Origin of the sequence: Microbacterium sp. UCD-TDU (genome assembly GCF_000340625.1) — a bacterium.
Taxonomy (GTDB): domain Bacteria; phylum Actinomycetota; class Actinomycetes; order Actinomycetales; family Microbacteriaceae; genus Microbacterium; species Microbacterium maritypicum.
Map to the genome: position 1 here is coordinate 1 of NZ_AOSO01000005.1, position 56,539 is coordinate 56,539.

Genomic DNA, 56,539 nt, shown 5'->3' on the forward strand with positions numbered 1-56,539 from the left:
TATCCCGGGGCGAAAAACTGTTCGAAAAACCTTGTCGACCCAGCGGCGTGCGCTCTCGAACTGCGTCGCCAGCACGCCGTCATCACCGAAGCGCTGGTAGAGGGTCCAGGGCAGCAGCGTGGCGACATCACCCCAGGCGGCTCCCGCTCTGATCGGGGACCACACCTTGTGCGAGGGGATCACCGGCACGAACCAGGGCACCGTGCCGTCGGGCAGCTGGTCGGCCTCGACGTCGCGGAGCCACCCCGACAGCATCCCGGAGACGTCGTACAGTGTCGAGGCGGTGGGCCCGAACACCTGCACGTCGCCGGTCCAGCCCACGCGCTCGTCGCGCTGCGGACAGTCGGTGGGGATGTCGACGAAGTTCCCGCGCATGCCCCAGACGACGTTGCGGTGCAACTGCTCGACCAGAGGGTCGGAGCACGAGAACCATCCGGTGCGCTCCAGGTCGGTGTGCAGCACGCGCGCGATGAGGGCGCCGGCCGCGGCATCCGCATCGAGGTCACCCGGCCACCCCGAGACCTCGACGTACCGGAAGCCGTGGAACGTGAAGCGCGGTTCCCATTCCTCGCCCGCGGGGCGTCCGTCGAGTGTGTAGGAGTCGCTGGAGCGCGCGCTGCGCAGAGGGCGCGTGTAGATCTCGCCCTCCTGCAACACCTCCGCGGTGCGCAGCGTGACCGTCGCGCCACGCGGCCCGGCGACGCGGATGCGCACCCGTCCGACGAGGTTCTGTCCGAAGTCGAGGATGCGCGCGCCAGCGGGCGAGGTGAGCACGGCGATCGGCGCGACCTCCTGCGTCACTCGGACGGGCGGGGCGGTCGGGGCGACGAGGGTGCGCGGGTCGCGCGTGCGCACGGCGACCGGCAGCCACCCGTCGTCGTCGAACGACGCCGTCGTCCACCCGGGGATCTCCTGGCGCGCGTCGTAGTCCTCACCGTCGTAGATCCCGGACCGCAGGATGGGGGAGAGTGCCGCCGTCCACGAGTCGTCGGTCGCGACCGTCTCGCGTCGCCCGTCGGCGTAGACGATCTCCAGCTGCCCGAGGAACGAGAGATCGCCGCCGAACACGTTGCGGTGGCCGCCGCGCCAGCCGAGACGTCCGCGATACCAGCCGTCTCCGAGCCAGGCGCCGAGTGCGTTCTCGCCGTCGACGAGCAGGTCGGTCACGTCGTAGGTGTAGTACCGCAGTCGCTCGCGGTAGACCGTCCAGCCCGGTGAGAGCGTGTCGGAGCCGACGCGGATGCCGTTGATCTCGGCTTCGTACAGGCCGTGCGCGGTGGCGTAGAGCCGGGCGCGGGCGATCGTGCCGTCGATGCGGAAACTCCGCCGGACCAGGGTCGCGCGGCGGGCGTCGCTCTCCGGACCCTCGTCGAGGTCGAGCCCGACCGGCTGCGCCGACCAGTCGTCGGCATGCAGCAGCCCCGTCTCCAGCCAGGTCTCGGGGCTCCGATCCGACCAGCTGCCGTCGGCGCCCTGCACCGCGACGTGCACACGGACGCGCTCTCGCGAGTCGAGCGCCCGGCCCGGCCAGGGGACCAGGACCTGGGCGGCGGACGTCACTTCGACGCGCTCCTCGCCGTCCTCGCGCACCACGGTGACCGCATACCGCTCCTGCCGCCAGCCGTCGGGTGCGCCGGAGAGCCTCCAGCTCAGACGTGGGCGGCTCTCGCCGATGCCGAGCGGGTCACGGTGGTGCTCGATGCGTGGCGCGGAGACGATCGTCATGCTCCTCATCCTCGCCGATCCCGAGGACGACGGCGATGGAGTCGGACGATCTCGTGCCCACGACTCCCGCGCCCCTCCGGGGTCACCCGGTCGTCGGTGTGCGTCGCAGGTGGGCGTCGTTCGTGCGGGGTATCCCCTTCGAGAAGAACAGCGACAGGAGGCTGATGAGGATCAGTGCGAAGAACGCGATACGCAGTGAGGACAGCTGCGAGTCGCGGTAGATCGTGGCGAGGGAGTCGGCGTCCGCGTCGCTCAGACCGGCCTTCTCCGCGATGGCGGCCACGTCCGCTGCCGGCACGATCGCGACGCCCTGCTGCGTGGCGCTCGCCACCGTCGTCTTCGTGGCGTCGGGGAGAGCGCTCGACGCGACCCCCGATGCGAACGAGGTCGACAGGGCGCCGATGAGGATCGAGCCGATCAGCGCCGTCCCCAACGACGAGCCGAGGTTCTGGAACACGCCCTGGAGCCCGCCCACCTCGCTCGTCTCCTTCTCCGTCACGCTCGACATGTTGACATTCCCCAGCTGCGAGGCGAGCAGTCCGAGGGCTGCTCCGGCGAGGAACATCCCGGTGGCGAAGAACACGCTGCGCAGGTCGCTCGTCGCGGAGCCGAGCAGGATGACAGCGCTCACGACGAGGGTCACCTGCCCGATGCGCACGATCATCCGTGGCGAGAGCACGCGCGAGAGCCGGGTGCCGACGATGGAGAACAGCACGAGGGCGATCGAGAGCGGGAAGATCCGGACGCCGGTCTCCAGCGCATCGAGGCCGAGGGTCATCTGCAGATAGACCGGCACCATGAAGAACAACCCCGCCGTCACTGTGTACTGCGCTCCGAGCACGAAGAGCCCGCTGCGCAGCGACGTGATCGAGAACATGCCCACGTGGATGAGCGGAGAGCGGCCCAGGCTCTCGAGAAGACGCTGGCGGGAGAAGAAGAGTGCGAGGAGCACGATGCCGAGCACGATGAACCAGGCGGCGGGGGAGATGCCGAGCGGTGCGATGGTGACGTCGCCGATGGTGGGCGGATTCAGCGGAAGCACCCATCCCCAGGTCTTGCTCTGCAGCATCCCGAACACCACGGCCACCAGCCCGATCGAGGACAGGGCGACGCTGAGGAGATCGATGCGCACGCTCTGCCGCGGCGTCGGATCCGTCACGATGCGGGCGCACAGCACCACACCGATCATGATGAGCACCTCGGCGGCGAACACGTAGCGCCAGTCGAAGTACGTCGTGACGAATCCTCCGATCAGGGGTCCCGCCGCGACGGCCGCTCCGGACACGGCGCCGATGATGGCGAAGGCCGTGATGCGCTCGCTTCCCCGGTAGTTATCGGCGACGAGCGCGGCGATCGCCGGGATGACCAGCACAGCACCCAGCCCCTCGACGATCGACCAGCCGAGGAAGAGGAACTGCACGTTCGGGCTCAACGCGGTGATCAGCGAGCCCGCCGCGTACACGCACGACCCGATCACGAACGCCCTGCGGCGACCCCATACATCGCCCAGCCGCGCGCCCAGCAGCATGAACGCGGCCATCGTCAGGGTGTAGAAGGTGATGGCGCCCTGCATCGCGGTGACGGTGGTGTCGAGGTCGGACACCACCGTCGAGATCGACACGTTCATCACGGTGCCGTCGAGCACCATCACGAACTGCGCGGATCCGAGGACAGCGATGACACCCCAGCGCTTCATGGCGACTCCTTCGAGGGTGCGACCCCCATCGTGGGGAGCCTCCCGGCCGCGAGCGCGTCGCGGAAGTTCGTGAAGTCGCGCTCGTTCTGATCGGCGTAGGTATCGGCGAAGACGCAGACGGCCTCTTCGAATGCACGCCCGCGACCGAGGTACCCGGCGACCTCGATGCGGTCCCCACTCCTGGCGTGCCCTCGGGCGAGGGTCTCGCCGCAGATGCGCGCATACAGCGCCGCACCGCGGGGAGTCATCGTCTCCGGATCGATCCCGCCTTTCCAGTCGTGCAGCTGGCGCACGTAGAAGTCGCGTGTCGTGCCGTCGGCGCCGGTCACCCGCTGCCATCCGAGGAAGATGTCGCTGGCCGCCTGCATGAGTCGCTGTCCGCGCACCACCCGCTCTCCCTCGTTGACGTGCGCGCCGGGACCGAGGAAGCGCTCGAGGACGGAAGGCTGCGCGGTCTTCGCCTGCAGGAGCAGAGGATCGTGATCGTCTCGGCCGCTGAGGAGCACGACCCAGGCCCTCGTGCCGACGCTGCCGATCCCGCCCACCGTCCGGGCCATGTGCCGGTAGCGGTACTCGGAGATCGGATGGTGCTCGCCAGGCAACGTGTCCTGGTATTCGGAGAGGAGACCCCGCATCAGGGCGGCCTCGTCGCCGTCGGTGCCGGCCCCCGGCAGAAAGTCCTCGACGGGCGTCACCAGCGGCGGGTTCGAGATGATCCGAAGCTGTCCGTCGACGACGTGCACGAGCTTCGCGAACGATCGCATCCGGTCCCGCTTGCGCGCCTTCTTCACCACCGCATCCAGTCGAGCGACCGTCACGTCGTCCGCACGTCGCCGATCTCGTTCCGCGCGGATCCGTCGGCGCGCGCTCTCCGCGTCGAAACGTTCGTACCAGGCGTCCAGGACAGGGGAGTCGGCCGCGCGCCGCATCGCCTTCCGGTAGCCCACGACCGATGCGCGGACACACGCACGGACCTCGTCCGCGGAGAAACCACGATGGCGGCCGGCCACGGCGAAGCTCGTCGCCAGCCGCTTCACGTCCCATTCGAACGGGCCGGGGAACGTCTCGTCGAAGTCGTTCATGTCGAAGATGAGCCGGCGCTCCGGAGTGCCGAACAGGCCGAAGTTCGACAGGTGCGCGTCACCGCACAGCTGCACGGTGATGCCGGTGTGGGGTGCGGTGGCGAGGTCGGTGGCCATCAGCAGGGCCGCCCCCCGGTAGAACGCGAACGGCGAGGCCGACATCCGCTCGTACCGCAACGGAACGATGTCGAGATCCCGCGTGGTGGCCTGCCCCTCGAGCAGCGCGACCGGGTCGGTGCGGTCCGTTCCCGGACGCCACGGGCCCTGGTGCGAGCGAGGGGCACGAGAACGGGCGTCGCGACCGCGGCTCCACCTGGCGACGAACTCCGGTGCGACCGCATCCGGAGGCGCGAACCCGTCGCGCTCCTCGGCGCTTCCGATCTCCCCCATGCCGCACCTCCCACCCGTCTGTCGACGGCGCGGGAGCCGGAGGACCGGAGGAGGATCCCGGGCCGGATGCGGGCGGCGTCGCACTGCTCATCGTCGCAGTCCGCGGGGGGATCACGGGAGGGGCATCACCCCATTCGGGCGAGGTCGGGGAGATGTCGGCGCTGCTCCTCGATCTCGGCCGCAGGGTCAGGCGTCGGATGACGCGGCGCGCTTCGCGCTGGCACCCCGCATGATCCGCGCGACCGCGGTGATCAGGAACAGCTGCCCCGTGATGGCCTCGGCGATAGCGATCCCCTGTCCGGTGGCGCCGACCGGCACCAGGTTGCCGTATCCGGTCGTGGTCAGCGTCGTGAAGGAGAAGAACAGCTGGTTGCCGAGCGAGTCGAGATTCTCGTCGCCGAACATGGGGGTGGGTGAGAACTGCGAGATCAGGTTGTAGACGAAGGCGAAGAACATCCCGACCAGGATGTACGCGGTGATCGCCGCCAGGAGGGCCTCCAGGTCGAGGCCGCGTCGGTTGACCTGATGCGCGATGATCGCCCAGGGAGCGACCAGCAGGGCGATCATCGACGCCGTCGACAGCGGGATCGCGAGCAGAGGACCCTCGACACCGAAGAGGGCAGCGGCGACGGCTGAGGCGCCGGCCACCGAGAGCACCACCCACGACACGCGCTGGACGAGGTTCCGGGCCCTGGTCACGTAGAACACCATCGCGATCGTCGCCAGCATTGCGAGGAAGGCCCAGGGGCTCGGGTCCGTGCTCGGCTGCGCGGCGCACAGACCGTAGGAGACGACGAGCAGGACGAGGATGATGGCGTATCCGCGGGCCTGGCCGTCTCGGCGGCGACGCGGGGGCCTGTCGGAGTGCTCGGGCTTCACGGTGTCTGTCCGGGGCATGATCGGTCCTCTTCCGCGCGGTGGACGCGGAGCGTCCACGATGTGCGGCCAGTATCCCAGCGCGAGTGCGCCTCCCCGCTCAGGCCGGTTGTGCGTCGGCCAGAAGAAGAGTCCCGGGGGCTGGTTCGTCACCGCTCGTCTGACCCGTTATGATGGCTAGGTGCATCCGTGCTTTCGGGTCGGATGCCTGGAGACGTCGCATAGTCCGGCCGAGTGCACCACCCTGCTAAGGTGGAGTCCCCTCACGGGGACCAGGGGTTCAAATCCCCTCGTCTCCGCACAAGAACCCCCGCTCAGGCGGGGGTTTTCTCGTTGGCTCCTGCACGGGTGCGACCGGTGTGGAATGCGGATCGGGTCTGCCCTCGGGTAGTCTCGCCCGCATGGCAACCGCAACGACGCAGACCCACAAACGCGAGGCGTTCGGCTCGCGGAACGTGTTCATCCTCTCGGCGATCGGCTCCGCGGTCGGCCTCGGCAACATCTGGCGGTTCCCCTACGTCGCCTACGAGGGCGGCGGCGGTGCGTTCCTGATCCCGTACCTGTGCGCCCTGCTCACGGCCGGCATCCCGCTGCTGTTCTTCGACTACGCGATCGGCCACCGTTTCCGCGGATCGGCACCGCTGGCGTTCCGCCGCATGCACCGTGCTGCCGAGCCTCTCGGCTGGTGGCAGGTGCTCATCTGCGTCGTCATCGCCGTCTACTACGCGGTGATCATCGCCTGGGCGGCGATGTACACCTGGTTCTCGGCCCAGCTCACCTGGGGTGCGGGCAACGAGAACGACTTCTTCTTCATCGACTTCCTGCGCTCGGCCGACGTCGCCGAGGTGGGCGTGTCCACCGAGTTCGTGCCGCAGGTCGGCATTCCGCTGGTCGTGGTCTGGCTGATCGTGATCGTGATCATGGCGCTGGGCGTCAAACGCGGCATCGGCCGGGCGAACATGATCCTGATGCCGTTGCTCACCATCATGTTCGCGATCCTCGTGGTGCAGTCCCTGTTCCTCCCGGGCGCGATGGACGGCCTGAACGCGTTCTTCACCCCGAACTGGGAGGCTCTGGCCGATCCCGGGGTCTGGGCATCCGCCTACGGCCACATCTTCTTCTCGCTGTCCGTCGCCTTCGGCATCATGGTCACCTATTCCTCCTACCTGAAGCGCAAGACCGATCTCACCGGCTCCGGACTCGTCGTCGCGTTCGCGAACTCGGGCTTCGAGATCCTCGCCGGGATCGGCGTCTTCGCGGCTCTCGGCTTCATGGCGCAGGCGCAGGGCACGGAGGTCGCCGGCGTCGCATCCTCCGGCATCGGACTCGCCTTCATCGCCTTCCCGACGATCGTGTCGCAGGCGACGGGCGGGTCGATCATCGGCGTGCTGTTCTTCGGGGCCCTGGTCTTCGCCGGTGTCACCTCTCTGATCTCGATCCTCGAGGTGATCGTGGCCGCGCTGCAGGACAAGCTCGGCTGGGCTCGGGTGCGCACCACGCTCACGGTCGCGATCCCGCTGGCGATCATCTCGATGGCGCTTTTCTCCACCACCACGGCCTTGTCGGTGCTCGACACCGCGGACGCCTTCGTCAACTCCTTCGGCATCATGGCGGTCGCGCTGGTGGCCGTGATCATCGTGGCGTGGCTGCTGCACAAGCTGCCGGTGCTGGTGGAGCACCTGAACCGGCGCTCCAGCTTCCGTGTGGGGACGATCTGGAAGGTGCTCGTCGGCGTTCTCGCGCCGGTGGTGCTCGGATACCTCTTCATCAGCGAACTGATCGCCAAGACCTCCGAGCCGTACAGCGGATACCCCGGCTGGTTCCTCGCGATCTTCGGCTGGGGGATGGTCATCGCGCTGGTCGTGCTGGCTCTGATCCTGTCGGCACTGCCGTGGAGCGGGCGCTCGCACGCGAAGGACGATCCCGAGTACGACGAGTTCCTCTCGGAAGAAGAGTACGAACCGGATGCGGAGACCTCGGCGATCCCGTTGATCGACACGACCACGAAGGGAGCCGGCGCATGACCACGGCAGCGATCGTCATGATGATCATCGCGATGGTCACGGTCTGGGGCGGCCTCGTCGCCGGGATCGTGAACCTCGCGCGCCATCCCGAGGAGTCGGAGACCGAGCCCGCGCCGCCCGTCGAACTCTGACGTCGATCGAACTCCGACGCCGATCGAGTGCGTGCGCTGATCGCATCGGACCGCAGAAGTCGGGTCGCTATGGGTGCGCGACGGTGACGATGGTGAGGAAAGGAGGACCTCATGATCGGCACGCTGAACGCACTGATCGACCTGGTCGACGCGGGAGACCCGGGTCAGGAGATCGACGTGGCCTCGTTCTCGCATGAGCACGGGAGCACCGAGTATCACCTGCGCCGGATGTTCTCGGCACTCGCGGGCATGCCGTTCTCGGAATACGTGCGTCGTCGTCGGATGACCCTCGCCGGGGCGGAGCTCGCTGCGGGCGCCGCGAGTCTGCTCGACGTGGCCGTGCGCCACGGGTACGGGTCGGTCGAGGCATTCGGACGCGCGTTCCGGTCGGTGCACGGCATCAGTCCGGCCGATGCGCGCCGTGACGGGGGTCCTCTCCGCACTCAACCCACGCTCCGGTTCCGCCTGAGCGTCGAAGGGAGAATCCCCATGGATGTCACCATCACACCCCTGCCCGAGCTCGTCCTCGCCGGTCATGCGGCCGAGGTCCCGTTGATCCACGAGGGCGTCAATCCGCACATCCAGGCGCACATCGCCGCGATCCCGTCCGAGGAACATGCGCGCCTCAAGGGTCTCGGCGACGCCCAGCCGTCGGGCATCCTGGCCGTCACAGCCGACATCGAACCGGACGCGCCGGAGGGCGCGCTGCTCACCTATCTGCATGGCGTCGCCCTGCAGAGCACCACTCCCGTTCCGGACGACCTCGACTCCGTCCGTCTCGAAGCCGGCTCCTGGGCGGTCTTCGCCGCCCGCGGCCCGTTCCCCGAGACGCTGCAGGATCTGTGGGCCGCCACAGCGACCGAGTGGTTCCCGTCGAACCCCTGGCGGCTGCGTCCCGGCCCCTCGATCGTGCGCTACCTCGAGTTCTCAGGGGACTCCGCGTCGTGTGAGCTCTGGCTTCCGGTCGAGCACGGCTGACGCTCGGCCGGGGGCGGGTGGGCATCCGCGCACCACCCGCCCCCGCGTCGCCGCTCCATGTCCGACGCCCGTGCGACACTGGGCTCACGGACCAGGGAGGCACATCATGGTGGCCATCGACCCCAAGAAGGCGCTCGACGCGTATCGGGCGAAGCGGGGCGAGTTCCGCATCGTCGAGGTGCCGCCCCTGCAGTACCTGATGATCGACGGCGCGGGGGATCCGAACACCTCGCCCGCCTACCGGGATGCCGTCTCTGCCCTGTTCCCCGTGGCCTACGCGTTGAAGTTCGCGAGTCGGAGCGAGCTCGGCATCGACACCGTGGTGATGCCCCTCGAAGGGCTCTGGCATGCACCCGACATGGAGTCGTTCACCTCCAGACGCGACAAGTCGGCATGGATGTGGACGTCGATGATCATGGTCGGCGACCACATCACCTCGTCGATGTTCGCGCACGCGGTGGAATCCGTGGCGCAGAAGGCGGCGAAGAAGAAGGAGCCGATCCCGGCGCTGGATGCGGTGCGGCTCGAGACGCTCGAGGAGGGGACCTGCGTGCAGACTCTGCATGTGGGTCCGTTCGACGACGAGGGGCCGGTGCTCGACGACCTCCACCGCCGCTTCATTCCCGAGAACGGGCTGCAGATGCGCGGACGCCACCACGAGATCTACCTGAGCGACCTGCGTCGCACCGACCCTGCGAAGCTGCGAACGATCCTCCGGCAGCCGGTGACGCGAGGCGCCTGAGCGGTGGGGGCCGGGAAACGCAAGCCCCTCCGCGGCCTCCCGCACGACGGATACGCTTCAACGATGAGCACGGTCAAACACGTGGCGCGCGTCGCCAAAGGGTCCTCCGCATTCCGGCGGATCGCCCGTGCCGGATTCGTCGTCCTCGGCCTGATCCACGTCATCATCGGGTCGATCGCGATCTCCATCGCCGCCGGCGCCTCGGGCGACGCCGACCAGGACGGTGCGATGGAGCAGATCCGCCAGAACCCGGTCGGAGGACTGCTGCTCGTCTTCGTCGCTGCCGGTCTGATCGCGCTGGCTGTATGGCAGATCGCGAGCGCGTTCCTCGCCGCCGATCCGGCCGAGACCAAGAAGTGGGGTCAGCGCGTCAAGCTCTTCGGCATCGCCCTCGCCTATCTCGTGGTCGCCGGCATGGCGCTCATCTACGCCGTGGGCGGCAACGCCGATTCGGAGACCGCCTCGAAGACCCTGAGCGCGATCCTCCTCTCGGCACCGGGAGGGGTCGCACTGCTCGTCGTGGTCGGTCTCTCCGTGGTCGGAGTCGGGGTCGGATTCGTCGTGGGCGGATTCACCCGCGGCTTCGAGAAGCTGCTCGATCTGCCGTCGGGGGTCGCACGCGGCGGCATCGTGACGCTGGGCGTGATCGGCTACTTCGGCAAGGGTGTCGCGGTGGCCGTGACCGGGGTGCTCTTCGTCGTGGCCGCCGTCACCCAGGACCCGGAGAAGGGGGCAGGGCTCGATGCCGCACTGCACAGCCTGCTCGAGCTGCCCCTCGGCGGACTAGTCCTGGGCGCGGTGGGAGCGGGTTTCGCTGTGTACGGCGTCTTCTGCATCGCTCGGGCCCGCTTCGCGCGCATGTGACCGCGATCTCCGCGAGCGCTCACGCGGTCGCGGGCTTCTCGCTCCACACCAGCAGGAAGGCGCCGAGCGCGATCATCAGTCCTCCGCCCGACGCACCCATCGCCTCGATGCGTCCAGGCGAGCGGCCGAACCAGTCGCGAGCGGCGCTCGCGAGCAGCACCCACACCGCATCGCAGGTCACACCGATCGTCACGACGATCGCCCCGAGCAGGAAGAGCTGCGCGGGGACGGACCCGGCATCCAGGTCGACGAACTGCGGCAGGATCGCGAGGAAGAACGCGATGGACTTCGGATTGGTCACCCCGACGACGAAGCCTTCCGCGAACAGCCGCCACCCCGAGCGTCGCGTGGGTGCCGATGCCATGGCTCTCGCCGCATCCTTGCGGTGACGGATGGCCTGGATGCCGAGGAAGATCAGGTACCCGGCGCCGAGCACCTTGACGATCGTGAACAGCACGACCGACTGCGCGATCACCGTCCCGACGCCGAGCGCCACGGCCACGACGAGGAGGATGGAACCGACCGCCGTGCCCAGGATGCTGAGGAAGCCGCCCATCCGCCCGAGCGCCATCGCCCGCCCGATGGTGAACAGCACGGTGGGCCCGGGGATCACGACCATGACGAAGGCTGCGACGACGAAGGCGAGCAGCGTGTCCTGGGCGATCATGGGATGAGCCTAGACGTGGAGGCACCGGACGGTCGAGATCCCGATCGTCCGGTGCCCGCGACGAGCGGCCGATCGATCAGGCCGTGCCCCAGAAGCGGTCTTCGGCCTCCTGGTCCTCGCTCATCAGCCAGACTTCGGCGATCCGGCCGTCGGCGACCCGGAACACGTCGACCCCGTGCTGGTCGAGATCCTCGTGCCCTTCGCGCTGGGCGCAGAAGCGCACCGTGGCCGAGACGAGGCTGCCGCTCTCGGTCGCCGATTCGGTCTCGAGTGCGAACGTGCCGCCGCTCAGTTGCATGAAGCGACCCAGGTGCGTGAGGATCGCGTCCGGTCCGACATGGTCCCCGGACACCTGGTTCGCACCCGGCTGGTGCCAGACGGCATCCGCATGGAAGGTCGCGGCCAGCGCTTCCATGTCCCCGGCGGCCATGGCCGCACCGTACTGTCCTACGACGTCGATAGCCGACATGATGCTCCTTCTCGATGGGTCGGTACTGTGGAGCATCCAGCGTCTCGACAGTGGCGCGGTTACTTCAACGTCACCCGGAAGGATCGGCGAATGTCGAGCACGTGGACGGTGTTCTCCGCCAGCTGCCCCTCTCGCGCCTCGCTCGCGCGCATCGCGAACAAGTGGACGGCGATGATCGTCGTGCTCCTGCACGAGCAGCCGTTGCGCTTCGGCGAACTGCACACCCGGATGGACGGGATCGCGAAGAAGGTGCTCGTCGACACGCTCCGTGCTCTCGAACGCGACGGGATGCTGGACCGCGCGGTCGGCGAAGACGGCCATTCGCGCTACCGGCTCACCCCGCTCGGACGCACCCTGTACGAGCCGCTCCAGGCTCTGCAGGTCTGGGCCGAGTCGCACGTGGAGGATGTGCGCGAAGCGCAGGACCGCTATGACGAGGTCGCCGACGCGAAGATGCTCGACGGGCACTGACCGCCTGCGCCCACCCGTCGCCCACAGGTGGGAAACTGGAACGATGAGCGTTTCTCCCGGTGTCGACGTGATCGCCCCCTTGAACGAGGCCGAGGTGCGGCGCATCCGCGAGGACTTCCCCATCCTGGGTGCGCGGGTGCAGGGGCATCCGCTCGTGTACCTGGATTCGGGAGCGACGTCGCAGCGACCGACCGCGGTCCTCGACGCCGAGCGTGACTTCGCCACCTCCTTGAACTCCGCGGTGCACCGCGGTGCGCACACGCTCGCGGCCGAGGCCACAGAGCTGTTCGAAGACGCGCGCGCCGCCGTCGCCCGGTTCGTGGGAGCCGCCGACGACGAGATCGTCTGGACCTCGAATGCGACCGAGGCGATCAACCTCGTCGCGTACTCGATGTCGAACGCGTCGCTCGGGCGCGGGGGAGCCGCCGCCGAGCGATTCCGGCTCCGCGAGGGCGATGACATCGTGACCACCGAGATGGAGCACCACGCGAATCTCATCCCGTGGCAGGAGCTCGCGGCGCGCACCGGTGCGACGCTCAAGGTCATCCCCCTCGACGACGACGGCGCTCTGCGACTCGACGCCGCGGCCGAGCTGATCACCCCGCGCACGAAGCTCGTCGCATTCACGCATGTCTCGAACGTGCTCGGAGTGATCAACCCCACCGATCAGCTGGTGGCCCTCGCGCGGGAGGTCGGTGCCCTGACCCTGCTCGACGCGTGCCAGTCCGCGCCGCATCTGCCCCTCGACGTCCGCGCCCTCGATGTCGACTTCGCCGTGCTGTCGGGCCACAAGATGCTCGGTCCCACCGGTATCGGCGCCCTCTACGGTCGCCGCGAGGTGCTGGCAGCCCTGCCGCCGTTCCTGACGGGCGGGTCGATGATCACGACGGTCACCACGACCGAGGCCGAGTACCTTCCGCCGCCGCAGCGCTTCGAAGCCGGCACACAGCGCGTCTCGCAGGCGATCGCGCTCGCCGCGGCCGTCGGCTACCTGACCGAGGTGGGGATGCCGCGCATCGCCGCGCACGAGGCGGCCTTCGGTCGCCGACTCGTCGACGGGCTGAGCGCGATCGACGGGGTGCGCGTGCTCGGAGCCGGAATCGATCTTCCCCGTGTGGGCCTGGCGAGCTTCGACGTCGAGGGCATCCACTCGCACGATGTGGGGCAGTTCCTCGACGACCTCGGCATCGCCGTGCGCGTCGGCCACCACTGCGCGCAGCCGTTGCACCGGCGCCTGGGCGTGACCTCGTCCACCAGGGCGAGCACCTACCTGTACACGACCGATGCCGAGGTGGACGCCGTGATCGAGGGCGTTGCCGGAGCGATCGACTTCTTCCGGAGGGGCGCATGAGCGACCTGCAGAACCTGTACCAGGAGCTGATCCTGGACCACTCGCGCACACCGCACGGCTACGGACTCCGCGAGGAGATCCCGGCGCAGTCTCACCAGCTGAACCCGACCTGCGGTGACGAGATCACGCTCCAGGTGCATCGCGACGCCGACGGCAGCGTCGAGGCGATCGCCTGGGAGGGCCACGGGTGCGCGATCTCCCAGGCGTCGGCCTCCCTGCTGGCGGAGCTCGCGGAAGGACTCAGCGTCGAAGACCTCGAGGTGCGCATCGCGGCATTCCGTGAGGCGATGCGATCCCGCGGCAAGATCGAACCCGACGAGGAGCTGCTCGGCGACGCGGCGGCCCTCGGCGGAGTGTCGAAGTACGTCGCCAGGGTCAAGTGCGCCATGCTCGCCTGGGTCGCCGCAGAGGACGCGCTGACCCGCAGCTGAGGTGCAGGATGGAGGCATGTCCCTGCATCTGACGCCTCTGCCCGCCGCGCGCTTCGACGAGTGGAGGGCGGCGTCACGGCAGCGCCTCATCGACGGCAACAGGCGCTCGGGACGACGCCCCGGCGCGGATGCGGTCGGCCATGTCGAGCACACCTTCGACGAGCTGTTCCCCGAAGGCGTCGCGACATCGACGGCGTGGGTCGCGAGCATCGTGGACGACGCGGATGGCGAGCTCGGAACGCTCCTGCTGGCCCTGAACGGTCAGAAGCTGGTCCTCCTTGACCTCGTCTTCGAGACGACGTCGACCGATGCCCAGCGCGACGATCTTCTCCACGGCATCCTGCAGATCGCCCGCGACAGGGGCGCGACGCAGATCGCCATGCCGCTCTTCCCGCAGGACGCGGCCGCACGGGCATTCGTCGAGGGACGCGGGTTCGAGGTCGCCTCGATCCAGATGGTGCTGGAGCCGCTTCCGGTGCGCGAGGTCGCCGGGCACGTCGATGTGCGGCCGATGACCGCGGAGCGCTTCCCCCGTTTCGTCGCGGCGTCTGAGGAGGGGTTCGCGCACGACCTCGCCGAGTCCGGCCGGTACACGCCGGAGGAGGCCGCCGCCGAGTCGCATCGTCAGATGCTGGCGGAGCTTCCGGACGGACTCGACACCGAGGGGCAGGAGCTCTTCACCGCCACCGTCGCCGGTACCGAGGTCGGCATCCTCTGGTTCGGCATACGTCGGCGCGACGGCCGACCGCAGGCGTTCATCCTCGACATCGAGGTGGCTGCGGAGCAGCGCCGCAAGGGGTATGGGCGCGAGCTGATGCACGCCGCCGAGCGGGCGGCCCGCCGGCTCGGCGCGGAGTCGATCGGGCTGCACGTCTTCGGCTTCAACGAGGGAGCGGTCGAGCTCTACGAACAGCTCGGCTACCGGCGCACCGAGGAGAGCCTGCTGCGCGACCTCTGATCCGCGGTCACGAGACGACTCGACGGGAATAGACGCGCGCGCCGGACGTTGGTCCCGACATGACAACTCTCGGAATCATCGGTGCAGGACACATCGGCAGCCAGGTCGCGCGCGTGGCGATCGCGAACGGCTACGACGTGGTGATCGCCAACTCCCGCGGGCCGGAGACGCTCGCCGATCTGGTCGCCGAACTCGGCTCGAAGGCTCGGGCGGCCACCGCGCACGAGGCCGCTGCCGCTGCCGACGTCGCGGTCGTCACGGTGCCGCTCCGCGCCATCGACAATCTCCCCGCCGAACAGCTCGCCGGCAAGATCGTCCTCGACACGATCAACTACTACTTCGAGCGGGACGGCCACATCGAGGCCCTCGACAAGGGCGAGACGACGACGTCGGAGCTGGTGCAGCGTGCGCTCCCTGACTCGAAGATCGCGAAGGCGTTCAACCACATCTTCGCTTCGGAGATCACGTCCGACGGCACCCCTGCCGGCACCCCCGATCGTCGCGCACTGGCCACGGCCGGTGATGACGCGGAGGCTGTCGCGTTCGTGACGCGCTTCTACGACGAGGCCGGATTCGACACGGTCAACGTGGGGCCGCTGAGCGAGTCCTGGCGAGTCGAGCGAGACCGTCCGGCCTACGCGGTCCGGCAGAATGCCGAGGAGCTCACCGCGAACCTCGCGATCGCTAACCGCCTGCCCTGAGCGCCGGTGCGGCGAGGGAGGCGGAGAGCTCCCTCGCCGCAGGGCCCGCACGGATGCGAGCCTTGGGATACCAAAAGTTGAGGAACACCGCCCGGAGTGCGAGAATGCCCAGATGGCGGGGGCTATGGCAGCAGGCGGCGAACTCGAGTCGGTGAGAGTCACGCGCGTCCTTCGCGACGACATCATCCTCGGGCGGCGCAGACCGGGAGCACGGCTCGTCGAGCGCGATATCGCGGCGGAGCTGAACGTCTCCCGGCTCCCGGTTCGCGAAGCCATCCGCACGCTCGTGGCCGAGGGGATCGTCGTCGCACGCCCCCGTACCTGGGCGGTCGTGCGGGAGTTCACCCACCGCGACATCCAGGACTTCGCCGAGGTGCGCGAGGCCATCGAGACGCTGATCTTCGTCTTCGCAGCCGAGCGGCACGATGAGGCCGGGATCGCCCGCATCCGTGGAGCCTACGAACGCGAACTCGAGGCCGCCCGCGCCGAGGACTCCGAGGCGGCCAGGGTCGCCGCGGCGGAGTTCCACGAGATCGCCGTCGAGCTCGCGGCGAACGAGATGCTCGGCGAGCTCATCGCCGTCTTCCTCACGCGTCTGCGCTGGTTGTTCGGACAGCACGACGACCTGCTCGCGATGGCGGACGAGCACCGCATCATCCTCGAGGCGATGACGGCGCGCGACACCGAAGCGCTGCGTCGGATCGTGCCGGCGCACTTGGCCAGCGGACAGTCCGCAGCCGAGCGACGTCTCGCCGAGCGCGGCGATCTGAGCGCCTGAACCGTCGGGCCCACCGTCTCTCGCGGTCGGGGGAGTGCAGAGACGGCTCCGGTTGTATATTGGGGAGATCGGAGTCGGTCCGGAACTGTTGCGCTGTCCTGGGGAGCGAGATGCGGAATCTTGCTGTCGCTGTCGGATGCCTCCTGCTGGTCGGTGGGATCTCGCTCGTCGTGATCGCCGACCAGGAGCGTCTGGAGTCGATCGCCGCGGTCAAAGCGGAGATCGTGAGGATCGAGCGCGCGCTGGATGAATCCCGCGATGAGAACTTGGAGCTCGCAGAGAAGCTCACGGCCCTTCGCTCGCAGCTCGCTGATCAGGACGCGGACATCGCCGACACGACGGGATTCCTGCCGTGATCCGGCGTGTGCTGGCTGTCACGGTCGCGGCCTCCGTGCTGCTCGTCGGGGGGATGGTCGGCAGAGCCGACGCTCTCGAGAACGAGAGATCGGCAGCCATCGCGCAGCTCGATGCCCTGAATGACCGGTACCACGACGCCACCCAGCGCACCGACTACCTCGACGCCGCCGTCGGCCGCGCGGAGCAGGACACCGCAGAACGTGCCGCGGTCCTCGCCCTGCGCCCGGCCTTCCTCGCCGAACTGCAGGCGCTGACCACCGCGCTCCAGGGGGCGGAGGGGCGGGTGGACACGGCCACGCATCGCGCCGCCGCACTCTCGGCGCAGCAGGCCGTCGTCGCAGAGAAGGAGAACCCCGACACGGTCGCCGCGGCCACGGCCACCGTCCACGCGCTCGCCGAGAAGGTGGGCACCGAGGTCGCCTCGTGGCAAGCAGCTCAGAGCTCGGGTCCCGGCGGGCCGGCATGGTCGTCGAGCGGCCCGGACGGGTATGCGCGGGTGCGGGCAGCCCTCGACCTCGTCGGGGGCGGGGGCGTCGGGCTCTATGAGTCCTCGTCGTGCGCTGGCGGCAACGCCCCGGCATGCGCCAACAGCAACGGATACATCAAGTACCGCGCCGACATCGTGAACTGGAGCGACGGTCGGCTGAACTGGGCCATGGCGCACGAGCTCGCGCACATCTACCAGTTCCGCGTGTGGGGCGCGCTCACGTCGTCGGGAGCCTACGGGGCGCTGTTCGGCAGCGACCCGGAGTTCCTCGCCAACTGCATGGCCGTGGTGCGGGGATACCCCGGATCGGTCAGCTGCGACGGCGAGCAGCAGGCCTGGGCCTCGGGCATCTGGGTGGGCGCCGTCCGCTGAGCAGAGTAGCTCACAGGCCCGGATCAGTCCGCCGGTGTCGTCGTGTCGATGGCGGCACGCAGCGGCCGCCGCATCACGCGCCAGTACGACGACGGCGCGACGCGGGTGAGCACGTCGATCAGGCGGGCTTCGCGTCCGACCATCGTGCGCGCGGAGCGTCGTTCGGTCGCCCGGACGATCCGCGCCGCCGCGTCCGCGGGCTCGGTGTGGTACATCCGGGCCTGCGCGGCGGCGGCGCGGGCGGCCACGGCCGGATCGATCGCGGCGGCGTAGCGCCCGTGCAGGATGATGCCGGTGCGCACGCCCGCGGGGTAGACGGCGCCGACGCTCACCGAGGTGCCTTCCAGCTCATGCCGCAGTGCCTCGGAGAAGGCGCGCACGGCGAACTTGCTCACGGCGTAGGGGATGCGTCCGGCGGGGGCGGCGAGTGCGTAGACGCTGGCCAGGTGCGTGATGTGCGCGGCCGGAGCTGCGCGGAGCGCGGGGAGGAGTGCCTTGGTTATCGAGACCGTGCCCCACAGGTTCACATCGGTGAGCCAGCGCATCTCCTCCATCGTGAGCTGGTCGATGTCGCCGAGCATCGATGATCCGGCGCACGTGATCAGGGCGTTGATGCGCGGGTGCCCCTCGGCGATGCTCGCGGCGGCGGCGAACACGGCCTCGTCATCGCGCAGGTCGACGACGTGCGTCGTCACATGGACGTCGGCGAGTTCTGCGGCGAGTTCTGCGGCGATGGTCGCGAGCGCCGCGGCGTCGTGATCGATGAGCGCGAGGTGCGTTCCTCGACCGGCGAGCAGGCGCGCGATGTCGGCGCCCATCCCGTTGGCGGCTCCGGTGATCACGGTGGTGCTGCCGGTGAGGTCGAGGTGCTTCATGTGGCTCCTGCGGCGCGCGATCCGGGTGCGAACCCGCGGATGTCGGATGGGTGGGGCAAGCTGATTCCGAACCATTCTGGCCGACACCGGGCCGCAGTGATACCGGTACGCTCAAGGAGAGGAGGTACCGGTGGGACGGACAGCGGATGCCATCGCCGAAGGCGTTGCGATCGCGACCGCTGCTGCGCGCCTCGCGGTGAAGAACCACATCCTCATCGGCACCATCGCCGAAGACGGTGTCTTCGACATGGACAAGTACATCGACGATGCGCGTGAGGCGCTTCGCGCCATGGCCGAGGAATCGGAAGAGGCTGCCGCCACCGTCACCGCCCTCCGCAAACGCGCGAGAGGTCGGCACTCCGATCCGGTGGGAACGCACGACTATCGCGACCGCGATGTGCGCAACCTCCGCCGTCGGGCCAAGCAGTCCACCGGTGTGGCCGTGCGTCTGCGCGAGATCATGCAGGACCGCGAGCGGCTCGCCGAGATCGTCGAGGAGGCGAGAGATGCCGCTTGGGCCGACGTGCGCCACAACCTCGACCGTCGTCTGCGTGTCGAAGGCATGCGTCCTGATCAGGATCCCGACTACAACCGCATGCGCGAAGCGCGTATGCAGGCGCTGCGGCTCGTCGATCTGCAGGCGCTCTCGTCGGAGCAGAGAGCCAAGGCCAAGCGGCGGAAGAAGCAGCAGAAGGCCGCCTCGGCCGACGAGTGAGGCCTCGTTTCGCTTTCCCGTCGCGACTGTTGTAGGCTGTTCTACGGCCCGCTGAGCGGGCCGGGCGCCCGTAGCTCAATGGATAGAGCATCTGACTACGGATCAGAAGGTTAGGGGTTCGAGTCCCTTCGGGCGCACACTGTGTTGAGACAGTAAAGGAACGGCTTCCACTTCGGTGGGGGCCGTTTCTGCGTTCAGAGCAGGCTCGTGATGGCCGGGTCGCGGTGCGCGACCTCAGCGGCCGTGGCGACGATGACCTCGCGGATCGCGGCGACGGCGACGGCAGGGGTCACATCCGCACGGTGGGCGAGGCTCACGGTGCGGGTCATCATCGGATGCGTCAGGCGAACCGACCGCAGGGCGGGCCGATCGAGCAGCACCATCGCCGGGACCACCGCGACACCGACGCCGCGCTCGACGAAACGCAGCACCGCATCCATCTCGGCGCCCTCGAGCACGTGGGTGGGCCGGAGCCCCTCCGAGCGGAAAGCGGCATCGGTCGTCGCACGGAGCTCGTAGGTCTCGTCGAGAGCGATCAGCGGGAGCGTGGCGAGGTGGGCGAGGCTCATCGCGGGCATGGTCGAGACCGGCGGCTCTGCGGCGGCGGAGATCACGACGAGCTCTTCGGCGAGCAGCGGGGTGCGCGTGAGGCTGAAACCCGAGGGTGGTGGGCCGTCGGATTCGGTGATGAGGGCGATGTCGACGGCGCCGACGGCGAGCTGTTCGACGAGCCGCCGGGAACCGCTCTCGGTCAGATGCAGATCGACGCCCGGATGACTCGCGTGGAAGGAGCGGATCGCCTCGGCGACCAGGCTGATGCAGAGGGTGGGCGGCGCACCCAGGCGTACGCGTCCGCGGCGGAGACCTGCCAGCTCGCCCATCTCATCGCGGATGGCATCGGCCTCGGCGAGCATGCGCTGTGCGCGGGGGAGCAGCGTCTCGCCCGCAGCCGTGAGGGCGATGTGGCCGCGTGCGCGGTGGAACAGTTCGGCGCCGAGCTCGCGTTCGAGCGTCGAGATCTGCCGGCTCAGCGACGGCTGTGCCAGGTGCAGGTGCTCGGAGGCGCGGGTGAAGTGTCCGAGACGCGCGACCTCGACGAACCCGCGGAGCTGCTCGAGGTTCATGGCCATAGCCTACCCGCATCGTTTCCAGTCGAACTATGCATTGGAGTTATTAGGATCGCCTAACTAGCGTGGAGCGCATGGCTACGCGCGAACGACAGATATCCACCACGGTCCTCGTCATCGGCACCGGCGGCTCCGGGCTGCGGGCGGCGATCGAGATCGCCGAACACGGGGTCGACGTGCTCGCCGTCGGCAAACGCCCGCGGCAGGATGCGCACACCTCGCTCGCCGCCGGCGGCATCAACGCGGCGCTCGGCACCATGGACGCGGACGACAGCTGGCAGCAGCACGCGGCCGACACCATCAAGGAGAGCTACCTGCTCGCCAACCCGCACACGGTCGAGATCGTCACGCAGGGCGCCGAACGCGGCATCCGCGACCTCGAGCGCTGGGGCATGGACTTCGCCCGCGAAGATGACGGCCGCATCTCCCAGCGCTTCTTCGGTGCGCACACCTTCCGCCGCACGGCCTTCGCCGGCGATTACACGGGCCTGGAGATCCAGCGCACTCTGGTGCGCAAGGCCGAGCAACTCGAGGTCCCGATCCTCGATCACGTCTACATCACGCGCCTGCTCGTGCGCGACAACGTGGTGTTCGGGGCCTACGGCTTCGACCAGGCCGACGGCACCCGCTACCTCATCCACGCCGACGCCGTCATCCTCGCCGCCGGCGGACACAATCGCATCTGGCGGCGCACCTCCTCCCGCCGCGACGAGAACACGGGTGACGCCTTCCGTCTCGCCGTCGACGCGGGCGCCAGGCTCCGCGACCCCGAGCTCGTGCAGTTCCACCCGTCCGGCATCATCGAGCCGGAGAGCGCCGCGGGCACCCTGATCTCCGAAGCGGCTCGCGGCGAGGGCGGCATCCTGCGCAATGCTCTCGGCGAGCGGTTCATGGCGAAGTACGACCCCGAGCGGATGGAGCTGTCGACCAGGGACCGTGTCGCGCTCGCCGCGTACACCGAGATCCAGGAAGGACGCGGCACCGAGAACGGCGGCGTCTGGCTCGACGTGTCGCACCTGCCCCGAGAGACGATCATGACCCGTCTGCCCCGCGTCTATCAGACGATGATGGAGCTGCAGATGCTCGACATCACGACAGATCCGATCGAGATCGCCCCGACCGCGCACTATTCGATGGGCGGCGTCTGGGTGCGCTCGGAGGACCACCAGACCGACGTCGACGGGCTCTACGCGATCGGTGAGGCCTCCAGTGGATTGCACGGCGCGAACCGCCTGGGCGGGAACTCGCTCATCGAGCTTCTCGTCTACGGACGCATCGTCGGACAGGCGGCCATGGAGCATGCGGCGGGTCTCGACGCCCAGCGTCGCTCGGCGTCGGCGGTCGCCGAGGCCCGCGCCGAGATCGACGACCTGCTCGCCGCGGAAGGTCGCGAGAACGTGCGCGCCCTGCAGCGCGCGATCCGCAACCTCATGACCCGGTACGCCGGTGTGGTGCGCTCGGAGGAGGGGCTGCTGGCAGGCCTCGCCGACCTCGACATGATCGAGGGACGCATGGAGGACATCGGCATCCACCCCGACATCGCGGGCTTCCAGGACCTCGCGCACGCGTTCGACCTCAAGGCCTCAGCGCTCGCCGCGCGCGCCACGCTCGAGGCCGCACTGGAGCGTCGCGAGACGCGCGGATGCCACAACCGCAGCGACTTCCCCGACAGTGATCCCACGCTGCAGGTGAACCTGGTGTGGTCGCCGAAGGACGGCGTGACCCGGGAGGCGATCCCCGAGATCTCGCCCGAGATCGCCGAGCTCATGCGCGAGGTCGACACCACGGGCAAGCTCGTCGAGTAGTCGCGAACCCGACTCGCTCCGGTCGCACTCTCTGCCGTCCGATCTCCGATCAGGCGGCAGAAAGTGCGACCGGAACCGGCTCGCCGGGGCGGCGCTCAGTCGGCCTGAGGCTCCTCGGTGTCGATCACGCCGATGCCTACGGCCTCATGATCGGGCTCGGGCTCGTCGCGCCGGGGTGCTTTGGGTTCCTCGCCCGGAGCCTTCTCGGTGCTCGGCTCCTGCAACTGCTCGGTGCTCGGCACCTCATCGGGGTCTGCCTTCTCGGCGGACGCGGCCTGTGCGGGGGAGGCCTCCGGCGCGGGCGACTCCGCCGTCACCTCTCCCGCGTCGGTGCCCGATGAGGGTGTGGGTGTGGGAGCCTGCGTCTCGGGAGACGGTTCCTGCTCCGGTGTGCTGTTCGTCATGATCGTCCCTTTCGCGATGTCGTCGCCATCAGGATGCCGTCGCAACCGCACCGGATGAAGGGGCTTGACGCGGCCTCAGAAGTGCATCTGCTTCAGCGTGCCGTACTTGATCAGCAGCTCCTCGAGAGCGTCGCCGTCTTCGTACTCCACGCGCACCGTCTTGCCGGTACCGCCCGCGAGAGCGATGTCGGGTCCGTTCGAGAACAGCAGCGTCGACCAGGGCGAGGCGAACACGGTCGCACCTGCGGCATCCCTGGCCGTGACGCCGTCGGCATCCAGCGCGATCTCGACGATCTTGTCGGACCCCTTCACCGGGAAGACGGTCGGGAACTCGCTTCCCTCCCATTCGCGGAAGTAGGCACTCAGGCCGATCTTCGCCTGCGGGAAACCGGCACGCAGGCTGCGTCCGATCCGCGAGACGTGCACCTCATGCTCGGCGCGTTCGCCCTGATCATCGGTGATCGCGACCGTGACGGTCCCGCCGATCGGGTAGGTCTGCCGGAACAGCTCCTCCTGGCGATTGTCATCCGGTGCCAGATCGCTGCTCTCCAGGAACGGCTGCTCGCCGATCCACCCGGTGCGCACGCTCCAGGTGCGGGTCGTCGCCCTGCTCTTCTTGCGCGAGCTGAGAACGCCGAACACGACGATAAGCACGAGCACGAGCGCGCCCGCCGCGAGGAACAGCAGGATCCCGGTGTCATCACTCATGCGATCAGGTTAATGGGGGTGAACTGAAGAGGGGAAGGCGGCGTACCCTGGACGAGTGACTGCGTACGTCTCGGCCTTCGACCTGTTCTCCATCGGAGTGGGGCCCTCGAGCTCCCATACGGTGGGCCCGATGCGCGCGGCCCTGGACTTCGTCCACCGGCTCGGCGCGAGCCAGACGCTCAGCGCGGTGTCGCGGATCGAGTGCACGCTGTTCGGTTCGCTGGGAGCGACCGGTATCGGACACGGAACGCCGGATGCCGTCGTGGCGGGGCTGCGGGGATTGTCGCCGGAGAGCTGCGACCCCGCGGAGGTGCGTTCGGCCTGGACCGAGTACGCGGCGGGTGAGCCGCTCACTCTCGATGGCCAGCAGCCGATCCCGTTCGCGAAGACCGACATCGTCTTCGCGCCACGCACCAGGCTTCCCGGTCATCCGAACGCCATGACGATCACCGCGTGGGACGCCGCCGGCGCGACGATCGCCGAGGAGACCTACTACTCGATCGGCGGAGGCTTCATCCGGCGTGAGGGCGAAGAGACGTCGATCACCTCTGCCGGCTTCCCCTATTCCTACGCGGATGCCGCGTCGCTGCTCGCGCTGTGCGATGAGAACGGACTGTCGATCGCCGAGGTCGCGCGACTGAACGAGACCGCGGTGCGCAGCGAGGAAGAGGTCGCTGCCGGGCTGGACGCGATCTGGAATGCCATGTCGGCGTGCGTCGATGCCGGCCTGCACTCCGACGGTGTGCTGCCGGGCATCCTCAAGGTGAAGCGGCGGGCGAGCACGATCCGTGCGCAGCTCGATGAGGTCGAGGCCGACGGGCACCGTGAACTCCCCGGCGAATGGCTCGGGGCTTTCGCACTCGCCGTCAACGAGGAGAATGCGGCGGGCGGGCGCGTCGTCACTGCACCCACGAACGGTGCGGCCGGCATTCTGCCCGCGGTAGCGATGTACTGGTGGAGATTCCTTGCCGACTCCGGGCTCGGTGCCGGCAATGCCGTGACACCCTACGGCGAGCTGGTCGGAAGTGCGCTGCTGGGCTTCGGCCCTGACGGTCGCAGCCTCGCCGCGCAGATGGACGCCGACCTCGACCCGGAGCAGACGGCCGAGGCGAACCGCCGCCGTGGCATCCGTCGTTTCCTGCTGACGGCGACCGCCCTGGGCTCGCTGTTCAAAGCGAACGCCTCGATCTCGGGGGCGGAGGGCGGATGCCAGGCCGAAGTCGGATCCGCCTGCGCGATGGCCGCGGGCGGCCTCACCGCGGTGATGGGCGGCACGAACCGTCAGATCGAGAACGCGGCCGAGATCGCGATGGAGCACCACCTCGGTCTCACCTGCGACCCGATCGGCGGGCTCGTGCAGATCCCGTGCATCGAGCGCAACGCGATCGCCGCCTCGACCGCCGTGACCGCCGCCCGCCTGGCGCTGCGCGGAGACGGCAGCCACTACGTGTCGCTGGACGCCGTCGTCGAGACGATGCGCCAGACGGGGGCGGACATGTCGACCAAGTACAAGGAGACCAGCGAGGGCGGACTCGCGGTCAACGTCATCGAGTGCTGACGGCCCGAGCACGACCGGGCTCTCGCCGCCCTGTCGGACTCCGCGGGTAGCCTCGTCCGTGCGCACACGAGGGTGCGGGTGACGGGGGAGGAAGCGGATGGATGCGTTCTGGGAGCCGACCTCTCGCCATCGAAGGCAGCAGCCGGTGGTGGCGGTGCGCCCGAACGATGACGCTCCACCACCCGGGGCGAGGTGGCCCGCGAGCATCCCGGCCGTCGCCCAGGTGCTGCGGGAGGGAATCGACCTCGACCCCGGGGTCACGTTCCTCGTCGGCGAGAACGGCAGCGGCAAATCGACCCTGGTCGAGGGCATCGCTATCGCCTACGGGCTCTCTCCCGAGGGCGGTTCCCGGCAGGCCAGGCACACCACCCGCCCGACCGAGTCTCCGCTGTCGCAATGGCTGCGGCTGCAGCGGGGTGTGGGAGCGAACCGATGGGGTTTCTTCCTCCGCGCCGAGACGATGCACTCGTTCTACACCTATCTGGAGGAGAACCCTTCGGCCAGGGGCGACGTCCCGTTTCACGAGATGAGTCACGGAGAGTCGTTCCTCGCTTTGCTGGAGAGCCGGTTCGACGAGCCGGGTTTCTACTGCCTCGACGAGCCGGAGGCCGCGCTGTCGTTCAACTCGACTCTCGCCCTCATCGCGGTGCTCCGACGTATCGCCGATGAGGGGGGTCAGGTGCTGTGTGCGACGCATTCACCCGTATTGGCGGCGCTTCCCGGCGCGAAGATCCTCGAGGTGGGGGAGTGGGGTGTGCGACCGGCGGAGTGGAGCGACCTCGAGATCGTGAACCACTGGCGCTCGTTCCTCGAGCATCCGACGCGCTACCTGCGCCATCTGCTCGACTGACCGGCGTTCCCCGACCGTGACTCAGCGCACGGCGCGGTTCTTGGTGTGCTTGGTCGGCGCGGCGGCCCACGGGTCCTCGGGCCAGGGATGCCGCGGGTAGCGTCCGCGCATCTCGGCGCGCACCTGAGCGTAGGGACCCGACCAGAACGAGGCGAGGTCGTCGGTCACCGCGAGTGGTCGCCCCGCGGGGGACAGCAGGTGGAACAGCACCGGCATCCGTCCCTCGACCAGACGCGGAGTCTCGGCCCAGCCGAAGCACTCCTGCAGCTTCACGGCGACGACGGGCCGAGCGGCCCTGTCGCTGTCCGACTCCGGATAGGTGATGCGGATGCGGGATCCGCTGGGTACCTCGAGCCGTTCCGGGACGAGCTCATCGAGGCGCGCCGCCTCAGGCCACGGCAGCAGGCGGCGAAGCGCCGACGACAGATCCAGCCGGCTCGCGGGGGTGCCGGATGCCAGGGCATCGAGCTCGGGTGCCAGCCACGCATCGAGCGTCTCGACCAACCCGGGGTCCGACACATCGGGCCAGGGGGCGCCGATCTCGCGTCGCAGTATCGCGAGTCGGCGGCGCAGCGCATCTGCGGTGTCAGACCACGTGAACATGCGGAGCCCGTCACGGCGAAGCGCGCGGCGCACGGCGTCTCGCCCGTCTTGGGCCGATGCCCGCACCGGTACCGACGAGCGCACGATCGCGCCGATCCGACGTTCGCGGCGGGCGTGGACACGACCTCCGCTGAACTCCGCTTCGACGCGATCGGTCATCAGATGGCTCGCGGCGTCCTCCATCTGCGCTTCGGTGAGCACCGCGGCGGATCGGATGACCGCGCCGGAGCCGGCCGCCGCGCGTGCCGATGCCCGGGCGACGTCGGCGACGGCGAGCCAGTCGACGGCCGAGAGTGTGCCGCTCACCCCGGCCCTGGTCCCGGACGCGAGCAGGAACGTCGCCCCTTCGGCCGTGCGTTCGACGCGATGGGCGATCCGCTCAGGGAAGGCCAGTGCGATCAGGAATCCGACTCCGTCGAGATCGGAGCGGGCACCCGGTGTCGGGCGGACCATGCGCTCGAGACGATTCGCGTCGTCGCGCCAGCGGCGGGCGTCCGGCGTTCGACCGCTGCGCAGGGCGACGAGGGCCTGCGCGACGTCGGCCTCGGGAACCCTCAGGTCGCCGCCCAGGAGAGCGACGACTTCCGCCGCGAGTCGGCTGCCGACCACCGGGCTGCCGTCACGCAGAGCGCGCGCGAGTCGCGGGTCGGTGGGGATGCGAGCCAGGGCGCGGCCCTCATCGGTGGCACGGCCGTCGTCGTCGATCGCGCCGAGAGCGCCCAGCACCGTGAGGGCGTCTGCCAGGCTGTCGGGCGGAAGCGGATCGATCATCCGCAGCCCTGCTCCGCCGGGGGAGCCCCAGCACGCGAGCAGCAGGGCGGCGTCGGCGAGGTCGATCACCGCGATCTCGGGGACCGGCCGGGAGGGGGCGGCCGCATAGGAGCGCTCGTCGACGCAGCGGATCACGGCCCCGGGGCCCTGCCGGGTGGCACGACCCGCCCGTTGCACGCAGGACGAGCGGGAGGCGGCGCTGGTGACCAGTCCCGTCATGCCGCGAGCGGCGTCGCGTTGCGGGTATCGCGACAGGCAGCTGTCCACGACCAGCCGCACCCCCGGAACGGTGAGAGAGGACTCGGCCAGAGAAGTCGTGACGATGACGCGTGGAAGGGCGCCCGGCGTGCGGCCACGGATCACGGCATCCTGCTCGCCAGGCGGGATCTGGCCGTGCAGCTCCCGCACGTCGAGTCCGTCGCCCCGGTCGCGGACGCGGCGGGCGATCTCCGACACCTCGCGGGCGCCCGGTGCGAAGACCAGCACATCGGCGTCGGGATGATCACGCACCAGTTCCCGGGCGGCGGATGCGGTGACGCTCGCGACATGATCGAGGAACCCCCGGGTGACGCCACGCTCATCGAGGCGCGGCACAGGGCTCGGGGCCCAGCGCTCGGTGAGCGGGAACGCCGGGACGACATGGTCGATGATCGGTGCGGGGAATTGCTCGGTGCCGATGACCGACGCGATGCGCGCAGCATCGAGGGTAGCCGACATGGCCACGACCACCAGATCGTCTCGCAGCTCGCGTACCTCCGAGAGCAGGCCGATCAACAGGTCGGTCTCGAGCGCGCGCTCGTGCACCTCGTCGATGATCACCGCATCGACGCCCTGGAGGCCGGGGTCGTTCAGCAGCCGCCGCAGCAGGACGCCGGCCGTGACGAACTCGACCCGCGTCTGCTTTGCGACCGCGCGTTCGCCTCGGACGGTGAACCCCACTCGAGTGCCGAGCGGGGACCCGTCGAGCTGTGCGAGCCGGCGCGCGGCGGCGCGGGCCGCGACGCGACGCGGCTGGGTGACGATGACGCGGCCGGTCGAACGAGAGGCGAGCAGCGGCGGCACGAGCGTCGTCTTGCCGGTGCCTGGTGGCGCGCTCACCACCGCCGACGTGCTCGTGTCGAGCGTCTGGGCGAGCTCGTCGAGGGCAGCCGCGAACGAGAGGCCTGCGCCGATGGCGGCGAGGTCGAAGGCGGCGGACGTCATCGTCCCAGTCTGCCCGGTCGGCGACGTCCGGCGTCGTCCACAACTCAGGACGGTTGCCTCCGATGCGGTCGGATCCGGCTTCTCGTCCACCTGCGGCGACGAATCTCCTGAGTGATGGACGGGGGACCGGGGCGCCCGCACGAAGACAGCGGATGCCGCGACCGGAAGGGCCGCGGCATCCGCTGTCTTCGTGTGACGGGGACTACTCCGCGTCGGTCGCCGGTGCTGCAGGCGGCGGCGGAGTGGTCGGGTTCGGAACCCGCGCCTGCGCAGGAGCGGGAGCGGTGGCCGCAGCCACACCCTCGCCGATGCCGCGACCGACGGCCTGACCCTGGATGATCCCGGCGAGATCGAGCCCCGTGGCCGAGTGCACGCTGTCGAACACCGAGCGCAGTGCCTTGGCGTTGTCGGCTCCGACGACGTTCGAGGCGCCGTCTTCGCCCGAGCTGCCGATGATCGACACGTTGCCGATCGCCGCGTAGCCCTTCGAGAACTCCGCCATGATCGACGGCAGCACTTCGAGCACGCGCTGCGACAGGAACGCGTCCTGGTTCGACGCGATGGCCTTGGCCTCGGCTTCGAGGGCCGCGGCGCGTGCGTCTCCCTCGGCGCGGATGGCATCGGCCTCGGCGCTGGCGCGCAGGCGGCGGGCCTCGGACTCGGCCTCTGCCTGGGAACGCAGCGCGTCGGCCTCACCCTGTGCTTTCGCGACAGCCGCGGCTGCTTCACCGTCGGCGCGTGCCCTGTCGGCCTGGGCCTGCTGCTCGGCGATGCGAGTACGGGCCTCGGCCTGCTTGACCTGCTCGATCGCGGCGGCCTCTGCCGCGCGCTCGCGTGTGTAGAGCTCGGCCTGAGCGCGGGTCTCCGCCTCGTACCGCTGCGCGTCGGCGACGCGCTTGACGTCGGCGTCGAGCTGAGCCTGCTTGTTCTCGGCCTGCTGCTGCAGAACGGCCTGCTGCGCCTGCTCGCGTGCGAGGTTCTCGGCCTGCTCCGCCTCGGCCCGCGCGCGGCCGATGCCGGCGTTGGCGTTGGCCGTGTTGGTGTCGAGTGCGGTCTGCTCGACCAGGTTGGCTTCTTGGTTCGCGATGTTCTTCTGGTTGATCGCGCGGTCGGCGTTGGTCTGCGAGATCTCCGCGGACTGGCGCTTGGCCTGGATCTCGGGGGCGCCGAGGGACTGGATGTAGCCGACCTTGTCCGTGATGCCCTTGATCTGGAACGAGTCGAGGATCAGGCCCTGCTCGGCGAGCTCCTGAGAGACGTCGGCGGCGATCTGGTCGGAGAACTTCTTGCGCTCGCGCATCAACTCGACGACCGAGAGGGTGGCCACGATGCCGCGGAGGGCACCTTCGAGCTGCTCTGTGGTGAACTGCTCGATCGCCTTGTCCTGCGAGGCGAAGCGCTCGGCGGCACGGCGCACCAGGATCGGGTCGGAGCCGATCTTCACGATCGCGACGCCGTCGACGTTCAGAGTCACGCTGTCGAGCGACTGGGCCTCGGCGTTGAGGGAGACCTGGCGTGAGCGCAGCGAGATGATCTCATGGCGCTGCGTGATCGGGTTGACGAGCGACTTGCCGTTCACGATGACCGTGACCGGCGACTCCGACATCTCGGACCTGCTCGAGCCGTCTGCCGAGAGGACTGCGGTCTGCACCTTCTGCTTGCGACCGGAGATCACGAGTGCCTCGTCGGCACGAGCGACCTTGATCCAGCTGCGTGCGAACAGCAGCAGGATGAGCAGTAGGACGACGACGACGACGACGGCGATTCCGACGATGACGAGGATGCCGACGATTCCGGCGATCTCCATGGATGACCTCCCTGGTTCCCCCCGAGGGGGCGGTCTCGAGCGCGCCGTGGTGCGCGCCTTCGTCCCCCACCCTGCCAGATAGTGCCCGCCCGCGTTGAGGGGGCGACGGTTGTGAGCGGAACAGGAGGACCTCGCACGGCGCTCTGCGCTGTGCAGGGGAGGTCAGCGGGCGCGGAGCTTCTCCGCGAGGTCACGCAGCGCGCGCAGCTCGTCGTCGTCCAGGCGCGACATGCGGTCGGCGATCGAGCGTCCGTGCACGGTGGCGAGCGCGCGGAACGCCTTCGCACCCTCGTCGGTCGCGCGGATCAGGGCACCGCGTCCGTCGTCGGGGTCCGCGCATTTCGCCACGAGTCCTCGCGTGACCATGCGGTCGACCAGGCGCGAGACGCTGGGCTGACTGATCAGCATGTTCGAGGTGATGTCGCGCAGGCGCGCGGTCATGTCGGGGGAGCGGGTCACCGTGAGCAGCACGTCGTACTCGGCCTGTGTGATATCGCTGTGCTCGAAGTCGCTCAACATCTCGGTGAACAACTCGTGCTGCGCGCGGAACAGGCTCTCCCAGGCCTCCAGGGCGAGCTTGCGATCGGTCATCATCACAGGATAGTGCGAACAGTAAAGGGCCGGTCGGAGAGGCTCCCGACCGGCCCTTGTCCCTTGCACCAAGAGTGTCCTGCAATCACATGCGGTGAGTGCCACAGCAAACATTCACCGTGTGATCACTGTATAACGGCGAGATAACGAATGCAACGGTTTGGTCACGGAAAGTTTGGCCAGGGGGTGTCCGAACTCGCGAGACTACCGGTGACATGTGAAGGCCGCGAGGCCTCTCAAGCTTGATCGACGGCGTCGCCGCCAAGGGCCGCATGAGGTCCATGACCGGGTGGACGCGCAGATCAGAGCAGTCGGGGCCAGATCCAGGCGAGGTCGTGGATCGTGGGGGAGGGTGACCCATCTGGGTGAGGAAGGGCGGAGGTCAGCATGAGCGCGGAGGCGATCTGTGTGATCAGCGCTGCCGAGGCGTCGACGTCTTCAGCGGGGCGGTCGGGCTCGAGGTCGGTGAGCTTGAGTCGGATGATGCTCTGCACCTCGTCCGCTAGCGGACGCATCCGTGTGGCCTGGCGTTCGGCGAGAGCGGGTGATGCGGAGAGGAGGGTGATCCGGGTGAGGAGAAGCTCGTGCTCGCTGTCTCCGGCTGCGGGAAGGCGGACAAGTTCCAGAGCGCCGGTGAGCACACCGATGGTTGTGGAACTCAGGTATTCACGGGCCCGCTGCTCGTCGATCCGCGGAAGATCCTTGCCGAGCAGCGCGTCTTCTTTGGTGTCGAAGTGATTGAAGAACGTCCGCTGGGCGATGCCGGCTGCAGCGCAGATCTGATCGACGGTTATGGCGGCGACGCCGTGTTCGGCAGCAAGGCGTAGTGCGGCGTTTTCGATGGCGCGCGCGGTGGCTCGTCCTCTGGCGTTGCTGCCGCCGCGCGCGCTCATCGTTTCGTTCATGTTCTATTCGTATCGTAGAGCGTCGATGGGATTCTTCTTCGCTGCTCGACGTGCCGGGAGTGTGCCGGCGAGGAAGGCGATGATCACGATCAGTGCGATGACGCCGACAATTCCGCTGGGCTGGAAAAGCAGGAGCGTGAGGCCCGAAAGAGGACCGCTGGCGAGTACCCCGTTGAGTGGTAGCCCTACCGTGATCGCCACGAGCACACCGATCACGCTGCCGAGGAATCCGATCAGCGCAGCTTCGAGGCTGAAGAGGGTGAAGATGCGGCCGCTGCCCATCCCCATGGCCTTCATCAGACCGATCTCTCTCGTCCGCTCCTGCACGCTCATCAGCAGCGTGTTGACGATGCCGAACGCGGCGGCCAGGAGTGCGATGACGGCGAAGGCGTTCAGCACACCGGTGATTCCGGTGATGATTGTCTGCACGACCCCGAGCTGATCCTCGATGGTCTGGGCGGACATGCCGGAATCCGCGATCTCTTCCTTCAGTTGCGTGATCTGAGACTCGGAGGCGTCCGCGTCGAAGTACGCGACCGCCACCTGGTACCGGTTCGGCGCGCGTGATCCGGCCTTCTGCTCGTCTGCGATCGCGGCGACCAATGCTGAGTTCGCGCCCGCTCCCGCGCTGAGCAAGCTCGTGTTGGAGACTCCGACGACGGTCGCGCTCTGAGTGTGCTCGACGCCGGTGACGTCGGTGAAGCCGAGAGTGAGGGTCGTGCCCACCGCCTGTTCCTTGCTGCCGAGGCCCAGCGGTGCGACATAGTCCTCGGGGAGGATGACCTGGTAATCGGGGCTGGAGGCCTCGAGTTGCTCACCGGCGGCGAGGTCGGCCTGAGCGATGGAGGACGTCGGAGCGATCGTGAACTGGTACTGGTCGCCCCCATCGGCCTCCACATAGTCGATCGCGACCGTCGACACGGGCTTCACATCATGAAGACCGTCGATGCCGGCGAGAGTCGCGATGTCGGAATCGGCCAAGGCGCCCGCTGAGCCTGTGAGCGGATTGTCGGTCCCGGTGGGGGGACTCGAGGTTTCAGGGTCGTACTTCTGCGGACCGCTATCGGCGGCTGTCGTGCTCGAGGCCTTCGAAACGAGGAAGACGTCGTTCGCCCCGAGGGACGCGACCTGCTTGGTGACGTAGTCGGACACTCCCGCACCGAGGGCCGTCGTGAGCGTGAGAGTGAACGCGCCGACGAACAGAGCCAGGACTGTGAGGGTCGTGCGCAGCTTGCTCCGGAAGGTGTTCGCGAAGGCGGTGTGGACGAGGTCGGTGGTCTTCATTGCGCCACCTCCATGGCGTCGACGATGCGGCCGTCGCGAACGAGGATCTGCCGGTCGCAGCGAGCGGCGAGATCTTCGTCGTGAGTGACGATGACCAGGGTGATCCCTCGCTCCCGGTTGAGCTGGAACAGCTCTTCCTCGACCAGGCGGCCCGTAGCGGAGTCCAGGTTGCCCGTGGGTTCGTCGGCGAAGATCACCGCGGGCTCCCCGACGAGAGCGCGAGTGAGCACCACCCGCTGCTTCTGACCGCCGGAGAGATCGCTGGCCCGGTTCTTCGCCTTGTCTTCCAAGCCGAACGTCCGCAGCGCGGCGAGACCGCGGGCGCGACGCTCTCGTGCGGGGGTGCCGGCGATCTTGAGAGGCAGCGTCACATTGTCGAGAACGGACGTGTTCGCCGTGAGGAAGAACTGCTGGAACACAAAGCCGAACCGGCGGTTGCGTAGTTCGTTCACCTCTCGCGGGCGCAAACCCGCCGCGTCGCGCCCATCGACGAAGACGGCTCCTGCGTCCGGTGCATCCAGAAGGGCGAGCAGATGCATCAGAGTCGACTTGCCCGAACCGCTCTTGCCGACGATCGCCACCGATTCGCCCGCGCCGATCCGCACCGTGACGTCATCAAGAGCGCGGAATCGCCCTTCGCCCTTTCCGTACCACTTGGACAGCCCACTCGCTTCGAGGAGGACGGAGTCCTGATTTCTTGTCATGCAGTAACTGTAGCAACTATAGGCAGAGACTGCCATAACGGACGAATGGAACCGCCGTTGTCTCGGACGCGTTTCTCACTTCATGGCCCACGCGGCGGCTTCCGAAGCCGTCACGTGAGTCGCTCGCGGTCGACGAGGTGGGTGGCGAGCCGCTCGACGGCGCTCGCGAGCTCGGCCGGCTCGATGACAGATACCGGAGCAGTGAGCGCTATCTCGGCGATCGTCATCGCGAGCCTTCCGAGATCTTCGCTGCGGATTCCGATGACGCAGTGCTCTGCGTGATCCTCCCGCAGAGTGTGGTCGGCCCACCGGAGGACGCCCTCGATCTCGGCGTACGGCATGTGGATGACGAGGGTCGCAGCGTGATCGCGGGCCGTGCGGCCGATCGATCTCGCGACGAACTCGGCGGCGTCTCCTCCGGGAACCGTTCGGGGCGGGAAACGAGTGCCGACGGGTCGCGGCGCCTGGATGCGGTCGAGTCGGAACGTTCTCCAGTCGCCACGATCTCGGTCCCACGCGACGAGATACCAGCGACGCCCGGCTGTGACGAGCTGATGCGGCTCGACGTGCCGTCTGCTGCGCTCTTCCCGGGTTCGCCGATAGTCGAACCGCACATGCTCGTGGTCGCGACATGCTGCGGCGAATACGCTCAGCGACTCCGGATGGATGACGTCGTCGTCTACCGCCCGCCTCAGGGAGGCGACACTCGAGTGCAGCGCCGACACCCGTCGACGAAGCCGGTGAGGCAGAAGCGCTTCGATCTTCGCCAGAGCGCGCAGTGATGTCTCCTCGATCCCGCTGATCACGGCTTCCGCGGCATAGCGCAAGCCGATCGCCACCGCGACGGCCTCCTCGTCGTCGAGGATCAGCGGCGGCACATGCGCTCCCGTCGCGAGCCGGTAGCCGCCGTACCTCCCCGAGGTGGAATCGACCGGGTAGCCGAGCTCGCGAAGGCGGTCGAGGTCTCGCCGCACCGTTCGTTCGGTCACCCCGAGCCGAGCCGCCAGTTCCGCACAGGGCCAGAAGCGGTTGGTCTGCAGAAGCGACAACAACTGCAGGGCTCTGCCCGTGGGATTGGTTCTCATGATCTCAGCCTGCCGAGGATCTAGGACATCCGGTGTCCAGAATGCTTCGTACGGTCCGAGTAGCCGCCGATCCAGACCCGCGATCGGTGCCGAACTCAGAGGAGCATCCATGAAGCTGTCCGACTTCCCCGACCCCACCCTTATCCCGGTCAACGGCGTTGAACTCGAAGTCTTCGAGGCCGGGCGAGAGAATGCCGGGAACCCTGTCGTGCTCTGCCACGGATGGCCCGGGCATGCCTCCGTCTGGCGGCATCAGGTGCCAGCGCTCGTCGCTGCGGGGTACCACGTCATCGTCCCGAACCAGCGCGGCTACGGCAACTCCTCGCGGCCGGCTGACGTGACGGCCTACGACATCGGACACCTCTCGGGTGACCTCGTCGCACTTCTCGATCACTTCGGATACGACAGGGCGGTCTTCGTCGGTCACGACTGGGGCGCAAGCGTCGTCTGGGGGCTGACTCTGCTGCATCCCGACCGCGTGGACAAGGTGATCAATCTGAGCCTGCCCTATCAGGAACGTGGAGAGGTTCCGTGGATCGAACTCATGGAAGCCGTGCTCGGTGGTGACTTCTACTTCGTCCACTTCAATCGACAGCCCGGCGTCGCAGACGCCGTCTTCGATGAGAACACGTTCCCGTTCCTTCGCAACCTGTATCGGAAGAACGAACCCCCTCGGCAGCCTCAGCCGGGGATGGCGTTCATCGATCTCGCCCGAGCGGAGGCACCACTCGGCGATCCCGTCATGAGCGACGAGGAACTCGACGTTCTCGTCTCGGCTTTCGAAACCTCGGGATTCACGGGCGGCGTGAACTGGTACAGGAACCTCGACCGCAACTGGCACCTGCTCGCCGATGTGGACCCGATCATCCTCCACCCCGCACTCATGATCTACGGCGACAGAGACATGGTGCAGAAATCCGAAACGCTTGCGGACTTCGTGCCGAACGTCGACGTCGTCAGTCTCGACTGCGGGCACTGGATCCAGCAGGAAAAGCCCACCGAACTCAACGAGGCGATCGTGAGTTGGCTGCGACGACAGGACGCGACGCGCGATCAGTGATCCGTCCTCGGAGCCTCTGGTGAGGCATGACAGTCGCGGAATTCCGCGGATGTCATGCCTCACCTCACGGGATCTCCGATGAGACACGACAGTCGCATCGATCCCGGTTTCCGTCGTGCCGCACGTCTCCCTCAGGTCACGATCCAGCGTCGTGACAAAAAACTCATTGAGATTTCCCAGGTTTCGCGAAAGCATACGGTTCGTGCGCAATCTTGGTTGCGTCGGCCGCGGGACAGTACGTGGCACACAGGGGGAGAGGGACCATCGATGCTTGGTGCAGGGCTATTTCGAGGGACGTCGAAGCGTCGGGATCGACGAACGCGCGACGATGCAGCGCGCCAGGAACGGCGCTTGCTCGCACCGGCGCGACCGATCGCGGTGGCTCTCACTGCTGCCCTGGTCGGGGGCGTGCTCTCGATCGGCGCGGGAGCCCTCAACCCGGCGCCGGCCCAGGCCGCGCTGCTCGACCCGCTGACCTGTGGAGCGGTGTACGGGCTGGACCAGAGTCCCGCCGGTGCTGGTGCCAACCAGCACAACATCTACTCGCTGAACACGGCCAGCGGTGCCCTGACGGTGAACAACGTGGTCACGACCACGAATCTCCTCAACGCTTTGGCTGCCGACGGGGAGAAGGGGTTCTTCTGGATGGCCCAGCAGGCCACCAACCAGACGACGACCTCGATCACTCGGGTGAACGCGAGCACGGGAGCGACGACCACATCTTCCGTCTTCACTCTGACCGGGCTTCCCGCAACCAACGGCGGCATCGTGATGGGTGCCTACAGCCCCACCGCAGACATCTACTACTACGGCGTCGTCTCATCGTCCGTGCTCTACATCTACGGGTGGAACACCATCACCAACGCGGCGATCCCGGGGATCATCGCGCGAGTCTCGCTCGGCGCAGGTAACAACGGCGACTTCGCCTTCGACACCAGCGGGCGCCTCTACATCGTGAGCGCCGGTCTTCTGCTGTCGGTGGACACTCCGATTCCCACTACCGGGACGGCGACGGGTCCGCTTCTCCCCACGACGTCGATCGCAAGTCCTCCCGGCGGATCGCTCGGTTCGGTGGCCTTCGGCAGCGACGGCCTGCTCTACCTGGCAGGGGTCCCCGCCGGCGGTACCGAACGGGTTCGCTACGCGGTGAACCCGTCATCGGGCCAGGTGCTCTCGACCGTGACCATGACACCGACTACGAACACCGTCGGTGACTTCGCTTCGTGCGCCTCCCCGAACGTGATCCGCGTGATCAAGGACCTTCCTTCAGGGCGAGTTCAGCCGGGCGACCAGTTCACCGTGTCGGTGACCGGAGGCGAGATCTCTCAGGGAAACGTGGGCACGACGGCGGGGACCGACACCGGCCTGCAAGACACGCCTGCAGAGATCGCCGGTCCGGTGATCGGCACGGCGGGCGTGACATACAACATCTCCGAGGTCGGAGCGAACGGCACGGTGCTGAGCACCTATGACACGGTCTGGACATGCTTCGATTCCGTGAGCCAGACCACCCTGGCGTCTGGGACGACGTCGTCGGGATCGTTCACGATGCCCGACAACGGGTTCGCGGGATCCGATGTCCTGTGCACGTTCAGCAACGAGGCAGCACCGCCAGCGCTGGAAGTGACGAAGACTTCGGACGCGACCGCGGATACGCGTGCGGGAGACACGGTCACCTACACGGTGTCGGCGACCAACACGGGCCAGAGCGACTACACGAACGAACTCCCTGCCGTCGTGTTCGACGACCTGTCCGGCATCCTCGACGACGCCACCTACAACGACGATGCCGCATCCTCTCTCGGGTCCGTCCCCTCGTACTCCTCGCCGTTGCTGAGTTGGACCGGGCCCCTCGCCGTGGGAGCAACGGTCGAGATCACCTACACGGTGACACTGAACAACTCCGGTAACGGGGTCGTGCGCAACGTCGCGTGGCAGCCGAATGACCCGGGCAACCCCGTGACGCCCGCATGCGATCCTCCTGTGAACGGGCAGGATCCGGTGACGGGTGAACCGTGCGCAGTGGTCGAGTATGAGCTTCCGCGTCTGACGATCTCCAAGTCTGCGGATCAGACGGATCTCCCTGCTGTCGGAGGGGACGTGACCTACACGATCACCGTGACCAACCCCGGTCCCGGCGACTACGCCGCCGCAGCTCCTGCAACCGCCACCGATGACCTCTCCGGGGTTCTGGATGCGGCGACCTTCGATGACGCGTCGCTGAGCGCCGACGTGGGAACAGCGACCCGCAACGGGAACACGCTGTCGTGGTCTGGCGCGCTGGCCGCGGGGCAGACGGCGACCATCACCTACACAGTCACCTACACGGGTGGGGGCGACAACCGACTCACGAACAACGCCTGCGTCCCCTCGGACCAGGTTGCTCCCGGGGCTCTCGCGTGCGATTCGGTCACCATTCCCGGTGCTGCGCTGCAGCAGTGGAAGGCCGCGACGCCGTCGTCTAACCCGGTCGTCGCCGGATCGACGATCACCTACACGCTGTACTTCGACAACGACGGACAGACCGCTGCGACGGTCGATGCCGTCGACGACCTGACCTTCGTGCTCGACGACGCCACGGTGACGACCGAGCCGACCTCTGCGAACGGCCTCACCGTCGCACGCAACGGTGCGCAGATCTCGATCACCGGTTCGGTGCCCGTCGGCCAGGTGTACACAGTGACTTACACGGTGACCGTCCTTCCTGACGACGAGCGCGGGGACAGCGTCGCCACCAACTTCCTCCTCGCTCCGGGCGACACTCCGCCGACGGATGGGGAGTGTGTTCCGACCGATCCGGACGCCCCCGACTGCACGTCGACGCCGATCACCGGCATCACGTACGCGAAGTCCGTCGTGGCCTCGGAGACCCCGGTTCGTGAGGGCACCGAGCTCACCTACTCCGTCACGATCACGAACACCGGTGCGACTTCGGTCGATATTCTCCGTGACGACAACCTCAGCGACGTTCTCGACGACGCCACGCTCACCGGCGCCCCGGAATCGGACACCGGGTCGGTGACGGTTGCGGGTCCGATCGGAGACGTGCTGGAGCTGCGGGGGACTCTTGCGGCCGGTGCCACGGCTGTCGTGACCTATACGGTGACGGTCAATGCGTCGGATGCTCGAGGCAACAGCCTGGCGAACAACTTCCTCGTTCCCCCGGGGACCACTCCGCCGGAGGCCTGCGACCCCGCGACCGAGCAGTGCACCAGCACGCCGATCCAGGGCTACACGGTCACCAAGACGGCCGACGTCACCTCCGCCACTCCGGGAGCTGTCGTGACGTACACGGTCACGCTGGTGAACACAGGTGCCGTGGCGTTCACCGACGGATCTCCGGCGACGTTCACGGATGACCTCTCCGAAGTCCTCGATGACGCCGTCTACAACAGCGATGTGTCTCCTGGCGGGACCGTCGCAGGATCCGATCTCTCCTGGGCTGGTCCGCTCGCGGTAGGGGCGACGGTGACCGTGACGTACTCGGTCACTGTGAATGATCCGCGAACCGGTGACGGCACGATGACGAACGCCGTCGTGCCCACCGCTCCCGGCGGGGACTGCGACCCCGCGGGCGCCTGCGTCACAGAGACGCCGATCTCGTCGTTCATGGTCTCCAAGACCGCGGACGTCGCTACGGCGATCCCTGGAGATGTCGTCTCCTACACCGTCACCGTCACGAACACCGGCGAAGTCGACTACACGGACGCCACGCCGGCATCGTTCTCGGACGACCTGTCGGGGGTGTTGGATGACGCCACGTACAACGGCGACGTCTCCGCTGGCGGTGCGATCACCGGCTCCACTCTGACCTGGGCTGGAGCACTTGCAGTGGGTGCCAGCGTCGAGGTGACGTACTCGGTGACGGTCAACGACCCGATCACCGGTGATCGGAGCCTCCTGAACGTGGTCACGCCCACCGCTCCTGGCGGCGAGTGCGACCCCGACGAGGAGTGCACCACGACGACCCCGGTGGCGTCGTACACGGTGAACAAGACTTCCGACCAGGCGACGGCACTGCCCGGCGGCGTCGTCACCTACACGGTGACGGTCACGAACAACAGCGACGTGGATTACACCGCCACCGCACCGGCAACGTTCACGGACAACCTGGCGGGGGTGCTCGATGACGCCGTCTACAACGACGACGCCTCGTCCGGGGCAACGGTCACAGGCAACGTCTTGACCTGGTCCGGAGCCCTCACGGCAGGGCAGAGCATCGAGGTCACTTACTCCGTCACCGTGGATGACCCCGTGACTGGAGACTTCGTTCTCCGGAACGCCGTCACCCCGACGGGCCCGGGCGGGACCTGCATCGAGGCCTGCGTGGTGGAGACGCCGATCGGGTCGTTCCGGGTCGTGAAGTCGACGGATACGACCGACGTCGTCCCCGGTGACGTGATCGAATACTCGATCACGGTGACCAACACAGGGCAGGTCGCGTACACCGACGTGTCGCCGGCTTCCTTCACGGACGACCTTTCGGCCGTGCTCGACGACGCGACATACAACGGGGACGGTGCGAGCAGCACGGGAAGCGGTGTCACGTACACGGCCCCGACCCTCGCTTGGTCGGGTGCACTGGGCGTCGGTGAGACGGTCACGGTCACCTACTCGGTGACGGTGAACGACCCCGCCACGGGAGACAGGCAGCTCGACAACGCCGTCGTCACCCCACCTGGCACGGGCGGCAACTGCGCACCCGGGTCCACGGACCCGGCCTGCGTCGAGAACGTTCCTGCGGGGACCTTCAGCATCGAGAAGTCGGTGAGCCCGGCAACGGCGCTTCCGGGTGATGTCGTCACCTACACGGTGACGGTGACCAACACGGGGCAGATCGCGTTCACCGATGACGAGCCTGCTTCGTTCTCGGATGACCTGTCGCGCGTGCTCGACGACTCGTCGTACAACGATGACGTGTCTCCTGGCGGTGCTGTCGCGGGGACGACTCTGACATGGTCGGGTTCGCTGGCGGTCGGCGAGGTCGTGGAGGTCACCTACTCGGTCACCGTCGATGACCCTGTGACGGGCGACTTCTCGCTTCGGAACGTCGTCACCCCGACCTCTCCCGGCGGGGAATGCGTCGAAGACGGGTGCGTCACGGTCACCCCGGTGGCCGGGTACACGGTCCGGAAGACCTCCGATGCCGAGAGCATTGTCCTCGGTGGGGTCGTCACGTACTCGGTGACCGTCACGAACGTGGGCAACGTCGCATACACCGACGCACTCCCCGCGACCTTCGCGGACGACATGTCCGGCGTACTCGACGACGCCACTTACAACGACGATGCGACGGCGGGCGCGACGCTCTCCGGAACCGAGTTGACGTGGGCAGGCCCTCTCGAGATCGGCGCCACATCGACAGTCACATACTCCGTGACCGTGAACCAGCCGGCAACCGGTGACAAGTTGCTGCGCAACGCGGTCGTCGCAGACGGACCCGGCGGCGGTTGTGGGACCGAGAACGGCTGCGAAACGGTGACACCGGTCGCGACGTACAAGGTTGCGAAGACCGTCTCGAGCTCCACCGCGACGGTCGGCGATCGACTGACCTACACGATCACCGTGACGAACACGGGCCAGGTGCCGTACACCGAAGATGCGCCCGCGTCCTTCACCGACGACCTCACGTCGGCTTTGCGCATCGCCACCTACAACGGTGATGCGAGCAGCGGGGCAGTCTATGACGCTCCCGTCCTCTCTTGGCAGGGAGCGGTGGATGTCGGCGCGAGCGTCACGGTGACCTACTCGGTCACCGTGCGGGAGGTCGGAAAGATCCGGAACGTCGTGGTCACCCCGGATGGTTCCGGTGCGAACTGCCCGACGGCGTCGGAAGACCCCGCCTGTCAGACGCTCACCACTGTAGTGCCGCCCCTCGCCGTCACTGGCGGCGCCCTGTGGGTCGGCGGTGCCGTCGGGGCAGCTGTGCTGCTCACTCTCGGCCTGTGGCTCGTCGCCCGCCGGCGACGTGAGGACGCGGAGACAACCACCCAGGCGTGAGTCGTGTGCTCGGGTAGTGGCCCACCACTACCCGAGCACACGTCGGGTCACGCGGGCCGCGTCGATCCGGTATCTCGACCGGCATGGTCCCGCACCCGTCGCCATCCCGCATGGATGGCGACCGCGGCCGTATGGGTTCCGTCTGCACGGGTGCTTCCCGCGCGCGGCCGGAGCAACGTGGGAGGCATGTCCGTCATCTCCCGTCCTCCCTTCCCCTCAGGCTCAACGGCATCGAGGGCAGCGCGCCCTCCGCGGTGGGGCTACCTGTCGAGGTCTGTGAGCCATTACGGCACCGTCGCGTGCGTGCTCGCGGTCTATCCGCCGGATTCCACAGACGAAGAACTCCGCCTCGCGCAGGCCCACCGCTGGTACACGCCGCTGTCGCTCGGCGGCGGTGTCGTGGCGTGGGTGGTGCTGTGCGCGGTGGGGATCTCTCCGTTGCTTGCGGCCGCGCTCCTGCTGGCCGCCCTGCTTCCGATCGGCATCGCGCTCTCTCGGCGGTCGCGCGACATCCGCCACCGCACGGTCACCGTCTCCGCATGCAGAGCGGGCCTCGGCGAAGACACCGAGGCCGAGCGCGCCCAGCAGCTTCGCCTCGACAGCCTCGCCGAGGCGCTGGGCGATGCCGCACTCGCGTGCCGCCAGGGCGTGATCGACCGCGACCGCTTCGACCGCATCTGGGCGGCGGCGTACGCGCAGGCCGCGGCCATCGCCGCCACCTCGGCGCGGTGACGCTCACTGGAAAGAGGAAGAGCCCGCCGGCAGCCGATCAGTCGTCGCCCGGGTCGCTCTGATACTTGCGACACGCCCCGCCCGCCGCCTCGGCCTCTTCGGCGTCGCCCTTCTCTGCGCACGGGTTCTCGCGAGGGACGACCTGGCTGAGCGAGAGGGTTCCCGTGCAGGCGAAGACGACGAGGTCGCCGGGCGCACAGGCCCGCGGAAGTCGTGCCTTCAGCCGGGTGCCGTCACTCGCCGTCTGCAGGGTCGTCGGCGCGAGATCTCGGGCATGTGGAGAGTGCAGAAGGTCGATGTGGGTGACCAGAGGCGCGAGCGCATCCAGGGCGCAGTCGACCGTCACCACGACCTCGCGGTGCCAGCCGTGGGGCTCTTCGCGAGCGACGATCCGCGCCACCACCAGCGTCACGTGCGCATCGGCCTCGGGGTGAACGGCGGACGGGCCCGTCGGTGCGATCAGCACGCAGGGGGTGCGCCGCTCTCGTGCGAGATCGGTCAGTGAACGTCCGGCGACCACGATGTCGTGTGCACGGACTTCCGTGTCGGTCGGCCACAGCTTCCGCACGTCGCGTCGCGGGTCGTTCCACACGAAGGCCGTCGAGTGCAGGACGGTGTGCAGCACGGTCATCGCGACGCCTCCACCTGGAGCGCCGCGGCGCCCCCAGCGCGCGGCCGCACGCTTCGCAGCGTGACGGCGCCGATGCAGGGGACGACCAGGAGATCGCCCTCTCGAAGGTCGGACGGAAGGGCGGCGACCGGGTGCGGCCATGCCACGCCGCCCTCCTCGCCGGGGATCAGCTCGATACGCATCGTCTTCGCCGAAGAAGCCCTGCCGATGAGGCGGCATTCCTCCCACGCCGCATCGACGCCGTCGAACGAGCAGTCCGTGAGGGCGATGCGCTTGTCCTCCTGGGTGTCGACACGCAGGGTGATGCGGAACAGCAGCACGGTCACATCGGTGCCCGTGCCGGGGATCGGCAGGTCTCCGGTGAGCACGGCGGGCGAGCCGCTGATCTCGAACAGACGCATCAGCGAGATGCCGCCCACCACGACGTCGGTGGTCGTGGGCTCCGAATGGGTCGGCCACCTCCAGCGGTCGAGGGGAGTGGGGATGCTCCGTCGCAGCGTGGGAAGGATCTCGGTGAGGGTCATGTCTCCGTCCTACGCTTGCGTGAACGTGCCGATGAAGGAGCCTGACGGAACGCATGCGCCTCCGCCCTGTTCGCTCACGAAGTCCCCACTTCGTCGACACGGCGCAGACCTGCCGAGGCCGGCATGACAGGATCGGGACATGAGCGCACAGGACATCCTCTTCGTCGGCGGCAGTGGGGTCATCAGCGCGGCATCCGTGGAGCGCGCGGTGGAACTCGGGCATCGGGTCGCCGTGCTCAACCGCGGGCGGTCCGAGGAGAGGCCGCTGCCGGAAGAGGTCGAGCTGCTGCAGGGCGACATCCGCGACACAGAATCGGTGCAGGCTGCGCTCGGAGACCGGGAGTTCGACGTCGTGGCGCAGTTCACGGCCTATACGCCCGCCCACGTGCAGGCCGACATCGACCGCTTCGCCGGCCGGACGGGCCAGTACGTCTTCATCAGCTCCGCATCGGCGTATCAGAAGCCGCCGCTGCGCTTCCCGATCACGGAATCGACCCCGCTCCGCAACCCGTTCTCAGGGTATGCGCGAGACAAGATCGCCTGCGAGGCCGCCCTCACGACCGCCTATCGCGATCAAGGATTCCCCGTCACGATCGTGCGCCCGTCGCACACCTACGACCGCACCAGCATGCCCACGCTGGCGGGGTGGAACGACGTGGCGCGGATGCGCGCGGGGCGACCCGTCGTGGTGCACGGAGACGGCACTTCGCCATGGGCCATCACTCACACGACCGACTTCGCCGTGGGTTTCGTGGGGCTCTTCGGGCGTCGCGATGTGCTCGGCGAGGCCTTCCACATCATGGGAGACCAGGCCCCGACGTGGGATCAGATCTACACGTGGCTGGGTGAGGCCGCGGGAGTCCGTCCCGAGCTGGTGCACGTGTCCTCCGACACGATCGCCGCGGTCAGGCCCTCGCTCGCCGCGGACCTGCACGGCGACAGGGCGCATCCGATGGTCTTCGACACCACCAAGATCCGCCGCATCGTCCCCGAGTTCCGCACCCGTGTGCCGTTCTGGATCGGTGCGGAGGAGATCATCGCCTACCACGACGCCACGCCGGCCCGACAGGTCGTCGACGCCGGCCTCGACGCCGACCTGGATCGGATGATCGCAACGGTAAGCGTCTGATCCTCGACGTTCAGGGCTGGGTCGCGACTCCGATCGCGACCCGTTGCTCGGCGAGCGGGCAGCGGAAGACGTCGCGCTCGCCGAGTCCGACCCGGTTGATGTAGCGCACCACGATCGCGTAGGAGGTGAACAGCCCGACCTGCGTGTACTGCACGTCGTGCTCGCGGCAGTACTCGGCGATGATCGGAGCGGCGCGACGCAGGTGCGGGCGCGGCATCGAGGGGAACAGGTGGTGCTCGACCTGGTAGTTCAGGCCGCCCATCGCCATGTCGAGGAGCCGTCCGCCACGGATGTTCCTGCTCATCAGGACCTGCCGCCGGAGGAAGTCCAAGGTCATGTCTCGGGGCACCACCGGCATGCCCTTGTGGTTGGGGGCGAAGGCGATCCCCATGTAGAACCCGAACAAGCCCAGCTGCACCGCGAGGAACACGAAGGCGATGCCGGGGGAGAGCACGATGAACACCAGAACCAGGTAGCCGATCATGCGGACGCTCAAGAAAACGATCTCGGCCCACCTCCGCTCGAGGCGCCCTCGCACGAACATGCGCCGCACGCTCGACGCGTGCAGGGAGAGCCCCTCGAGAAGCAGGATCGGGAAGAACAGCACGCCCTGGTGTCCGCGCAGCCACGTGATGACCGGTCCCCGGTGTCTCGCCGCAGCCTCGGGGGAGACGGCGATGACGGGAAGCTCGATGTCGGGATCGGTCCCGAGCTTGTTCGGATTCGCGTGGTGACGGGTGTGCTTGTGCTGCCACCATCCGTAGCTCATGCCGACGAGGAGGTCGCCGAGGATGATGCTGATCCAGTCGTTCCAGCGACCGGACACGAAGATCTGCCGGTGCGCGGCGTCGTGACCGAGGAACGCGATCTGGGTGAACACGATCGCCAGGGCTGCGGCGGTGAACAGCTGCCACCAGGTATCGCCGATCCACACGAACGCGAGCAGGCATAGGCCCACCGCGATCGGGGCGGCGATGAGCTTCGTCCAGTAGTAGCCGTAGCGCCGCTGCAGGAGCCCGCGCTCGCGCACCCGCTGAGCCAGCTCGGTGAAGGTGCTCGTCGCCCGGACCGCGTTGCCGCGCGGACGGGTGTGGACGGTCGGACGGACGTCGTCCATGATGACCTCGTCTCCGGTGCCGCCCGAGGGCCGCACCGAGTTCTGCTACCCCGTCGTCATCGATTCCCGGTCGTCGTCGGAGGCGCCCCTCGCAGACGGTGGGTCCAGTTGGAGGCTACGCCTGAAACCTGCGTGCGCTCACAGGCTCGGACGACGTCCGTCGGAGCCGTGGCCCGGCCCTTCCGCCGAGCAACGTGCGCCGGCCGCGTTCCGGGTCGGGACCCTCTCGGGCGTCGTGCCGGATGCGATACATTGCATGCAGGTAAGATTTCAGGCTTTACTGCGTCGACGTGCTCGAGTGGAGGACAAAGCGGTGGCACTCTCAGGTGGACCCCTCGAGCGCAGGTCGATGAGCGATGAAGCGTACAACCGGTTGCAGGAAGCGATCATCAGCGGCGAGCTGCGTCCGGGAGAGCGGCTGCGCGACTACGAGCTCGCGGAACGTCTCGGCACCTCGAAGACCCCGATCCGCCATGCCCTCGACCGCCTGGCCGACCACGGCCTTGTCGAGATGCAGCGCAACCGCTACACCCGGGTCGCGCCGATCGATCTGGATCAGGTCCGCAATGCGGTCGACCTCTTCGGCGACATCTGGATCGGATCGGTGCGTCACGTGATGCCTCGGATCCAGGACGACGACACCGCCTACCTCGCCGAGCTCGCCGGGGAGATGTCGACAGCGGTGAAGGACCGTGACGTCGTCTGTTTCGGGGTCGCGCTTCGTGCGACCGCGACGGGTTTCGCGCGCATCGAGGGCAACGCCTCGCGGGCCGTCGTCATCGACCGCCTCGGGCCGCAGATCCGTAGGTTCAGCCAGCATGCGAAGGATGCGTTCGACTGGGATGTCGTCGGCGCCTTCGTCGTCTCGCTCCGCGAGGCGATCCTCGAGCGCGATGCGAGCAAGACCCGCGCCGTTCTGGTCGCCTTCTTCGACGACGCGCTCCCCGCCATCATCGATCGCGCCGAGGAGCAGGACCTCACCCCCTCCGGCGCCCCGGAGTAGCGGACCGCCTGCATGGCGCTTTCGGCAGATCCACAGGAATCGCAGAGGGTCTTCTCCTAATCTGGGATATCCCAAGGGGAGTACTCCGACACGGTGGGGTCGTCATTACGGATGCATGTCGCATCCCGGGCCACCGGTTCCATGTCTCATGGAATGGAGAAGACTTTGGCGGTACTGTCGTACCCCGAGTCTGGAGCCCTCATTTGGATATCACGCCGCTGATCTGGGTCATCACGATCGCGATCACGATCGCCTTCTTCGTCTACGAGTTCTTCGCCCACGTGCGCACGCCGCACGAGCCGACGATCGCGGAGTCGGCACGCTGGTCGATCTTCTACATCAGTCTCGCGCTGCTGTTCGGCGTCGGGATCGGCGTCTTCTCCGGATGGACGTTCGGTGGAGAGTACTTCGCCGGGTATCTGACCGAGAAGGCGCTGTCGATCGACAACCTCTTCGTTTTCCTCATCGTCATGACCGGCTTCGCCGTGCCGAAGAAGTATCAGCAGAAGGTGCTGATGATCGGCATCGTCATCGCGCTGATCCTCCGCGGCATCTTCATCGCCGTCGGCGCGACGCTCATCGAGAACTTCTCGTGGATCTTCTACCTGTTCGGTGCACTCCTGCTCGTGCTCGCCTACCGTCAGGCATTCAGCAACCACGAGAGCAACCCGGCCAACGGGCGATTCATGACGTTCGTGCGCCGTCACCTGCCCGTCAGCGACGAGTACAACGGCGACCGCCTCACCGTGGTGAAGAACGGCAAGCGCTTCGTCACGCCTATGCTCCTCACGATCATCGCGATCGGGTTCATCGACCTGGTGTTCGCCGTCGACTCGATTCCTGCGATCTACGGTCTCACCGACCAGGCCTACATCGTCTTCACGGCGAACGCCTTCGCGCTGATGGGTCTGCGCCAGCTGTACTTCCTCATCGGCGGACTGCTCGAGCGCCTCGTCTACCTGGCTCAGGGGCTCGCGGTCATCCTCGCCTTCATCGGCGTCAAGCTCGTGCTGCACGCGATGCACGTCAACGAGCTTCCGTTCATCAACGGGGGCGAGCCGATGCTGTGGGCTCCCGAGATCCCGATCTGGTTCTCGCTGCTGTTCATCGCCGCCACCATCACGATCGCGACCGTGGCCAGCCTTCTCAAGACGCGTCGGGCACCGGATTCCATTCCGGCCGGCGCCGACACCACCACCACTGACAAGGAGCACTCTTGAGCGCGCAGCGCTGTTCTGACTCTTCGGACTCTGACAGTACGGGCGCCCGGTTCATCCCGGGCGCTCACCCCACCACAGACGAGGCGGCCCGTTGATGGGCGACCTGCTCTGGAACATCGCCCTCGTCTTCGCGTTCGTGCTGATCGGCGGTGTCTTCGCTGCGACGGAGATGGCGCTGGTCACGCTGCGCGAGAGCCAGATCAACGCCATCGGTCAGCGCGGGCGCCGCGGGGCGAAGGTCGCCGCCCTCGCCCGCAACCCCAACACCTTCCTGTCGGCCGTGCAGATCGGTGTGACCGTCGCCGGGTTCGCCTCGGCAGCGTATGGTGCGACATCGATCGCCCCGTCGCTGGCACCGGTGCTGGAGTCGTGGGGCCTCGCCCCTGCTCTCGCGCTCACGGTCGCCACGCTCGTGCTCACCCTCGTGATCGCCTATCTGTCGCTGGTGCTCGGAGAGCTCGTGCCCAAGCGCCTCGCGATCCAGCGCAATGCGCAGTTCGCCTACGCGGTCGCTCCCGCACTCAACGGGTTCGCGACGGTCATGCGCCCGGTGATCTGGTTGCTGTCGGTCTCCACGAACGCCCTCGTCCGGCTGCTCGGCGGCGATCCGCACAAGACCAGCGACGAGATGACGGATGAGGAGGTGCGCGACATCGTGGCCAGCCATCAGGGGCTGCCCGATGACGAACGGCGCATCCTCGACGATGTGCTGTCCCTCCGGGGCCGCCAGGTCAGCGAGGTCATGCGACCACGGCCCGAGGTCGTCGCCCTCGACGAAGCCGCGAGCGTCGGCGAGGTGATGGCGCAGGTGCGCGACCTTCCGTTCTCGCGCTACCCCGTCTCGGAGACCTCGATCGACGACATCACCGGGTTCGTGCACGTGCGCGATCTCTTCGAGGCCGCATCCGACGATCCGACGCGTCCGCTGAGCGCGCTCATGCGGGACATCCCCTACATCCCCTCGACCGCACGTGTGCTGCCCACTCTGACGCGCATGCGGGCAGAGGGGCACCACATCGCGGTGGTCGTCGACGAGTACGGCGGGACCGACGGCCTGGTCACCCTGGAAGACCTCGTGGAGGAGGTCGTCGGTGAGATCTTCGACGAGTACGACGCCGAGGTCTTCATCTCGGCTGACGACGGCATCGACGGACGACTCAACCTGCAGGACTTCGAGGAGCTCACCGGGTTGTCGATGCCGCGCGGTTCGTCCGACACGATCGCCGGATTCGTGACGGAGCAGCTGGGGCGTCTCGCCGTCGTCGGCGACGTCGTGGAGGTGCCAGGCGCCACGATCCAGGTCGCGGAGCTCGATCGACGACGCATCGCCCGGGTGCGAGTCGTGACCGAACCGGTCGCCGAACCGGAGGCCTGAGCTCGAAAGTCGGCGGCGGAGACGCTCTCGGTACCGACAGGGATCAGGCCGGGAAGCGCACCCCGGTGATGCTCTCCGCCGCCGACCACAGAGCCGACCCGATGTCCGCGGAGCGCACCTCGTCGGAGGCTGCCACCCGTGCCGGCGCCCCGCGGAACTCGAGCAGTCCGTCAGGACCCCAGTAGTCCCCGCCGGCCACATCGGCCGCCGTGGCCGCATGCACGATCGGCAGCGCGCCGCCGTCCTTGCCCTGCACGAGCACGCGCGTCGGCGCGGCCAGGGCGCGGACGACGCCGGACACCGGGGCGAGACCCGCACGCGGCGGGGTGAGCGGATCGACTGCGTAGCCGGGGTGCGCGCACACCGCAGAGCGTGAGGAACCGGACCAGCGTCGTGCCAGCTCGAACGCGAAGGCCATCCAGGACGCCTTCGATCGTCCGTACTGGCGTAGCGAGGAGCCACTCCACGGGTCGTCGAGGGTGTCGGGGTCGAGGTGCGCGAAGCGATGGGCGATCGAGCCGACGGCGACCACTCGCGCATCCGGTGCGAGGAGCGGCTCGAGCTGTGCGACGAGGGCGAAGTGGCCGAGGAAGTTGGTGCCCACCATGAGATCGAATCCGTCGCTCGTGCGCTCCGATCGATCGGCAGCCTTCACCCCGGCGTTGCCGATGACCGCGTCGAGCTTCTCGTCCGCCTCCGCGGCCGCCCTGGCCACGCTGTCGAGGGAGCCGAGGTCGAGCGACAGCACGCGCAGGTCGGCGCCGGGCACCTGGCCCCGGATCGCGGTGACCGCGGTCCTGGCGCGCTCGGGGGAGCGGCACCACAGCAACACGCGCGCCCCCCGAGTGGCGAGCTGCTCCGCGCACCAGTAGCCGATGCCCGCGTTCGCGCCGGTGACCAGCACCGTGCGGCCGAGCAGGTCTCCGGGTGGTGGGGGAGCAGCATCCATCTCTCCAACCTAGGCGCAGGTCGTGCTGCTCGCCTCAGCGGTCGCTCTCGTGCTGGTCGTCGTCTTCGAGAAGCATGCCGACCGAGGTCGCGCAGGCGTCGCCCTTCCACGCCTCGATCCCCTCGCGTACCGCGAACGCGGCGATCACGAGCCCGGCGACCGCGTCGGCCCACCACCATCCGAGCAGGGAGTTGGCGACCAGGCCGACCAGCACCGCGGCGGAGAGATACGCACAGAGGAGCGTCTGCTTCGAGTCGGCGACCGCCGTGGCCGAGCCGAGCTCGCGACCCGCGCGGCGCTCGGCGAACGACAGGAAGGGCATGACGACGACGCTCACGGTGGTCAGGAGGATGCCGATCGTGCTGTGCTCCGGGCGTTCGGTGGTGACGAGAGCCGTCACAGACGTCGCCGTCACGTAGATCGCGAGGGCGAAGAACGCCACGCCGATCACACGCAGCGTCGGCTTCTCCCAGCGTGCGGGGTCGCGGCGGGTGAACTGCCAGGCGACGGCGGCCGCGGAGAGGACCTCGATCGTCGAGTCGAGGCCGAAGCCGATCAGCGCTGCCGAAGACGCGACGGATCCCGCACCGATCGCGATGACCGCCTCGATCAGGTTGTAGCCGATGGTGACGCCGACGATCAGACGGATGCGGCGGTGCAGGATGTCGCGCCGCGTTGCGGTGGCCGTGGTCATCAGCAGGTGCAGCCGTCGCCCGCGCAGCAGTCCGGCTCGACGATGAGCATGACACGCATGAGCATGTCGAGGGCCGGTGCGAGATGGCGGTCCGCGAGGCGATAGCTGCTGCGTCGACCGTCGGGGACGCTCTCGACGAGTCCGCAGCCGCGCAGGCACGCGAGGTGGTTCGACATGGCCTGGCGTGAGACGCCGAGGGCGTCGGCGAGATCGGCGGGATAGCGGGGCGCTTCGCGCAGTGCGAGCAGCACCCCGGCGCGGGTGGGATCCGAGAGCGCGTGCCCGAGTCGGGCGACGGCGGCCGTGTGGGTGAGCGAGGCGAGAGCGGTGGTCACGCACCCCACTGTACAGAAAAGGCTGAATTCAAGAGATCTTGAATTCAGCTCTTCCGTGACGGATCAGCGGATGGCGTACACCGCGCTTCCGACGATGACGGCGACGACGGTGGTCCATCCGATGATCGCCACCGCCTGCCAGAACAGGATGCGCGCCCTGCCGATGCCGGACGCGGCGAGCATCGTCGCGGTGAACTGCGTCGGCAGCAGGAGGGGTCCGAGCAGGCTGACCCCCGGCACGCCGTAGCGTTCGAACGCCCGCTGGAACTTCTCACGTCGGGCGCTTCCACGGCCCGTGTCCGAGACCTCCGCGACCGGCTCCTCGACCGTGCCCCCGCCGGCACCCGCGAGCGCTGCGGTCTTGGCGCGCGAACGGTTCACGACGGCCTGGCGCGCTCCCGAGCTCACCAGCACCACCACCAGGACGCAGAGGAAGTTGCCCACGATCGCGGCGATCGCGGCGATCACCGGGGAGATGCCGCCGAGGATGCCGATGCTCACCGCGCCCTCGCCCTCGATGAAGGGGACCGCGCCGGCGAGGGCGACGATGAGCGGCTGCACGAGCTCGGGGACCTGGGCCACCAGGTTCTGGAAGTTCTCGATGAGGTTCATGGGATGCTCCCGGTTGTCGGTGCGAACGGAGTCTCCGCCGCGATGACTCCAGTCCAGCCGAGCACGCCCTTCCGCGGCAGTGTCGGCCCGTCACCGCTTCCCGGGCGGATCGCACGACGAGACCGTGACAACTGTCACGGCCCTATCGTGGGAGCGTGACCCGCGTTCCCTCCGCCCTCGCCGCTGCGCCGGCACCAGGCTCCCGTCAGCTCGCGCGCGGCATCACCGCGACCTGGTGGTACACGGTGACGGCCGTGCTGTTCATCGAGCTCATGCTCGTCGGAGCGTGGACGGGCATCGCCGCCGCGGTCGATCTGCGCGGAGGCATTCTGCTGTTCGTCGGTCTCGGTGGTCTGCTCTGGTGCGCGTCGACGCTGATGCTGCTCCTGGACTATCGCCACCACCTCGATGCGGAACCGGGCGTGGCCTGGGGGCGGCTGGCCGTGCCGTTCGTCGTCGCGGTGGGCTACGGCGTGACGGCTGGTCTCCTCGTCGGCAGCTGGCAACTCGCCGCCATGCCGGTGGTGCAGTTCTTCGTCCTGCTGAGCTGGCCTCGCGGTGTGCGGGTGCGGGTCGTCGCCGCGGCGACCCTCCTCCTGATCGCGCTCGCCCTGGTCGACTCGTCGACGAGTGGTGTGGGAGTCGGGCTTCCCTGGTGGATGCCGGTCATCTACGGGGCGATGCTCCCCGGAATGAGTGTGAGCTCGCTGTGGTGGTGGGATGTGCTGGTGACCCTCGACCGCGCCAGGGCCTCTGAGGCCCGGCTCGCCGCGACCCAGGAGCGCCTGCGTGTGGCGACCGATGTGCACGACCTGCAAGGGCACCATCTCCAGGTCGTCGCGTTGCAGCTGGAACTCGCCGAGCGTCTGCTGCCGGACGACCCCGAGGCGGGGATGCAGCAGCTGCACGCGGCGCGGATCAGCGTCGACGAGGCGCGCCAGGGCACCAGAGACCTCGCGATGCGGTTCCGCTCTGTCCCGCTCGGAGACGAGCTGGCCAACGCCCGTGATCTGCTGACCGCGGCCGGACTGCAGGTGGATGCCGCGATCGATGCGGATGCCGATGCGGCGCCGGCGTCGGCTCTCGGACCCGTCATCCGGGAGACGACCACGAACGTCCTGCGGCACGGCGGCGGGGTGCATGCGCGCCTCGTGCTGACCCGGACCGCCGATGCGTGGCGCTACGAGATCGCGAACGATGTGGCGGTCGGTGCCGACATCGAACATGACGGCTCGGGTCTCGAGGGCGTGCGGCGGAGGATCGAGGAGGCGCATGGTTCCCTCGACGTGCGGCGCGATGCCGATGAGTTCGTCGTGGCCGTGACCGTGCCCTCGACTTCGGCGGAGGCGCGATGATCCGGGTGCTGCTCGCCGATGACGAAGGGATGATCCGCTCGGCCCTCGCGGCCCTGCTGCGGCTGGAGCCCGACATCGACGTCGTCGCAGAGTGCGCCGACGGCGAGCAGGCGGTCGCCGAGGCGCTGCGGCTGCGGCCCGACGTGTGTCTGCTCGACCTGGAGATGCCGGGCCTCGACGGCGTGCAGGTGGCCGAGAAGGTGAACAGGGCGATCGCGACGCGTTGCGTGGTCGTCACCCGTCATGCGCGTCCGGGGGTGCTGCGCCGTGCCCTGGCCTCCGGCGTGGCAGGGTTCCTGCCGAAGTCCCGCGGGGCAGACGAGGTCGCAGCGGTCATCCGCCGTGTCGCGGCCGGAGCCCGCTATGTCGACCCGGAGATCGCTGCGGACGCTCTGAGCGATGAGCGCTCGCCGTTGACGGATCGCGAGCTCGACGTGCTGCGGGCGGGCCGTCGTGGAGAGACGACCGGGCAGATCGCGCGGGCACTCTCGCTCGCTCCCGGGACCGTCCGCAACCACATCTCCGTCATCCTCGGGAAGCTCTCGGTCGGCACGCGTCAGCAGGCCGTGCTCATCGCCGAGGAACGCGGCTGGATCTGACGGCCGGTAGGCTGACGGACATGGGAACAATATGCGCTGCGCCCGTGATGGGGCGCACATTCGTCGTACGCGACCGCCGCGCCTGACGGCGCGCTCGCTCTTCGCACGCATCTGCGCGCCGTCCACCGAGATGTCATCGCACCTCGGGACGGGCAGTCCTCACTGACGCTCTCCGCGTCCTCCCTCCTTCGGGGTGCTCCGATTCTTCTTCTGGAGCGCACTCATGCCTCGTTCAATCCATGGCGGCCGTCACGAACTCGGCCAGAATTTCCTCACCCACCGTCCGACCCTCGCCCGCCTCTCCACCCTCGTCGGTTGCACCTCCGGCTCGATCCTGGAACTGGGATGCGGTGACGGCGCGCTGACCCGCGCACTCGCGGAACTGGGCAGGCCGCTCACCGCGATCGACGTCGACGAGCACCGCGTGCACCGACTGCGCAAGGCGCTGCCCGGAGTGCGGGTCGAGGTCGCCGATGCCACGCGGCACCCGTTCGATGCCGAGGTCGTCGTCGGCAACATCCCCTTCCACCTGACGACGCCGATCCTGCGGCGGCTGCTGTCGAGCGGGCACTGGAACGACGCAGTGCTCCTGACGCAGTGGGAGGTGGCGCGCAAGCGGTCCGGCGTCGGCGGCGGCACGATGATGACGGCGCAGTCGGCGCCGTGGTTCGAGTTCTCCCTCGAGGGCCGGGTGCCGGCGTGGGGGTTCTCGCCGCAGCCGAGCGTGGACGGCGGTCTGCTCGCGATCACCCGTCGTGGTTCACCCCTCGTGCCGGACGCCGACCGACGGGCGTACGACGCGTTCGTGCGGGCCATGTTCACGGGGCGCGGAGGTGGTCTCCCCGCGATCGTGGCGACAGCCGCCCGCCTCCCGATGCCGCGGGCGCGACGTGCGGTGGCGGCCTCGGGCGCAGGGGAGCGTCGCCTTCCGCGCGATCTGCGTCCGCAGGACTGGGCAGCGCTCTGGCATCAGGTCGCTCGAGGGTGACACGGCTGCCGGGGGTCGGGAGTCGGAGGTAGCCTCGACGCATGTCGGCCTTCGGAACGCTCTCGACTCCCGTCGGTGTCATCGGCGTGGTGAGCGACGGTGCGGCGATCACCCGCGTCATGTGGCGCTCGACCCCGCCCGAGGGCGGAGTCGTCCCGCCGGACACCGCCGCCGATCCCCTGCTCGTCGAAGCGCTGGCTCAGCTCACCGCCTACTTCGACGGCACGCTGCGTCGCTTCGACGTTCCCATCGACCTCGGCGTACAGACCGCGGCGACGAGGGCGGTGCTCACGGCCCTCCACGAGACCGTCGGGCAGGGGGAGACGATCACCTACGGCGGGCTCGCGGCGCGCAGCGGCGCGGCGGTGCCGGCCAGGGGCATCGGATCGATCATGGGCGCGAATCCCGTTCCTCTGATCGTGCCCTGCCATCGGGTCGTCGCGGGCGATGGACTCGGCGGCTACTCCGGCGGTGACGAGGGGCGGGGCCTCGAGACCAAGCGCTGGCTGCTGGAGCATGAGGGGGCTCTGCCGACTTCTCTGTTCTGAGCCGACGCCGGGCATCCGTCATCGCGTCATCTCGGAAGCGAACACCCTGCGAGAATGGACGGGCCGAGTCCCGAGCCGAGGAGCCAACGTGCAGTTCATCTCCACCCGCGGCGGCATGCAGCCGCAGTCGTTCAGCGAGACGCTGCTGGAGGGCCTTGCGCCCGACGGCGGCCTGGCTGTGCCCGAGGTCATGCCGACCGTCGACGGCGAGACGCTCGAGCGCTGGCGTGCGCTGACCTACCCGCAGCTCGCCACCGAGGTGCTCGGCCTGTTCGCGACCGACATCCCGCGCGCGGACCTGGCGCGGATGACCGATGCGGCCTACGCCGACTTCCCCGACGGCGTGGTGCCGCTGCGGGCGATCGATGACGACCTGACTCTGGTCGGTCTGTCCGAAGGCCCCACCCTGGCGTTCAAGGACATGGCCATGCAGTTCCTCGGCCAGGTGCTCGAATACACGCTGGAGCGCAACGACTCCGTGCTCAACATCCTCGGCGCCACCTCGGGAGACACCGGCTCGGCGGCCGAGCACGCCCTGCGCGGCAAGGAGCGCGTCGCCGTGTTCATGCTGTCGCCGCAGGGGCGCATGAGCGCATTCCAGCGGGCGCAGATGTTCTCGCTCGACGACGCGAACGTGCACAACATCGCGGTCGAGGGGGTCTTCGACGACTGCCAGAACCTGGTCAAGAAGCTCGCGGGAGATCTCGACTTCAAGCGGGCGCAGCACCTCGGCGCGGTGAACTCCATCAACCTGGCGCGCATCACGGCGCAGACCGTCTACTACTTCTGGGCCTGGCTGCGCGCAACCGACGCCGGCGGCTGGACCGAGCTGTCGTTCACCGTGCCCTCCGGGAACTTCGGCAACATCCTCTCCGGATTCTTCGCCAAGCAGATGGGGCTGCCGATCCGTCGCCTCGTGCTCGCCGCGAACGAGAACAACGTGCTGGACGAGTTCTTCCGCACCGGCGTCTACCGCCCGCGCAGCGCCGCCCAGACGCTCGCGACCTCCAGCCCGTCGATGGACATCTCCAAGGCATCGAACCTCGAGCGCTTCATCTTCGAGCTGGTCGAGCGCGATCCTGCCCGCGTCGTCGGCGCGTGGGACGATCTCGAAGCGCAGGGG

At 68.3% G+C, this 56,539-nt stretch carries 53 protein-coding genes and 2 tRNA genes (1 of these 55 cut by a window edge); 31 read left to right on the forward strand and 24 right to left on the reverse strand.

Annotation, left to right across the window (positions count from 1 at the left end; genetic code table 11):
• From D514_RS19970 to D514_RS19985, 4 genes are all read right to left on the reverse strand, one after another.
• Positions 1 to 1,725 (reverse strand): family 78 glycoside hydrolase catalytic domain (locus tag D514_RS19970; RefSeq protein WP_017828029.1); only part of this gene is annotated, 1,725 nt, incomplete at its 3' end.
• 82 nt (positions 1,726 to 1,807) lie between these two features.
• The gene (locus D514_RS19975; protein ID WP_017828030.1) at positions 1,808 to 3,421 is read right to left on the reverse strand and encodes an MFS transporter; all 1,614 of its coding nucleotides are present in this window, start codon (positions 3,419 to 3,421) and stop codon (positions 1,808 to 1,810) included.
• The gene (locus tag D514_RS19980; protein ID WP_017828031.1) at positions 3,418 to 4,893 is read right to left on the reverse strand and encodes a DUF2252 domain-containing protein; all 1,476 of its coding nucleotides are present in this window, start codon (positions 4,891 to 4,893) and stop codon (positions 3,418 to 3,420) included. Before D514_RS19980 ends, D514_RS19975 begins: the two co-directional genes overlap by 4 nt.
• 186 nt (positions 4,894 to 5,079) lie before the next feature.
• On the reverse strand, positions 5,080 to 5,790 hold the full coding sequence (locus D514_RS19985; RefSeq protein ID WP_144052902.1) for an ion channel: 711 nt from the start codon (positions 5,788 to 5,790) through the stop codon (positions 5,080 to 5,082).
• Between the two features lie 189 nt (positions 5,791 to 5,979).
• Here D514_RS19985 and D514_RS19990 point away from each other — a divergent pair.
• The 6 genes from D514_RS19990 to D514_RS20010 all read left to right on the forward strand — a co-directional run bounded on the left by D514_RS19990 (position 5,980) and on the right by D514_RS20010 (position 10,508).
• Positions 5,980 to 6,068 (forward strand) — tRNA-Ser (locus tag D514_RS19990).
• A gap of 102 nt (positions 6,069 to 6,170) precedes the next feature.
• Complete coding sequence (locus D514_RS19995; protein WP_017828033.1) at positions 6,171 to 7,793, forward strand: sodium-dependent transporter; 1,623 nt, start codon at positions 6,171 to 6,173, stop codon at positions 7,791 to 7,793.
• Entirely contained in the window at positions 7,790 to 7,924 is a 135-nt protein-coding gene (locus D514_RS38315; RefSeq protein WP_017828034.1) for a methionine/alanine import family NSS transporter small subunit, read from the forward strand. Before D514_RS19995 ends, D514_RS38315 begins: the two co-directional genes overlap by 4 nt.
• Before the next feature lie 111 nt (positions 7,925 to 8,035).
• A complete protein-coding gene (locus D514_RS20000) occupies positions 8,036 to 8,902 on the forward strand; it encodes a GyrI-like domain-containing protein (protein WP_017828035.1) in 867 nt (288 codons plus the stop codon).
• A 106-nt stretch (positions 8,903 to 9,008) separates the two neighbouring features.
• Positions 9,009 to 9,644, forward strand: a complete 636-nt coding sequence (locus D514_RS20005; protein ID WP_017828036.1) for a GyrI-like domain-containing protein — start codon at positions 9,009 to 9,011, stop codon at positions 9,642 to 9,644.
• Positions 9,645 to 9,707: 63 nt separating this feature from the next.
• On the forward strand, positions 9,708 to 10,508 hold the full coding sequence (locus D514_RS20010) for a DUF1206 domain-containing protein (protein ID WP_017828037.1): 801 nt from the start codon (positions 9,708 to 9,710) through the stop codon (positions 10,506 to 10,508).
• Between the two features lie 19 nt (positions 10,509 to 10,527).
• Here D514_RS20010 and D514_RS20015 read toward each other — a convergent pair whose 3' ends face one another.
• Together D514_RS20015 and D514_RS20020 are read right to left on the reverse strand one after the other, a co-directional pair.
• Positions 10,528 to 11,175 (reverse strand): LysE family translocator, encoded by a 648-nt coding sequence (locus D514_RS20015; RefSeq protein ID WP_017828038.1) that lies wholly within the window; start codon positions 11,173 to 11,175, stop codon positions 10,528 to 10,530.
• A 76-nt stretch (positions 11,176 to 11,251) separates the two neighbouring features.
• The gene (locus D514_RS20020) at positions 11,252 to 11,644 is read right to left on the reverse strand and encodes a nuclear transport factor 2 family protein (protein ID WP_017828039.1); all 393 of its coding nucleotides are present in this window, start codon (positions 11,642 to 11,644) and stop codon (positions 11,252 to 11,254) included.
• Between the two features lie 90 nt (positions 11,645 to 11,734).
• On the opposite strand from D514_RS20020, the gene D514_RS20025 reads away from it, so the two are divergent.
• The 8 genes from D514_RS20025 to D514_RS20060 all read left to right on the forward strand — a co-directional run bounded on the left by D514_RS20025 (position 11,735) and on the right by D514_RS20060 (position 17,550).
• Positions 11,735 to 12,115, forward strand: coding sequence for a helix-turn-helix domain-containing protein (locus D514_RS20025; protein ID WP_017828040.1), 381 nt, complete (start codon positions 11,735 to 11,737; stop codon positions 12,113 to 12,115).
• Between the two features lie 43 nt (positions 12,116 to 12,158).
• On the forward strand, positions 12,159 to 13,466 hold the full coding sequence (locus tag D514_RS20030; RefSeq protein ID WP_017828041.1) for an aminotransferase class V-fold PLP-dependent enzyme: 1,308 nt from the start codon (positions 12,159 to 12,161) through the stop codon (positions 13,464 to 13,466).
• Positions 13,463 to 13,897: a Fe-S cluster assembly sulfur transfer protein SufU gene (gene sufU, locus D514_RS20035; RefSeq protein WP_017828042.1), complete on the forward strand. Its 435-nt coding sequence runs from the start codon at positions 13,463 to 13,465 to the stop codon at positions 13,895 to 13,897. Before D514_RS20030 ends, sufU begins: the two co-directional genes overlap by 4 nt.
• Positions 13,898 to 13,913: 16 nt before the next feature.
• Entirely contained in the window at positions 13,914 to 14,855 is a 942-nt protein-coding gene (locus tag D514_RS38320) for a GNAT family N-acetyltransferase (RefSeq protein ID WP_017828043.1), read from the forward strand.
• A 59-nt stretch (positions 14,856 to 14,914) separates the two neighbouring features.
• Positions 14,915 to 15,556 carry an NADPH-dependent F420 reductase gene (locus D514_RS20045; RefSeq protein ID WP_017828044.1) on the forward strand — a complete coding sequence of 214 codons (642 nt, stop codon included), beginning with the start codon at positions 14,915 to 14,917 and terminating at the stop codon, positions 15,554 to 15,556.
• Positions 15,557 to 15,668: 112 nt separating this feature from the next.
• Positions 15,669 to 16,334: a GntR family transcriptional regulator gene (locus D514_RS20050; protein WP_127481790.1), complete on the forward strand. Its 666-nt coding sequence runs from the start codon at positions 15,669 to 15,671 to the stop codon at positions 16,332 to 16,334.
• Between the two features lie 110 nt (positions 16,335 to 16,444).
• Positions 16,445 to 16,690 carry a hypothetical protein gene (locus D514_RS20055; protein WP_017828046.1) on the forward strand — a complete coding sequence of 82 codons (246 nt, stop codon included), beginning with the start codon at positions 16,445 to 16,447 and terminating at the stop codon, positions 16,688 to 16,690.
• Positions 16,687 to 17,550: a hypothetical protein gene (locus tag D514_RS20060; protein ID WP_017828047.1), complete on the forward strand. Its 864-nt coding sequence runs from the start codon at positions 16,687 to 16,689 to the stop codon at positions 17,548 to 17,550. Before D514_RS20055 ends, D514_RS20060 begins: the two co-directional genes overlap by 4 nt.
• A 23-nt stretch (positions 17,551 to 17,573) precedes the next feature.
• Here D514_RS20060 and D514_RS20065 read toward each other — a convergent pair whose 3' ends face one another.
• A complete protein-coding gene (locus tag D514_RS20065) occupies positions 17,574 to 18,425 on the reverse strand; it encodes an SDR family oxidoreductase (RefSeq protein WP_017828048.1) in 852 nt (283 codons plus the stop codon).
• A 130-nt stretch (positions 18,426 to 18,555) separates the two neighbouring features.
• Here D514_RS20065 and D514_RS20070 point away from each other — a divergent pair, with 130 nt between their 5' ends.
• Both D514_RS20070 and D514_RS20075 read left to right on the forward strand, forming a co-directional pair.
• Positions 18,556 to 19,140 (forward strand): hypothetical protein, encoded by a 585-nt coding sequence (locus D514_RS20070; protein WP_017828049.1) that lies wholly within the window; start codon positions 18,556 to 18,558, stop codon positions 19,138 to 19,140.
• 64 nt (positions 19,141 to 19,204) lie between these two features.
• Positions 19,205 to 19,277 (forward strand) — tRNA-Arg (locus tag D514_RS20075).
• Between the two features lie 57 nt (positions 19,278 to 19,334).
• Here the strand turns inward: D514_RS20075 and D514_RS20080 are convergent.
• The gene (locus D514_RS20080; protein WP_036322629.1) at positions 19,335 to 20,264 is read right to left on the reverse strand and encodes a LysR family transcriptional regulator; all 930 of its coding nucleotides are present in this window, start codon (positions 20,262 to 20,264) and stop codon (positions 19,335 to 19,337) included.
• A 77-nt stretch (positions 20,265 to 20,341) separates the two neighbouring features.
• Between D514_RS20080 and D514_RS20085 the strand changes: the two genes are divergently transcribed.
• Entirely contained in the window at positions 20,342 to 22,072 is a 1,731-nt protein-coding gene (locus tag D514_RS20085) for an L-aspartate oxidase (RefSeq protein ID WP_017828051.1), read from the forward strand.
• 95 nt (positions 22,073 to 22,167) lie between these two features.
• Here the strand turns inward: D514_RS20085 and D514_RS20090 are convergent, their stop codons facing one another.
• Complete coding sequence (locus tag D514_RS20090; RefSeq protein ID WP_017828052.1) at positions 22,168 to 22,476, reverse strand: hypothetical protein; 309 nt, start codon at positions 22,474 to 22,476, stop codon at positions 22,168 to 22,170.
• 75 nt (positions 22,477 to 22,551) lie between these two features.
• Positions 22,552 to 23,184, reverse strand: a complete 633-nt coding sequence (locus D514_RS20095; RefSeq protein WP_017828053.1) for a hypothetical protein — start codon at positions 23,182 to 23,184, stop codon at positions 22,552 to 22,554.
• A 55-nt stretch (positions 23,185 to 23,239) separates the two neighbouring features.
• Between D514_RS20095 and D514_RS20100 the strand changes: the two genes are divergently transcribed.
• On the forward strand, positions 23,240 to 24,742 hold the full coding sequence (locus tag D514_RS20100) for an L-serine ammonia-lyase, iron-sulfur-dependent, subunit alpha (RefSeq protein ID WP_017828054.1): 1,503 nt from the start codon (positions 23,240 to 23,242) through the stop codon (positions 24,740 to 24,742).
• Between the two features lie 97 nt (positions 24,743 to 24,839).
• The gene (locus D514_RS20105) at positions 24,840 to 25,592 is read left to right on the forward strand and encodes an AAA family ATPase (RefSeq protein WP_017828055.1); all 753 of its coding nucleotides are present in this window, start codon (positions 24,840 to 24,842) and stop codon (positions 25,590 to 25,592) included.
• 21 nt (positions 25,593 to 25,613) lie between these two features.
• Here D514_RS20105 and hrpB read toward each other — a convergent pair whose 3' ends face one another.
• From hrpB to D514_RS20135, 7 genes are all read right to left on the reverse strand, one after another.
• A complete protein-coding gene (gene hrpB / locus D514_RS20110; RefSeq protein ID WP_017828056.1) occupies positions 25,614 to 28,169 on the reverse strand; it encodes an ATP-dependent helicase HrpB in 2,556 nt (851 codons plus the stop codon).
• Positions 28,170 to 28,371: 202 nt separating this feature from the next.
• Entirely contained in the window at positions 28,372 to 29,976 is a 1,605-nt protein-coding gene (locus D514_RS20115; RefSeq protein ID WP_017828057.1) for an SPFH domain-containing protein, read from the reverse strand.
• A 162-nt stretch (positions 29,977 to 30,138) separates the two neighbouring features.
• The gene (locus D514_RS20120) at positions 30,139 to 30,567 is read right to left on the reverse strand and encodes a MarR family winged helix-turn-helix transcriptional regulator (RefSeq protein ID WP_017828058.1); all 429 of its coding nucleotides are present in this window, start codon (positions 30,565 to 30,567) and stop codon (positions 30,139 to 30,141) included.
• Positions 30,568 to 30,869: 302 nt separating this feature from the next.
• Positions 30,870 to 31,472 carry a TetR/AcrR family transcriptional regulator gene (locus tag D514_RS37925; RefSeq protein WP_017828059.1) on the reverse strand — a complete coding sequence of 201 codons (603 nt, stop codon included), beginning with the start codon at positions 31,470 to 31,472 and terminating at the stop codon, positions 30,870 to 30,872.
• Positions 31,473 to 31,475: 3 nt separating this feature from the next.
• Entirely contained in the window at positions 31,476 to 32,756 is a 1,281-nt protein-coding gene (locus D514_RS20125) for an ABC transporter permease (RefSeq protein WP_017828060.1), read from the reverse strand.
• Positions 32,753 to 33,460 (reverse strand): ABC transporter ATP-binding protein, encoded by a 708-nt coding sequence (locus tag D514_RS20130; protein WP_031205313.1) that lies wholly within the window; start codon positions 33,458 to 33,460, stop codon positions 32,753 to 32,755. The genes D514_RS20125 and D514_RS20130 overlap by 4 nt, the downstream gene beginning before the upstream one ends.
• Before the next feature lie 110 nt (positions 33,461 to 33,570).
• Positions 33,571 to 34,545 carry a YafY family protein gene (locus D514_RS20135; protein WP_031205315.1) on the reverse strand — a complete coding sequence of 325 codons (975 nt, stop codon included), beginning with the start codon at positions 34,543 to 34,545 and terminating at the stop codon, positions 33,571 to 33,573.
• A 109-nt stretch (positions 34,546 to 34,654) separates the two neighbouring features.
• Here D514_RS20135 and D514_RS20140 point away from each other — a divergent pair, with 109 nt between their 5' ends.
• The 3 genes from D514_RS20140 to D514_RS20150 all read left to right on the forward strand — a co-directional run bounded on the left by D514_RS20140 (position 34,655) and on the right by D514_RS20150 (position 42,337).
• Positions 34,655 to 35,605: an alpha/beta fold hydrolase gene (locus D514_RS20140; protein ID WP_017828063.1), complete on the forward strand. Its 951-nt coding sequence runs from the start codon at positions 34,655 to 34,657 to the stop codon at positions 35,603 to 35,605.
• Positions 35,606 to 35,956: 351 nt separating this feature from the next.
• Complete coding sequence (locus D514_RS37930; RefSeq protein ID WP_017828064.1) at positions 35,957 to 41,605, forward strand: DUF11 domain-containing protein; 5,649 nt, start codon at positions 35,957 to 35,959, stop codon at positions 41,603 to 41,605.
• A gap of 186 nt (positions 41,606 to 41,791) precedes the next feature.
• Positions 41,792 to 42,337: a DUF6611 family protein gene (locus D514_RS20150; protein WP_306413947.1), complete on the forward strand. Its 546-nt coding sequence runs from the start codon at positions 41,792 to 41,794 to the stop codon at positions 42,335 to 42,337.
• 37 nt (positions 42,338 to 42,374) lie between these two features.
• On the opposite strand, the gene D514_RS20155 is transcribed toward D514_RS20150, so the two are convergent.
• Together D514_RS20155 and D514_RS20160 are read right to left on the reverse strand one after the other, a co-directional pair.
• Positions 42,375 to 42,968, reverse strand: coding sequence for a hypothetical protein (locus D514_RS20155; RefSeq protein WP_017828066.1), 594 nt, complete (start codon positions 42,966 to 42,968; stop codon positions 42,375 to 42,377).
• On the reverse strand, positions 42,965 to 43,492 hold the full coding sequence (locus D514_RS20160) for a hypothetical protein (protein ID WP_017828067.1): 528 nt from the start codon (positions 43,490 to 43,492) through the stop codon (positions 42,965 to 42,967). The genes D514_RS20155 and D514_RS20160 overlap by 4 nt, the downstream gene beginning before the upstream one ends.
• 139 nt (positions 43,493 to 43,631) lie before the next feature.
• Here D514_RS20160 and D514_RS20165 point away from each other — a divergent pair, with 139 nt between their 5' ends.
• Entirely contained in the window at positions 43,632 to 44,621 is a 990-nt protein-coding gene (locus D514_RS20165) for an SDR family oxidoreductase (RefSeq protein ID WP_017828068.1), read from the forward strand.
• 10 nt (positions 44,622 to 44,631) lie between these two features.
• On the opposite strand, the gene D514_RS20170 is transcribed toward D514_RS20165, so the two are convergent.
• The gene (locus D514_RS20170; protein ID WP_031205320.1) at positions 44,632 to 45,738 is read right to left on the reverse strand and encodes an acyl-CoA desaturase; all 1,107 of its coding nucleotides are present in this window, start codon (positions 45,736 to 45,738) and stop codon (positions 44,632 to 44,634) included.
• Between the two features lie 349 nt (positions 45,739 to 46,087).
• Here D514_RS20170 and D514_RS20175 point away from each other — a divergent pair, with 349 nt between their 5' ends.
• From D514_RS20175 to D514_RS20185, 3 genes are all read left to right on the forward strand, one after another.
• Entirely contained in the window at positions 46,088 to 46,741 is a 654-nt protein-coding gene (locus D514_RS20175) for a GntR family transcriptional regulator (protein WP_017828070.1), read from the forward strand.
• Positions 46,742 to 46,944: 203 nt separating this feature from the next.
• Positions 46,945 to 47,961, forward strand: a complete 1,017-nt coding sequence (locus D514_RS20180; RefSeq protein WP_017828071.1) for a TerC family protein — start codon at positions 46,945 to 46,947, stop codon at positions 47,959 to 47,961.
• Between the two features lie 94 nt (positions 47,962 to 48,055).
• Entirely contained in the window at positions 48,056 to 49,336 is a 1,281-nt protein-coding gene (locus D514_RS20185; RefSeq protein ID WP_017828072.1) for a hemolysin family protein, read from the forward strand.
• Positions 49,337 to 49,379: 43 nt separating this feature from the next.
• Here the strand turns inward: D514_RS20185 and D514_RS20190 are convergent, their stop codons facing one another.
• The 4 genes from D514_RS20190 to D514_RS20205 form a co-directional block, all read right to left on the reverse strand.
• Positions 49,380 to 50,285 carry an SDR family NAD(P)-dependent oxidoreductase gene (locus tag D514_RS20190; RefSeq protein WP_017828073.1) on the reverse strand — a complete coding sequence of 302 codons (906 nt, stop codon included), beginning with the start codon at positions 50,283 to 50,285 and terminating at the stop codon, positions 49,380 to 49,382.
• Positions 50,286 to 50,319: 34 nt separating this feature from the next.
• Positions 50,320 to 50,979, reverse strand: a complete 660-nt coding sequence (locus D514_RS20195) for a cation diffusion facilitator family transporter (RefSeq protein WP_017828074.1) — start codon at positions 50,977 to 50,979, stop codon at positions 50,320 to 50,322.
• A complete protein-coding gene (locus D514_RS20200; protein ID WP_017828075.1) occupies positions 50,979 to 51,314 on the reverse strand; it encodes a helix-turn-helix transcriptional regulator in 336 nt (111 codons plus the stop codon). The genes D514_RS20195 and D514_RS20200 overlap by 1 nt, the downstream gene beginning before the upstream one ends.
• 63 nt (positions 51,315 to 51,377) lie before the next feature.
• A complete protein-coding gene (locus D514_RS20205; protein WP_017828076.1) occupies positions 51,378 to 51,926 on the reverse strand; it encodes a hypothetical protein in 549 nt (182 codons plus the stop codon).
• Between the two features lie 155 nt (positions 51,927 to 52,081).
• Here D514_RS20205 and D514_RS20210 point away from each other — a divergent pair, with 155 nt between their 5' ends.
• From D514_RS20210 to thrC, 5 genes are all read left to right on the forward strand, one after another.
• Complete coding sequence (locus D514_RS20210) at positions 52,082 to 53,281, forward strand: sensor histidine kinase (RefSeq protein ID WP_017828077.1); 1,200 nt, start codon at positions 52,082 to 52,084, stop codon at positions 53,279 to 53,281.
• Positions 53,278 to 53,880: a response regulator transcription factor gene (locus D514_RS20215; protein ID WP_017828078.1), complete on the forward strand. Its 603-nt coding sequence runs from the start codon at positions 53,278 to 53,280 to the stop codon at positions 53,878 to 53,880. Before D514_RS20210 ends, D514_RS20215 begins: the two co-directional genes overlap by 4 nt.
• A 223-nt stretch (positions 53,881 to 54,103) precedes the next feature.
• Positions 54,104 to 54,868, forward strand: coding sequence for an rRNA adenine dimethyltransferase family protein (locus tag D514_RS20220; RefSeq protein WP_017828079.1), 765 nt, complete (start codon positions 54,104 to 54,106; stop codon positions 54,866 to 54,868).
• A 41-nt stretch (positions 54,869 to 54,909) separates the two neighbouring features.
• Entirely contained in the window at positions 54,910 to 55,416 is a 507-nt protein-coding gene (locus D514_RS20225) for a methylated-DNA--[protein]-cysteine S-methyltransferase (RefSeq protein WP_017828080.1), read from the forward strand.
• An 88-nt stretch (positions 55,417 to 55,504) separates the two neighbouring features.
• On the forward strand, positions 55,505 to 56,539 hold the 5' portion of the coding sequence (thrC, locus tag D514_RS20230) for a threonine synthase (RefSeq protein ID WP_017828081.1). 369 nt of this gene lie beyond the right edge of the window; only the first 1,035 of its 1,404 coding nucleotides appear in the window; its start codon is at positions 55,505 to 55,507; its stop codon lies beyond the right edge, outside the window.

Bases quoted from the DNA above. Each gene is read 5' to 3' on its own strand.
- D514_RS19975 (WP_017828030.1), bottom strand. From the start codon at position 3,421: ATGAAGCGCTGGGGTGTCATCGCTGTCCTCGGATCCGCGCAGTTCGTG.
- D514_RS19980 (WP_017828031.1), bottom strand. From the start codon at position 4,893: ATGGGGGAGATCGGAAGCGCCGAGGAGCGCGACGGGTTCGCGCCTCCG.
- D514_RS19985 (WP_144052902.1), bottom strand. From the start codon at position 5,790: ATGCCCCGGACAGACACCGTGAAGCCCGAGCACTCCGACAGGCCCCCG.
- D514_RS19995 (WP_017828033.1), top strand. From the start codon at position 6,171: ATGGCAACCGCAACGACGCAGACCCACAAACGCGAGGCGTTCGGCTCG.
- D514_RS38315 (WP_017828034.1), top strand. From the start codon at position 7,790: ATGACCACGGCAGCGATCGTCATGATGATCATCGCGATGGTCACGGTC.
- D514_RS20000 (WP_017828035.1), top strand. From the start codon at position 8,036: ATGATCGGCACGCTGAACGCACTGATCGACCTGGTCGACGCGGGAGAC.
- D514_RS20005 (WP_017828036.1), top strand. From the start codon at position 9,009: ATGGTGGCCATCGACCCCAAGAAGGCGCTCGACGCGTATCGGGCGAAG.
- D514_RS20010 (WP_017828037.1), top strand. From the start codon at position 9,708: ATGAGCACGGTCAAACACGTGGCGCGCGTCGCCAAAGGGTCCTCCGCA.
- D514_RS20015 (WP_017828038.1), bottom strand. From the start codon at position 11,175: ATGATCGCCCAGGACACGCTGCTCGCCTTCGTCGTCGCAGCCTTCGTC.
- D514_RS20020 (WP_017828039.1), bottom strand. From the start codon at position 11,644: ATGTCGGCTATCGACGTCGTAGGACAGTACGGTGCGGCCATGGCCGCC.
- D514_RS20025 (WP_017828040.1), top strand. From the start codon at position 11,735: ATGTCGAGCACGTGGACGGTGTTCTCCGCCAGCTGCCCCTCTCGCGCC.
- D514_RS20030 (WP_017828041.1), top strand. From the start codon at position 12,159: ATGAGCGTTTCTCCCGGTGTCGACGTGATCGCCCCCTTGAACGAGGCC.
- sufU (WP_017828042.1), top strand. From the start codon at position 13,463: ATGAGCGACCTGCAGAACCTGTACCAGGAGCTGATCCTGGACCACTCG.
- D514_RS38320 (WP_017828043.1), top strand. From the start codon at position 13,914: ATGTCCCTGCATCTGACGCCTCTGCCCGCCGCGCGCTTCGACGAGTGG.
- D514_RS20045 (WP_017828044.1), top strand. From the start codon at position 14,915: ATGACAACTCTCGGAATCATCGGTGCAGGACACATCGGCAGCCAGGTC.
- D514_RS20050 (WP_127481790.1), top strand. From the start codon at position 15,669: ATGGCGGGGGCTATGGCAGCAGGCGGCGAACTCGAGTCGGTGAGAGTC.
- D514_RS20055 (WP_017828046.1), top strand. From the start codon at position 16,445: ATGCGGAATCTTGCTGTCGCTGTCGGATGCCTCCTGCTGGTCGGTGGG.
- D514_RS20065 (WP_017828048.1), bottom strand. From the start codon at position 18,425: ATGAAGCACCTCGACCTCACCGGCAGCACCACCGTGATCACCGGAGCC.
- D514_RS20080 (WP_036322629.1), bottom strand. From the start codon at position 20,264: ATGAACCTCGAGCAGCTCCGCGGGTTCGTCGAGGTCGCGCGTCTCGGA.
- D514_RS20085 (WP_017828051.1), top strand. From the start codon at position 20,342: ATGGCTACGCGCGAACGACAGATATCCACCACGGTCCTCGTCATCGGC.
- D514_RS20090 (WP_017828052.1), bottom strand. From the start codon at position 22,476: ATGACGAACAGCACACCGGAGCAGGAACCGTCTCCCGAGACGCAGGCT.
- D514_RS20095 (WP_017828053.1), bottom strand. From the start codon at position 23,184: ATGAGTGATGACACCGGGATCCTGCTGTTCCTCGCGGCGGGCGCGCTC.
- D514_RS20105 (WP_017828055.1), top strand. From the start codon at position 24,840: ATGGATGCGTTCTGGGAGCCGACCTCTCGCCATCGAAGGCAGCAGCCG.
- hrpB (WP_017828056.1), bottom strand. From the start codon at position 28,169: ATGACGTCCGCCGCCTTCGACCTCGCCGCCATCGGCGCAGGCCTCTCG.
- D514_RS20115 (WP_017828057.1), bottom strand. From the start codon at position 29,976: ATGGAGATCGCCGGAATCGTCGGCATCCTCGTCATCGTCGGAATCGCC.
- D514_RS20120 (WP_017828058.1), bottom strand. From the start codon at position 30,567: ATGACCGATCGCAAGCTCGCCCTGGAGGCCTGGGAGAGCCTGTTCCGC.
- D514_RS37925 (WP_017828059.1), bottom strand. From the start codon at position 31,472: ATGAACGAAACGATGAGCGCGCGCGGCGGCAGCAACGCCAGAGGACGA.
- D514_RS20125 (WP_017828060.1), bottom strand. From the start codon at position 32,756: ATGAAGACCACCGACCTCGTCCACACCGCCTTCGCGAACACCTTCCGG.
- D514_RS20130 (WP_031205313.1), bottom strand. From the start codon at position 33,460: ATGACAAGAAATCAGGACTCCGTCCTCCTCGAAGCGAGTGGGCTGTCC.
- D514_RS20135 (WP_031205315.1), bottom strand. From the start codon at position 34,545: ATGAGAACCAATCCCACGGGCAGAGCCCTGCAGTTGTTGTCGCTTCTG.
- D514_RS20140 (WP_017828063.1), top strand. From the start codon at position 34,655: ATGAAGCTGTCCGACTTCCCCGACCCCACCCTTATCCCGGTCAACGGC.
- D514_RS20150 (WP_306413947.1), top strand. From the start codon at position 41,792: ATGTCCGTCATCTCCCGTCCTCCCTTCCCCTCAGGCTCAACGGCATCG.
- D514_RS20155 (WP_017828066.1), bottom strand. From the start codon at position 42,968: ATGACCGTGCTGCACACCGTCCTGCACTCGACGGCCTTCGTGTGGAAC.
- D514_RS20160 (WP_017828067.1), bottom strand. From the start codon at position 43,492: ATGACCCTCACCGAGATCCTTCCCACGCTGCGACGGAGCATCCCCACT.
- D514_RS20165 (WP_017828068.1), top strand. From the start codon at position 43,632: ATGAGCGCACAGGACATCCTCTTCGTCGGCGGCAGTGGGGTCATCAGC.
- D514_RS20170 (WP_031205320.1), bottom strand. From the start codon at position 45,738: ATGGACGACGTCCGTCCGACCGTCCACACCCGTCCGCGCGGCAACGCG.
- D514_RS20175 (WP_017828070.1), top strand. From the start codon at position 46,088: ATGAGCGATGAAGCGTACAACCGGTTGCAGGAAGCGATCATCAGCGGC.
- D514_RS20185 (WP_017828072.1), top strand. From the start codon at position 48,056: ATGGGCGACCTGCTCTGGAACATCGCCCTCGTCTTCGCGTTCGTGCTG.
- D514_RS20190 (WP_017828073.1), bottom strand. From the start codon at position 50,285: ATGGATGCTGCTCCCCCACCACCCGGAGACCTGCTCGGCCGCACGGTG.
- D514_RS20195 (WP_017828074.1), bottom strand. From the start codon at position 50,979: ATGACCACGGCCACCGCAACGCGGCGCGACATCCTGCACCGCCGCATC.
- D514_RS20205 (WP_017828076.1), bottom strand. From the start codon at position 51,926: ATGAACCTCATCGAGAACTTCCAGAACCTGGTGGCCCAGGTCCCCGAG.
- D514_RS20215 (WP_017828078.1), top strand. From the start codon at position 53,278: ATGATCCGGGTGCTGCTCGCCGATGACGAAGGGATGATCCGCTCGGCC.
- D514_RS20220 (WP_017828079.1), top strand. From the start codon at position 54,104: ATGCCTCGTTCAATCCATGGCGGCCGTCACGAACTCGGCCAGAATTTC.
- D514_RS20225 (WP_017828080.1), top strand. From the start codon at position 54,910: ATGTCGGCCTTCGGAACGCTCTCGACTCCCGTCGGTGTCATCGGCGTG.